This is a genomic window from Pseudomonas sp. CFII68, assembly GCF_000416195.1.
Taxonomy (GTDB): domain Bacteria; phylum Pseudomonadota; class Gammaproteobacteria; order Pseudomonadales; family Pseudomonadaceae; genus Aquipseudomonas; species Aquipseudomonas kilonensis.
The window spans coordinates 1-42839 of sequence record NZ_ATLN01000040.1 but is presented as its reverse complement, the minus strand read 5'-3'; the positions used below and the strand labels follow the sequence as shown (position 1 = coordinate 42839).

34 protein-coding genes and 1 pseudogene are annotated in these 42839 nt (G+C 60.7%); 27 read left to right on the top strand and 8 right to left on the bottom strand.

Features of this window, described 5'->3' with window-relative positions:
* Positions 1-140 precede the first annotated feature (140 nt).
* The gene (locus CFII68_RS26565; protein WP_077506097.1) at positions 141-644 is read right to left on the bottom strand and encodes a hypothetical protein; all 504 of its coding nucleotides are present in this window, start codon (positions 642-644) and stop codon (positions 141-143) included.
* 304 nt (positions 645-948) lie between these two features.
* Entirely contained in the window at positions 949-1905 is a 957-nt protein-coding gene (locus tag CFII68_RS19495) for a threonine dehydratase (protein ID WP_018603877.1), read from the bottom strand.
* A 92-nt stretch (positions 1906-1997) separates the two neighbouring features.
* Here CFII68_RS19495 and CFII68_RS19500 point away from each other — a divergent pair, with 92 nt between their 5' ends.
* The 13 genes from CFII68_RS19500 to CFII68_RS19560 all read left to right on the top strand — a co-directional run bounded on the left by CFII68_RS19500 (position 1998) and on the right by CFII68_RS19560 (position 18975).
* Positions 1998-2813: a helix-turn-helix transcriptional regulator gene (locus tag CFII68_RS19500; RefSeq protein WP_018603875.1), complete on the top strand. Its 816-nt coding sequence runs from the start codon at positions 1998-2000 to the stop codon at positions 2811-2813.
* Positions 2814-3057: 244 nt separating this feature from the next.
* Positions 3058-4932, top strand: a complete 1875-nt coding sequence (locus tag CFII68_RS19505; protein ID WP_018603872.1) for a 3-dehydroquinate synthase — start codon at positions 3058-3060, stop codon at positions 4930-4932.
* A complete protein-coding gene (locus CFII68_RS19510) occupies positions 4929-5819 on the top strand; it encodes a UbiA family prenyltransferase (RefSeq protein ID WP_018603870.1) in 891 nt (296 codons plus the stop codon). The genes CFII68_RS19505 and CFII68_RS19510 overlap by 4 nt, the downstream gene beginning before the upstream one ends.
* A complete protein-coding gene (locus CFII68_RS19515) occupies positions 5816-6589 on the top strand; it encodes an EboA domain-containing protein (RefSeq protein WP_018603868.1) in 774 nt (257 codons plus the stop codon). The genes CFII68_RS19510 and CFII68_RS19515 overlap by 4 nt, the downstream gene beginning before the upstream one ends.
* 39 nt (positions 6590-6628) lie before the next feature.
* Positions 6629-7513, top strand: coding sequence for a TatD family hydrolase (locus CFII68_RS19520; RefSeq protein ID WP_018603866.1), 885 nt, complete (start codon positions 6629-6631; stop codon positions 7511-7513).
* Entirely contained in the window at positions 7510-8739 is a 1230-nt protein-coding gene (eboE, locus tag CFII68_RS19525) for a metabolite traffic protein EboE (protein ID WP_018603864.1), read from the top strand. Before CFII68_RS19520 ends, eboE begins: the two co-directional genes overlap by 4 nt.
* Entirely contained in the window at positions 8729-10174 is a 1446-nt protein-coding gene (locus CFII68_RS19530; RefSeq protein ID WP_018603863.1) for an alkaline phosphatase family protein, read from the top strand. Before eboE ends, CFII68_RS19530 begins: the two co-directional genes overlap by 11 nt.
* Positions 10153-11295 (top strand): hypothetical protein, encoded by a 1143-nt coding sequence (locus tag CFII68_RS19535; protein WP_018603861.1) that lies wholly within the window; start codon positions 10153-10155, stop codon positions 11293-11295. The genes CFII68_RS19530 and CFII68_RS19535 overlap by 22 nt, the downstream gene beginning before the upstream one ends.
* Before the next feature lie 10 nt (positions 11296-11305).
* Positions 11306-13693, top strand: a complete 2388-nt coding sequence (locus tag CFII68_RS19540) for a hypothetical protein (RefSeq protein WP_018603858.1) — start codon at positions 11306-11308, stop codon at positions 13691-13693.
* Positions 13694-13831: 138 nt separating this feature from the next.
* A complete protein-coding gene (locus CFII68_RS19545) occupies positions 13832-14752 on the top strand; it encodes a hypothetical protein (protein ID WP_018603856.1) in 921 nt (306 codons plus the stop codon).
* 18 nt (positions 14753-14770) lie between these two features.
* Positions 14771-16075 carry a hypothetical protein gene (locus CFII68_RS19550; RefSeq protein ID WP_018603854.1) on the top strand — a complete coding sequence of 435 codons (1305 nt, stop codon included), beginning with the start codon at positions 14771-14773 and terminating at the stop codon, positions 16073-16075.
* Positions 16076-16078: 3 nt separating this feature from the next.
* The gene (locus tag CFII68_RS19555; RefSeq protein ID WP_018603853.1) at positions 16079-17887 is read left to right on the top strand and encodes a hypothetical protein; all 1809 of its coding nucleotides are present in this window, start codon (positions 16079-16081) and stop codon (positions 17885-17887) included.
* A gap of 32 nt (positions 17888-17919) precedes the next feature.
* Positions 17920-18975, top strand: a complete 1056-nt coding sequence (locus CFII68_RS19560) for a hypothetical protein (protein ID WP_018603851.1) — start codon at positions 17920-17922, stop codon at positions 18973-18975.
* A 72-nt stretch (positions 18976-19047) separates the two neighbouring features.
* On the opposite strand, the pseudogene CFII68_RS27400 reads toward CFII68_RS19560, so the two are convergent.
* Positions 19048-19143: pseudogene (locus CFII68_RS27400) on the bottom strand (SDR family oxidoreductase); the annotation flags it as partial.
* Between the two features lie 454 nt (positions 19144-19597).
* On the opposite strand from CFII68_RS27400, the gene CFII68_RS19570 reads away from it, so the two are divergent.
* Positions 19598-19957, top strand: a complete 360-nt coding sequence (locus CFII68_RS19570) for a DUF6124 family protein (protein ID WP_018603848.1) — start codon at positions 19598-19600, stop codon at positions 19955-19957.
* A gap of 294 nt (positions 19958-20251) precedes the next feature.
* Here CFII68_RS19570 and CFII68_RS19575 read toward each other — a convergent pair whose 3' ends face one another.
* Complete coding sequence (locus CFII68_RS19575; protein ID WP_024619328.1) at positions 20252-20848, bottom strand: TetR/AcrR family transcriptional regulator; 597 nt, start codon at positions 20846-20848, stop codon at positions 20252-20254.
* A 511-nt stretch (positions 20849-21359) separates the two neighbouring features.
* Here CFII68_RS19575 and CFII68_RS19580 point away from each other — a divergent pair.
* The 8 genes from CFII68_RS19580 to CFII68_RS19615 all read left to right on the top strand — a co-directional run bounded on the left by CFII68_RS19580 (position 21360) and on the right by CFII68_RS19615 (position 32372).
* Complete coding sequence (locus CFII68_RS19580) at positions 21360-22373, top strand: SDR family oxidoreductase (RefSeq protein WP_014338495.1); 1014 nt, start codon at positions 21360-21362, stop codon at positions 22371-22373.
* An 81-nt stretch (positions 22374-22454) separates the two neighbouring features.
* Positions 22455-23975, top strand: a complete 1521-nt coding sequence (locus CFII68_RS19585) for a class I adenylate-forming enzyme family protein (RefSeq protein ID WP_018603842.1) — start codon at positions 22455-22457, stop codon at positions 23973-23975.
* Positions 23965-24576, top strand: coding sequence for an HAD-IB family hydrolase (locus CFII68_RS19590; RefSeq protein ID WP_018603840.1), 612 nt, complete (start codon positions 23965-23967; stop codon positions 24574-24576). Before CFII68_RS19585 ends, CFII68_RS19590 begins: the two co-directional genes overlap by 11 nt.
* A gap of 3 nt (positions 24577-24579) precedes the next feature.
* The gene (locus CFII68_RS19595; RefSeq protein WP_018603838.1) at positions 24580-26343 is read left to right on the top strand and encodes an FAD-dependent monooxygenase; all 1764 of its coding nucleotides are present in this window, start codon (positions 24580-24582) and stop codon (positions 26341-26343) included.
* Between the two features lie 118 nt (positions 26344-26461).
* On the top strand, positions 26462-27562 hold the full coding sequence (locus CFII68_RS19600; protein WP_018603836.1) for a phosphopantetheine-binding protein: 1101 nt from the start codon (positions 26462-26464) through the stop codon (positions 27560-27562).
* 78 nt (positions 27563-27640) lie between these two features.
* Entirely contained in the window at positions 27641-31060 is a 3420-nt protein-coding gene (locus tag CFII68_RS19605; RefSeq protein ID WP_018603835.1) for a beta-ketoacyl synthase N-terminal-like domain-containing protein, read from the top strand.
* A gap of 57 nt (positions 31061-31117) precedes the next feature.
* Complete coding sequence (locus CFII68_RS19610) at positions 31118-31588, top strand: SRPBCC family protein (RefSeq protein WP_018603832.1); 471 nt, start codon at positions 31118-31120, stop codon at positions 31586-31588.
* Positions 31589-31673: 85 nt separating this feature from the next.
* On the top strand, positions 31674-32372 hold the full coding sequence (locus CFII68_RS19615) for an outer membrane protein (protein WP_018603830.1): 699 nt from the start codon (positions 31674-31676) through the stop codon (positions 32370-32372).
* 85 nt (positions 32373-32457) lie between these two features.
* On the opposite strand, the gene CFII68_RS27845 is transcribed toward CFII68_RS19615, so the two are convergent.
* The 4 genes from CFII68_RS27845 to CFII68_RS19630 form a co-directional block, all read right to left on the bottom strand.
* Positions 32458-32943, bottom strand: a complete 486-nt coding sequence (locus tag CFII68_RS27845; protein WP_018603829.1) for a GNAT family N-acetyltransferase — start codon at positions 32941-32943, stop codon at positions 32458-32460.
* 249 nt (positions 32944-33192) lie between these two features.
* Positions 33193-34437: a saccharopine dehydrogenase family protein gene (locus CFII68_RS19620; protein ID WP_018603827.1), complete on the bottom strand. Its 1245-nt coding sequence runs from the start codon at positions 34435-34437 to the stop codon at positions 33193-33195.
* A gap of 25 nt (positions 34438-34462) precedes the next feature.
* Positions 34463-35560, bottom strand: a complete 1098-nt coding sequence (locus tag CFII68_RS19625) for a carboxynorspermidine decarboxylase (RefSeq protein ID WP_018603824.1) — start codon at positions 35558-35560, stop codon at positions 34463-34465.
* Between the two features lie 254 nt (positions 35561-35814).
* Complete coding sequence (locus tag CFII68_RS19630) at positions 35815-36750, bottom strand: Ppx/GppA phosphatase (protein WP_018603822.1); 936 nt, start codon at positions 36748-36750, stop codon at positions 35815-35817.
* Between the two features lie 360 nt (positions 36751-37110).
* Between CFII68_RS19630 and CFII68_RS19635 the strand changes: the two genes are divergently transcribed.
* The 5 genes from CFII68_RS19635 (at position 37111) to phnE (CFII68_RS19655) (ending at position 42307) form a co-directional block, all read left to right on the top strand.
* The gene (locus CFII68_RS19635) at positions 37111-38730 is read left to right on the top strand and encodes an inorganic phosphate transporter (RefSeq protein WP_018603821.1); all 1620 of its coding nucleotides are present in this window, start codon (positions 37111-37113) and stop codon (positions 38728-38730) included.
* Between the two features lie 346 nt (positions 38731-39076).
* The gene (locus CFII68_RS19640) at positions 39077-39928 is read left to right on the top strand and encodes a putative selenate ABC transporter substrate-binding protein (protein ID WP_014339226.1); all 852 of its coding nucleotides are present in this window, start codon (positions 39077-39079) and stop codon (positions 39926-39928) included.
* The gene (locus CFII68_RS19645) at positions 39925-40722 is read left to right on the top strand and encodes a phosphonate ABC transporter ATP-binding protein (protein WP_018603818.1); all 798 of its coding nucleotides are present in this window, start codon (positions 39925-39927) and stop codon (positions 40720-40722) included. The genes CFII68_RS19640 and CFII68_RS19645 overlap by 4 nt, the downstream gene beginning before the upstream one ends.
* Complete coding sequence (gene phnE / locus CFII68_RS19650) at positions 40716-41543, top strand: phosphonate ABC transporter, permease protein PhnE (protein ID WP_018603816.1); 828 nt, start codon at positions 40716-40718, stop codon at positions 41541-41543. The genes CFII68_RS19645 and phnE (CFII68_RS19650) overlap by 7 nt, the downstream gene beginning before the upstream one ends.
* Entirely contained in the window at positions 41540-42307 is a 768-nt protein-coding gene (phnE, locus tag CFII68_RS19655; protein ID WP_018603814.1) for a phosphonate ABC transporter, permease protein PhnE, read from the top strand. Before phnE (CFII68_RS19650) ends, phnE (CFII68_RS19655) begins: the two co-directional genes overlap by 4 nt.
* The last annotated feature ends 532 nt before the right edge of the window (positions 42308-42839 follow it).

The window sequence follows — 42839 nt, the reverse complement described above, 5'->3', positions numbered from 1 at the left end:
CGTCAGTGGCCGTTACCGAAGAAACGGATATACACACCGCCTGAAACAAACCTCAGAACGGAATACCAACCCCCCCGCTAACGGCATAAGTAAACAACATCACCGCACTGCCAGGCCTCCCCACTGACCGTAGCAACGAATCAGCAGGTGCAGCACATCATCGGCATACCGTTGCAGCTCATCATCATCGGCATGCTGCAGTCGTTCATCATCTTCATCATCAAGGCGCAGCAGCTTTTCATCATGTCCATGTTCATGCCAGCCATCGGCATGACTTTGCACATCATGCAGTCAGCCATCACCGTGCATTCCATCACACACTTCATCGACGGCATCGGCATGCCCATCATCGGCATTGGCATCATCATGCTCGCCATCGGCATGGCCATGCTCGCCGGGGACATGCACATCATGCTCATGTTGCCGCAGTGCATCATCATTGGCATGCCGCAGTTCATCATCATCTGCATCATGTCGGCGCTGTTCTTGAACATGGCCATGTCCATGCCGGCAGCGGGCATCATTTTGCACAGCATGCCGTCATCCATCATTTCGCAGGTCATGGTCGCCATCATCATCGGCATGCCCATCATTGGCATCATCGGCATGTTGGCGTTCATCGGCATCTGCATGGCATTCATCATGGTGGTGTTCCCTGTAAGGTTCGAGAGTCGGATGAGGCTGATGGGGCGGATTCTAAGGATTGGCCCGGGCCCGACAAGATGACGGTCGAACAGCAGGAATGAACGTTCAAGCAGGCTTACCGGAGTGACGCGCGCAGAGTCGTCTGCTGCTGCATGCCCTGCGCTTTCACTGCAGACATTTACCCTACGACCGCTTCGATTATCCGGTCATGGATATGCCATCCAAACCTATATAAATAACTGTAAGAAATAATCGATCTAAACTTGTCACGTGGAAACGCCTGCCACAACGGCAAGCCTGGGTTCAGCCAATCAGATTCGCATACACCGGCCGGTCGATATTCCCACCGGACAAAATCACCGCCACCCTTTTCCCCCGCATCGTTTCACGCTCCTGCATCAGCGCTGCCAAGGCGGCAGCGCCGGCACCTTCGGCGAGGTTGTGGGTGTCGGTGTAATACGCCCGCATGGCCCCGGCAATTTCAGCGTCGCTGACCGCTACGATTCGCGCCGCCCCGGCCCCGTAGATGGCAAAGGCCTCAGGAACGGGTTTGCGCACGGCCAGGCCGTCGGCAAAGGTATTCGCCGAAGCAGTCTCGCATAGCCTGCCCGCTTCAAACGACAACTTCGCCGCAACAGCCTCGGTGGACACCACGCCCACCACGTGGGTCTTCAGGCCCAAGGCATCGCGGGCGGCGATGACCGCGCAGATCCCCGAGCCACAGCCTATCGGCACATAGACGGTGTCCAGGTCCGGCACCGCGTTGAACAGCTCAAGGCCATAGGTCGCCACGCCCTTGACCAACTCGGGATGGAACGGCGGCACCAAATAGAGGCCATGCGCTTGGGCCAGGCGCGCGGCCTCTTCACGGGCCTCATCGAAATCGCGGCCATACTCGACCACCTCACCGCCAAAACCGCGCATGGCGTTGTTCTTCTCCACCGAGTTACCTTGCGGCACGACAATCAATGCTTTCAAACCCAATGCGCTGGCCGCCAGCGCCAGGCTCTGGCCGTGGTTGCCGCGAGTCGCCGTGACGATGCCTTTTGCCTCTGGGTGCTCGCGCTTGAGCCAGCGCACGAAGGTCAGGCCGCCGCGTACCTTGAAGGCCCCCGTCGGGGTGTGATTCTCGTGCTTGACCCACACCGTGCAACCCAGCCGTTCAGCCAACAAGGGCCAGGCGTACTGGGCGGTGGCGGGCATGACTTCGTATAAGTGGCGGGCAGCTTGTTCAATATCGTCGCGTGTCAGTGTGTGCATGATGGGCCTCCGGGTTTTGCCCAGTCTAATCAGGGCTCCACCGGCGGGCTTTCAGAAAACTGACCTGACTTTCTGGTCCTCTCTTCACTACTATGCTGGTCATGAACCCTCGAAACCGCCAACAGCCGCCTCAGCCCGAACCGGTCCGTCGCATCGAGGCAGGGCCGTGGGCGATCGAATTGCTGCCCGGCTGCGCTTACGCCACCCGCTATGTCGCGACCCAGTCGGCGATCGGCTTCGCCTTCGACAGCCAGCGCGGCCTGCACGCCATCGGCAGCGACCGCGTGCAACCCTTCGAAGCGATACCCAACGGCCTGGCTTTCGTCCCCGCCGAATGCGACGTGTTCTCCGAATCCCCCAGGGGCGGTGAATACCTGCGGGTCGTGCGCACCGACGGTATGGCGTTGCCGGGGGAACAGGCGTTCAACAACCGGATGGATCCGCAGGCCACCACCCTCGCCCTGAGAATGCGCAGCGCATTGCTGCGTGCCACCGCAGACGATGACTGGGAAGCCTGGACGCTCGGATTGGCTGAACGGGTGAAGGCGCACAAGACGTTTTCGCCCCCCGTACAAGGGTCCATCACCGGCGGACGAATGCGCCTGCTCGACGAGTTCATCGACGCCGGTCTCGACGGTCCGCTGGGGGTCAAGGAAATGGCCGGCCTGCTTGGCTTGTCCGAAGGGTATTTCATGCGGGCATTCAAGAATGCCACCGGCAAAAGCCCACACAGCTACCTGATCGATCGGCGCCTGGTCAAGGCACGGGCGCTGATGTGTGATTCAACCGCCCGCCTGACCGACATCGCGCACACCTGCGGCTTCAACTCCCAGGCGCACATGACCACGCTGTTCAAGCAACGCCTTGGCGTCAGCCCGGCGCAGTTGCGTGGGTATTCGAGGCCCTGAACGAACGGGACAAGCGGCAGATGCGAGTCATCTGAGGTCCGAAGTGGCGCCCCAAAATCAAATTGCCATCAGATCGCCTTGCAAAAACACACTGGCCGTCTAGATTCAAACCTGTCTCCGACCACATCACACACCACCCATAACAGCCCCTCGGGCGAGAGCGTCTATTGGCCTAAAACACACACTTGGCGTTGCTTTCAATTACTGACACGGAATCAGTCAATAACCACAAGAGGGATGCTTGATGAAGCATGGCCGTGGGTATCGTTTGCTCTCGCAAAAAGGAGCAGCCGGACATTTCTGGCTGTCATTGGTTTGCTTTTCAGCCCTGGTGATCGCCAGCTTCCTGTTGTTCGAACAACAGATCCAGGACTTCCTGACCCATCTCAACCTGTACCAGCCCTCGACGCCCGCGCAGAAACTCTACCTGGCGTTGTTGCTGATCGCCCTGCTGGCGCTGGACGTGGCGCTGCCAGTGCCGTCGAGCATGGTCGCGCTGCTGGCCGTGGCCATGCTCGGCAGCGTGGGGGGTTACCTGGCGATTTTCGTGGGCCTGTGCCTGGGCGCCGGGCTGGGCTATGCCCTGGGAGCCGGCTATTTGCGCTTATTGTCCGGCCGCCTCGGCCTGCATCAGCGCCAGCCGGGGCAACTGGCGTACCGGTTGGGCACACTGTCGTTGATCTGCCTGCGCGGGGTCCCGGTATTGGCGGAAACCTCGGTCGTCGCCGCCGGGATGCAACGCTACCCACTGCGCGCCTTCATCCTGGTCACCACCCTGGCCAATGCTGGCCTGGCATTGGCCTACAGCGCCATTGGCACCTTTCTCGTCGAGCAGAACGCGCTGTTGGTGACCCTGCTCGCCAGCATGGTATTGCCCGGGCTGTTCATCGCCGGGTACAGCCTGTTCAAGAGCCTTCGCCGCAGCGACGCGGAGCAACCGTTGCACGGGCGCTTCAAGGTCAGCTACGACTACCCGGTGGTGTTCACCGATCATGTATTCGATCCGCTCAATCCCTGCCTGCACCGCCAGCTCATGGCCGGCCACAGGGGCCCGGTCACGGTGTTGATATTTGCCGATGAACAACTGCTGCACAGCGCCCCGCACCTGCTGGAACAGATCAACGCCTACTTCGCCAGCCATTTTCCAGACCTGCACCTGCAGGCGCCGCCGATCGCGGTCCCGGCCGGCGAGTCGAGCAAGGATTCGCAGGTGTTGCAGCGGCTGTACACCGACATGCTGAAACATGGCCTGGACCGGCATTGCCATGTGCTGGCCCTCGGTGGCGGCGCGGTGCTGGATGCGGTGGGCTACGCCTGCGCCACCTTCCACCGCGGCATTCGCCTGATTCGCATCCCCAGCACCGTGCTCGCCCAGAACGACGCCGGCATCGGTGTGAAAAACGGCATCAACGCCTTCGGCCAGAAGAACCTGCTCGGCGCCTTCTATCCCGCCACCGCAGTCATCAATGACTTTCAATTGCTGACCAGCCTGACCCGGCGCGACCAGATCGCCGGGCTGGCCGAGGCGGTCAAGGTCGCGCTGATCAAGGACCAGGCGTTCTTCCAGTGGATGGAGCAACAGGCCGACGCCCTCGCCCATTTCGAACATGGGGCCAGCCGCTATGCGATCCGCCGCTGCGCCGAATTGCACCTGGCGCACATCACCGGTGCCGGCGACCCGTTCGAACGCGGTAACGGGCGGCCCTTGGACTACGGCCACTGGGCCGCTCACAAACTGGAAAATCTCAGTCAGCACCGACTGCGCCATGGTGAAGCCGTCGCAGTGGGCATGGCCCTGGATGGGCTTTATGCCAATGCCCTGGGGTTGTTGAGCGACAGTGACACCGAACGGGTGCTGAACCTGCTACTCAAGCTCGGCTTCTGCCTGAACCCGCCAGAACTGACCTTGAAAGATCCATTGGGGCGCTCGCAGGTTTTGCTGGGGCTGGAGGAGTTCCGCCAGCATCTGGGTGGGCAACTCTCCATCCCCATGCTCAGCCGGATCGGCGAGTCGGTGGACTTGCATGAAATCGATACCGCGCGAATGGAGCAGGCGTTGCAGCGGCTGTCCACCCAGGTCGAGCTTGCGCTGACCCTGAACGAGCGCTGTGCGCAATGAACCAGACGGCGCCGAACCTCAAGACCTGGCTGACCCTCGGCCGTGTGTCCAACCTGCCCACGGTGTGGACCAACACCTTGGCCGCCGCCCTGCTCGCCAGCAGCGCCGGGGCCCTGGCGCCGCCGTCTTCCCTGGTGTGGCTCCTGCTGCTGGCGGCACTGTCGCTGCTGTACCTGGCCGGCATGTTGTTGAACGACCTGTTGGACGCCGACTGGGACCAACAACACCACAACCCCCGCCCCATCACCCTGGGCCTGGTCAGCCGCCAGCACGTGCGGCTGGCCACTGCGTTGTTGCTGGTGCTGGCCGCGGCCTCGCTGCTGGGCCTGAGCCAGTTGATCGAGCAGCCGCACTGGCTGCTGGGCAGCGCCACCCTGTTGGTGGGCTGCATTCTCGGTTACAACCTGCTGCACAAGAAATACGCCCACAGCGTCTGGCTGATGGGGGCCTGCCGCTCGGCGCTCTACCTCACCGCAGCGGCCAGTCTGGCGCTGCCACCGGGACCGATCTGGCTCTGCGCCATTTTGCTCGGTGTCTACATCAGCGGCCTGACCTACCTGGCCCGCCAGGAACACCGCAACCAACTGATCAGCCGCCTCCCCCTGCTCCTGATGCTGAGCCCACTGGCCTTGGCGATCTATGCAGGCAGCGCCTGGTTTTGGCCGGTGCTGCTGTTATGGCTTGGCTGGCTGGGCTGGCATTACTGGCACAACCTGGCCAACCCTCGGCAACGGCAGGTCCGCGCCTTTATCGGCGCTGGCCTGGCAGCCCTGCCGCTGTTCGATGCCCTGGTGCTGGCCGTGGCTAACCAGCCCTTGGGCAGCCTGTTATGTGTCCTGGTGTTTTTCCTGCTTCCTCATTTCCAGCGCTGGATCAAACCAACATGAACACGGACGTTACTGCAGCGGCATCGGCGGCCCTCGACCTGCGCCACGACTGCCTGAACGAACAACGGCAAAATTTCATTCGTCAGCTCGAAGAAACCGAGCGGCAATGGTGGCGTCAGGCACAGGAGCAACTTGCCCAGCGCCCGGACGCCAACACCGCGGCGCTCTTGAGCAGCCAGTGCAAGAGCAACCTCAAGGAGCGAGCACTGCCCGATATCGCCGGCTGGAGTAACGTCCAAATGGCGCGAGCGTTGCTGCTGGCCCAGGTGCTGGAACAACAGCCCGCCGTCGAGCAAGTCCCGCTGCTGCACCAGTTGTTCCTGTGGGGCGACGACCAGGAAAAGGTCGCCACCTTGAAGGCCCTTGATTGGCTCGATAGCCGCGGGGCCTGCGTGGAGCTTGCACGCCAGGCCGGGCGCACCAGCAACAGCCAGGTGTTCGCCGCCCTCGCCCTGGACACTGCCTACCCGTCGCATCACTACAACGAACAGGCCTTCAACCAACTGGTGTTGAAAGCGCTGGGCATGGGCCTCGATGTACGACGCCTGATCGGCCTGACGCAACGACACAGCGTCACCCTCAACCAGTTGGCCCTCGACCTGCTGGACGAACAACTCGCCGCCGAACGAACGGTGTCCGCCGGACTGCCCCACGTCATTGCCTTCGACCTGCTGAGCCCGGCGCAACGTCAGCGCCTGGCCGGCCTGGGCCAGCAACGACGCTTGCCGGCGCAATGGCACGAGCACCTGGGCGGCGTTTCGCCGAACTGATGCGCCACCGTCCCCCGCTTTTTTTGACGAGGATTCACCATGCTCAAGTACTTTGACCCGCATATCCACATGGTCAGCCGCACCACCGACGATTACCAGAACATGGCGGCCGCCGGCATCACCGGGGTGATCGAGCCGGCCTTCTGGCAGGGCCAGGCCAGGACCAGCGTTGGCAGCTTCATCGACTACTTCGACACGTTGTTGGGCTGGGAGCGTTTTCGCGCCAGCATGTTTGGCATCCATCACTTCTGCACCATTGGCCTGAACCCCAAGGAGGCCAATGACCTGTCGGTGGCCAACGAGGTGCTGGAGATTCTGCCGCGCTACCTGGTGAAAGACGGCGTGGTGGCGGTGGGTGAAATCGGCTACGACGACATCACCCCGGAAGAGGATCGCTTTCTCGCCGCGCAATTGGAGCTGGCCAAGCAATTCAATCTGCCGGTGCTGGTGCACACCCCGCACCGCGACAAGATTGGTGGCACCAAACGCACGCTCGCCGTCATCCGCGAGGTCGGCATCGCCGAACACCTGGTGATCATTGACCACCTCAACGAACTGACCCTGCCCCTGGTGCTGGACAGCGACTGCTGGCGCGGCCACTCCATCTACCCCAACACCAAGATGTCGGAACAGCGCATGGTCGCGCTACTCCAGCAGTACGGCACGGAAAAAATGGTGGTCAACAGCGCCGCCGACTGGGGCATCAGCGACCCGCTCAAGGTGCCCAAGACCGGCCAGGCAATGTTGGCCGCAGGCTTCAGTGAAGCCCAGGTCGAACAAGTGCTGTTCCACAATCCGGTGGACTTTTTTGCCCAGAGCGGCCAGTTGGACAAAGCCCTGGTCAGCACGCCCCTGCCCATCGATCAGCGACGGCAGTGGCAGGACAACTCCGCCCTGCGCGGCCAGGAACCGGTGATCAAATGAGTGCCCGCACGGGTTGGACGGCCACGCAGATCGGCTATTGCAGCAACGTGCACCCGACCCATGACCTGGGCGGGCTGCGCGCGTCCATCGAACGGCATTTCCAGACCGTACGCACACTGCGCGGGCTCGACACGCAGGACAGTGGATTGTGGATCAGCGCCCTCGCCGCCGCCGAACTCCAACAAGCGCCGACCCGTGCGGATTTCCTCGACCTGCTGCAACGCAGCGGGCTACGCCTGACCTCACTCAATGGGTTTCCCTACGGCCAATTTCACCAAGGCGCGGTGAAAGCCGACGTCTACCTGCCCAGCTGGGCCGACCCACAGCGGCTGGCGTACAGCCTAGACCTGGCGCGATTTCTCGCCCAGGCCCTGCCAGCGGACTGTGCCCAGGGGGTGATCTCCAGCCTGCCGCTGGGCTATGCCGCCCACTGGAGCCCGACGCTACAGCAACGTGCCGAGCAGCAACTGCGCGAGCTCACCGCCGGGCTGGCCCGGCTGCAACGTGAGACGGGCAAGAAGATCGTGGTCTGCCTGGAGATGGAGCCCGATTGCGTGCTGGAAAACACCGACCAGGCCATCGCCTTCTTCTGCCACTGGCAAGCCACGGACCCGCACCATGAACACCTGGCGCTGTGCTTTGACGTTTGCCACCAGGCCGTGATGTTCGAAGACTGCTATCAATCACTGGACCGATTGCGTCAGGCCCAGGTCCCCATCGGCAAGATCCAGTTATCCAATGCGCTGATTTGTCGCCTGCCTGAGGACGAGCATCGGCGCGAACAGGTGCTCAAGACATTGAGCGGTTTTGCCGAGCCCACCTACCTGCATCAAGTGAAGGCCCGCGCTGGGCACGATCAGCTATCGGCCTGGGCCGACCTCCCCGCGGCCCTGGATGATTGTGAGCAGAACCGCGCCTCTCATCCCGAACTGAGGATTCACTTCCACATTCCGCTGTTCAGCGAGCACCTGCTGCTGCCCGAACTCAGCGGCAGCCAGCTTGCCCTGTCGCAGACGTTCGATTTTTTGGCCGACCATGGGGATTTCCGCCCCGTGCTGGAAGTGGAAACCTACAGCTGGGGCGTCCTGCCCAGCCAGTTGCGGCCCACGACCGAGCACGCCCAGCTCCAGGGCATCGCGGCGGAGTTGCATTGGGTCGAGGATCAGTTGCAGCAGCGCCGCTTGCTGCAACCTCAAGCGCTGGAGGCCCATGCCCATGCGCTCTGATCCTGCGCGCCAGCCGCTGCTGCTGATCAACGTGGTCGGCCTGACGCCCGCACTGTTGGGTGCCGCGACGCCCTGCATCAATGCCCTGTTGAAAACGGCCAAGATGGCCACGCTGCAACCGGTGTTCCCGGCGGTCACCTCGACCGTGCAGGCTTCGATCCTTACCGGACAGCCACCGTCGGAACACGGCATCGTCGGCAACGGCTGGTATTTTCGCGATCAGGCCGAAGTGCGTTTCTGGCTGCAACCCAACGCACTGATCCAGGGGGAAAAGGTCTGGCAGACCCTCAAGCGTCAGTACCCCGGGTTTCGCTGCAGCCAGTTGTTCTGGTGGTACAACATGTATGCCGACGTGGACGCCGCCATTACCCCACGGCCGCATTATCCGGCCGACGGCCGTAAAATGTTCGGCCTGTATTCGACGCCGGCCTCGTTGCATGAGCGTATCGAGCAACAGATCGGCGAATTTCCCTTTCCAGGTTTCTGGGGGCCGGCGGCCGGCATCGCCTCGAGCCGCTGGATCGTCGATTGTGCCATCGCCGAATTCCAGCTCAACCGCCCCGACCTACAATTGATCTACCTGCCCCACCTCGACTACAGCCTGCAACGCCTGGGGCCCGATCACCCGGCGATTGCCGACGAGGTACGGGCCATCGACAGTGAAGTCGGGCGTCTGCTGGACTTTGCCCAAGCGCAAGGCGCGGCGGTGATGCTGCTGTCCGAATACGGGATAGAAGCCGTCACCCAATCCGTTTCCATCAATCGGTTGTTACGTGCCGAGGGCTTGTTGCAGGTACGCCAATCGCTGACCTGGGAATTGCTTGATCCCGGTGCCAGTGCAGCGTTTGCCGTGGCCGATCATCAGGTCGCGCACATCTACGTGAAGCACGCGCGCGACATCCCCCGCGTCAAGGCGCTGTTGCAACGCCAGGCCGGCATCGAGCAGGTACTGGATAAAACCGAACAACAGGCCTGGCAACTGGATCATCCGCGCAGCGGCGAGCTGGTGGCCGTGGCCGCCGCCGGTTACTGGTTCGATTACTACTACTGGTTCGACGAGCGCAAGGCTCCCGACTTTGCCCGCACCGTGGACATCCATCGCAAGCCAGGCTACGACCCGCTCGAGCTGTTCATCGACCCGGCCATTCGCTTCCCGAAATTGAAAGTGGCGCGCCGCCTGCTCCAGAAAAAGCTCGGCTTTCGCTACTACATGGACCTGATTCCGCTGGACACCCGCCTGGTCCGCGGCAGCCACGGACGGCTGCCCACGAGCGAGAAGACCGGCCCGCTGCTCATCACCAATTGTGATCTGTCGTTGCCACAGCACCTTGCGGCCACGGCGGTGAAGCAACTGCTCCTGGAACACTTCCAGGGGCGCCCTCATGCCGATACGGCGAATGCCAAGGAGCTTCCATGCGGCGAGCCATTTCCATAACCGTTCTCAGTGCCCTGGCCGGTTTGGCCCAGGCACAGAACACCAACAACTTCGATTGCAGCAACTTCCTGCAGTTTGGAGCAGACATCAACCAGACTCGGACCGCGTTTGCCCAGAGTCCCGAGACCATGGCCTGGAACTGGTTCGTCTGTTTGAACCAACCCAGCACCGCGCAAAGCAGCAATCTGGTGTGGGAGATGATGAAGCCCTCGGACCAGGTCTACCTGCCCAACGGTGCTCCGCCGGGCACCTATGACAGCTCCGTGCCGCTCCCGGCCGCGGTGGTGACGCAAGCCAAGGCACAAGGCATGGACCTGTCCCGATCCTTCCATAACATCAATGCCACCCAACAGGTCGATGGCCTGATCCTGCAAATGGGCGGTGCCGTGCCCGACACCCAACAGGGTAACCCCGTACGCTTTCAGCTACTGATGGGCAAGGACACGTTCGATTACGTCGTGAAGAAGCAGGTCTACAACATGAATGGCCAGGCCGCCCTGGCCAACGACCTGGACTTCCCCCCCACCGCCTGGGAGTTGAAAGCCGCGTGGCTGTGGATCGGCACAGACACGACCTACCGACAAACCCTGGTGAACGACGGCTACTACATTGCCCAGGCCTACTACCAGCAGGACGACGGTACTTACCAGGTCGGCTATGTGGCATTGAGCGGTCTGCATGTGGTCAACAAACTGAACAGCGATTGGGTCTGGACCACCTTCGAAAACATCAACAACAGTAAATACACCGTCACCAATGCCGCCCCGCCTGCGCCGATGACCAACACCACGGGGCCGACTCCGGCCGCCAAGCCGGTCAATGCCAGCTTCCAGGCCAATAACCGGAACCTGTCGAAGTACGAGTTGATCGGGGTCGAGTTCCAACCCATCACCCAGGTACTGGCCAACTCGCAACTGGAGTCGGCGTTCCAGAACACCTCGTCCTGCCTGGCCTGTCACAGCACTGCCGCTTACTCGAACGACGACGGCTACTTCAATTTCGCCCTGAACCAAGGGGGCGGCATTGTTTACCCGACAGCCCCGCTGCCAGCCTCAGACTTCGATGGCTACAAAAAACTGGACTTTGTCTGGTCGCTGAAACGCGCCCAGTGGCAACGCTAAGGAGCATGACATGAGCGTATTGAATTTCCCCCGTATCTACCTCAACGGCCATATGTTCTGGAACCCACCCACGGCCAACAACAATGACGTGTATCCGCTGTATGACGCAGTCAACGCGGACATCAACTGGCCGTTCATGAACTACTTCGACATCAACGCCACGAACGCCCCCACCCAGCTGATGCCCTGGGCCATCAAGCCGCTGAAAATGGACGAGCTGCCGGCCTATATGCTGCAGGTACCGACCAACGCCAACCCGAAAACCTACCCGTACATGCCTGCCGAATGGGATCTGTTTGGCGACAATGCCTGCGGCACGGTGAGCTACAAAGGTACTCGCTCGACGATCATTGGCGGCGAGCTGCAGGCCAACACCTACATCACCGAGGATGCGCTGGTTGGCAGGGACTACCAGCTGCTCGGCAATCCCTTTGGCAGCAACGCCCCGACTGCCGCGCGCTTCGTGGACGTCAGCCCCTGGCAGAACACCTTCACCGCGTTGTACTTCGACAAGCTGATGCTGGGGGATACCACCTGTGGCCTGACTCTCAATCGCCAGTATCGGATGATGGACCGGTTCCTGAATTTCAATTGGGGCGCCTTCGGTGGCCTGGTGTATGTCACCACCACCTGGCAGTCCTGCTTTCCCCAGGAGAACCTGGAATGGGTCATCGGCGATTCGGCACTGCTGAGTAACCTCCAGCAGCAGATGAAGCTGCAAGGGGCAAAGGGCCTGATGTTCAGGTTCTCCACCTACCTGACCTGCTACGACAGGAACGGTGTTTTCAACGACTTCCCGTACGTCAACACCCGTTCCAACGCCCCCTCGGATACAGCTCGTCTGCAAGCGATGTATCAGAAGGGCCTGGACAACGTTTCCGGTATTTTCTTCAACCCCGCCTACAGCCGCACCGCCGCGACCCTGGGCCTCTGGTTCGCCGACGAATACCCGACCGCCCCCGCCGGCCTGCGCCTGGTGCCCGTCGCCCCCGTGCCGCTCATTCAAACGAATCCACCTCGTGATGTCGCACCGGCCAAACTGGGTGTAGTGTCGGCCCAAGTCACCGGGAACACCCTGTCGCTGGATCTGACCAATACCTTCCCGTTCTATCCGGTGGACCCCACCGCGCCTATCCTGACCGCAGAAAAATTCCAGGCTGGCGACTACCAATTGGGTGTACGCGAGGGTGATCAATTCACTCCGGTGGCCGACTTCGGTTACGAGCAGTACCGCCAGTCCGCCTTTGATGAACGCTCGGGCCTGCTGGACTTCGCACTCAACGACGACAAAGTGAAGGCCTTGCAGTCGGGTACATTGGAACTGCAACGCAAGAGCCCGGCTCCGGCCACACCGCTGACCGCCGCCGCCCAACAGACCTGGACCGCCGAGGTCATAGAAAGCGGCAGTTTCATCGACGTGGGCGACCACAAGACACTGACCATCATGGTGCAGAAAAATGGTCAGCCGGCGGCCAATACCACGCTGTGGGTGGCGGAATATGGCAACCCCTACATGGTGACCACCAGCGACTACTACCTGGCCTCCAGCAATGGGGCCAATTTCACGCTGTTCTTCAACCACCCAAGCGACCCGAACCTGAACAAGGCCAATCTGCCGCACTTCAATGACACGCCGCCCGTGCAAAACTATCTGGCCGAAGGCAGCGGCCGCCGACTGACCGCGCTGCGGAAGATGGATCAACCCAGCGGAGACCCGATCGGTTATCAGCAATTCCTGCAGGGCGAGGGCAAACCGGTCACGATCGACTTGCACCCTTGCCTGGCATTCGACGCCGGCGTCTACGCCACCGGAACCCTGTTCAACGATGTCCACGCCACGCCGGTGGATTACTCTTATGTAGCGACTACCACCGACGCCAATGGCATCGCCCAAGTGAGCTTCAGGGCCGTGGCCCCGGGCTTCCCGACCTTGCGCTTTTTCATCAAGGACGGCACCAGCGATCCGGTCATCCCCTTCAGCTTCCCCCTGCCCCACGCCTACATCGACTTCCTCGCCCCGCTCCGCGTCCTGCCCTTGGACGTGCAGCTGCAACAGGACTTCATCAACTACTGGAACACCGTCTACAAGGATCAGAACGCCGCCACGCAGCTGTGGGAGGGTTTCCTCTACCCACGCATCCTGCAGACCTTCTATTACCTGTACCCGATCATGAACAAGTACATGCCGCTCAACTCCCAGGCGCGAGTGGAAGGCGCCATCGACCAGTTGATTGTGCTGATCAGCAAGCCCTACCAGGAGGAAAGCACGCTCTCGATGCCCATCACCCGTGACATGTCCCAGAGCCGCCGTGCGGTATTGGAGCTGTGGGCCAAGAAACTGGTGAAACGCAACTATCCGCCACAACAACTCAAGATGAGCGATTACGACAACCTCTGAGCTTGTGTGGGAGCTGAGCTTGCGCGCGATGAAGGCACCTCGGTCTTTCGAATGACCGCGTTATCGTTCATCGCGAGCAAGCTTTGCTCCCACAGGCTCGCACCCAGTGTCACTCGGTACTTTTCAAAGGAATGACCTATGAAAACCAGTCTCTTGAACCGGTTGCTGCTGTTGATCCTGCTGTTCAGCCCGCCTCTGTTCGCCCAGGACAGCGGTGCCGTGTACTTCACCATGGGCGTGCACAACACCGAGGGCTGCAACGAACAGAACGGCAACTGCATCGCCAAACGCCTCCCAGGCGAGCCTTCCGATCCGTTTTTCCCGGCGTTCTGGATCAGCGACTGGACCATGTACCGGGTGATGCACAACTACGAAAAAAACCCGCCGCCCTACAGCAATCCACCCTCTACCCTGACCCCGGCGGACTACACCGTCTCCCGAGGAACCAGCTACTACGACACGGCCTATATCCCGGCCGATGGCGACGGTTTCGGTGCGATGATGGAGCACTATGAGAAGTACTGCCTGCCGATCTTCCCGATCAAGAACAACAACTACACTTGCTCCTTCGTGTCCCTGGGCAACAAGGCCTACTTCCTGACCTACCCGCAGGATCGCCCCAAGGACATGCCGGCCTGCTGCATGTTTTCGCCGATGAATCATCCGCCGCGGCAAGACTTCATCCAGCACCTGCCCTACAGCGCCGAGCGCAGCCAAAACCTCGACGGTAGCGTGCAGGCCTACGCGCTGGACCTTCAATCGCCGCAGGGGCCGATCCTGTTCGGCTATGCCTTCTACAAAAAGATGTCGGGACAACCGCCCTACCGGCAGCCCCAGTCGTTCTTTTTCTCCGGTGACACCAGCGTCGCCAATGCCCCCATCGTCAGCCAGAACTACACCAACTTCCGCATCGCCAAACCGGACCCTGCCCAGACCTGGGCGCAAGTGGCCGCGATGTGCCCGGCGAATCCACCGCCGTGCCAACTGTTCGAGCCACCGGCTTCACAGAGCAACGGGCAAAAGGCGCAGTGGAACAAGCTCATGCAGCGCAAACCCTGACAATGACGAAGGATCGCCATGAACATTTCAATCCGCCTCACCGTGGTACTACTGGGCTTGGCGAACCTTCCAGCCCAGGCCTTGGAGCAATCCCAGGAGCAAGCCTTGCGACAGGCGCAGGCCACCAGCCTGAATTGCCAGCCCCCCAGCACCGCGCCGGCGACCAACGCCAGCCAGGATCTGTTCGATCAATACAGCTGGCAGTTGTTCATCGCCATGAACTGGCCCGCCCAGGCGGGGCAACGCGGTGATCCCGACTGCAGTAAACAGCCGGGGGACCCCGGCTACACCGTCTGGCAGACCTACAAGACCGTGGAAGAAACCTTCCTGCCACTGGGGGCCGATCCAGGCCCCTGGAACACCCCACAGCTTGCCAAGAGCCTGGGCATCATCAACATCGCCGCGCTGAAGAACAGCTCCCAGGTGAATGCCGTCGACCAGGCCGTCGGCGGCTGGCTGATCGACCAGGCCGGCAACCCGACCTACTACGACATCTCGGCCAACGAGACCTCCTACAACTACATCGTCGCCAACCAGTTCTATAACGCCGATGTGGTTTCCAGAGCCAACAACATCAACTTTCCCTATGGGGTCATCGAGGTCAAATCGAGCTGGCGCATCCTCACCACGAATGACAACGCCAGCCGCTACCTGACCATGCTCGCGCGCGTGGCCACGTTCGACGACCAAGGCCAGCGCACCGGCGTCACCGAGGCCTACCTGGGGCTGGTGGGCCTGCACGTCATCACTAAGGTGAACGGCTATCCGCAGTGGATCTGGTCGACCTTCGAGCAGATCGACAACGTTGCGCCCAAAACAATGGTGAACGGTGTATGGGTCGACCAGCCGGCAGCCGGCACGGCCTATTCCTACTTCAACCCCAGCGCCCCGGCAGCCACCCTCAACCAGTCGCCCTGCGACTGGCAGACCCAGGGCGCACACCTGGTCTGCGTGCCCAAACCCGGCACCACCTTCCAGACCCCGAACCCGTTGAACCGCTTCACGCCGATCGCCGAGATCACCAACGAGGTCAACGCCCGTTACCGCAGCGACCCGGACCTGCAACGCAGCGTATTGAAGTACTACCAACTCATCACCACCCAACGCCCGCTGATGCCGGACAACCCCAGCAACCCGCTGGGCCAGCCGACCCCCGCCCTTTCGGCCAACGTGACCATGGAAAGCTACATCCAGCCCAACAGCAGTTGCATGAACTGCCACTCCATGGCGACACCGGTCAAGAGTCCCTACAAATCCGATTACTCCTACCTGTTCAAATTCGCCAATGCGCCTGTCGGCAACACCATCAAGGACGAGGAATAACTCATGAGCATCCTGAACGGACCACGGCTGAACTTCTGGGGCGGCATCCGCACCGACGTCAGCCTGCCGAACAACTCCCCGACCATTCCTTACGATGGCAACGATGACTGGCCGCTCTTCGACCTGACCACCTCGACCCTGGCACCGGGCGCCGAGTCCTACTCCGATGACCAGTTGAACAACATGATCAATGCTCCCACCGGCGACTACTACACCGCCGGTGGCTGGAATCACTACGGGCAACATGTCGTCGACATGCAGAACGCCCTGATCAGCTCCCAGGGCATCCCCGGCAGCATCAACACCACCGGCGACCTGGTGGGCCAGGCCGTCTATTTGCTCGGTTCGGTGGACCCGGTGACCGGCCAGGGGCCCGTTTCCGGCCCGATGATGGTGGACCTGGACCCCACCGCCTCGACGACCACCCAAATCTTCGTCGGTGGCCTGCAGATCGGTGGCAACGACAACATCCAACTGCTGATCCGCAGCAACACCGTGTGCAGCAGTTTCGACGTGGCGGGACGTGTGCTGCTGCCGAAAAAAATGGACGCGCCGGGCTCTTTCCACGCCAGCGGCACCTTTCAACTGACCTTTCCCTTGAGCAGCATTGTCAGTTGGAACCAGAACAGCAGCGGCCTGCGCTCGATCATCCAGGCACCGGGGGCGACGGGCATCGTCCTGCGTTTCGTCATGTTCGAAATGTGCCCGACGATGACCACCGAACAACTGGACGCCGACTACGCCGCCGGCAAGTACACGCCCAACCCGAGCATCGGCCGGGTCATCGGCACACTGGCCCCGGCCTTCGCCGACGAGCCGCTGAACTGCCAGCCGGGCCGGCAGCTGGTCAACCAGAGTACCGGCAATGCCGGCTATGCCGACCTGGACAACACCGGTTACCTGAGCATCGACATGGTGAACGTCATTCCGAAGGAAACCTTCCGGGCCGTCAGGGACGACATCACCAGCCCGATCGGCCCCAACGCCGATTACGGGACCGTGACCATCAGCGCCGGCGCCACCACCCTGACGACCCTGGAGCCGACCAGCCGCTTTTTATTCGACTACTACGTGTATGGCGGCATCGTCGACCTGCCCCTGACCGCCGACCAGCTACAGGCAGTACGCACCTCTGCCTTGGCGATCAACGCACCGGGCAAGGTCGCCGGGACCACGTTGCAGGCCACCGAGTCGACCTATCGGATCTATGCCGACCAGCGCAACGTCTATCTGGAGGACTACCCCAACGGCCTGTCGATCACCTTGCAGGTCAGGTACCTGGGCGGAGCGGTCCCCAGTACGACCGAAATCGGCCTGCAAGCGGCGGCTCCCGCTGTCTACGATCAACCACAATACTGGGACTTCCTCGACTTCCCGGATTCGTTGACCGTCGGCAGTGGCGAGCTGTCTGTCAGCTTTCCCGTCACCGTCAAGCCGGGCAGCGCCGCCCAGGCCGGTTTCGTCGCCCTGACCTGCACGGCCAACGGCCTCGACAGCAGCGCCTACTTCACCAACTTTCGCAAGTACGCCCAGACCGACTTCGGCATTCCCCAGGGCACCACCATCACCTGGCCGCTGATGTACCCCAACGTGCTGCGCTTTCACTACCTGGCGTTCCCCGCCATGTCGCGCTATATCCCGCTGAATCAGCCCGATGCAATCAAGGGTGCCAAGAACCCCATCCTCGCCCGCACCTCGGATGCCTACAAAGGCACCACGCTGTTCATGCCGGTGGTGCGCTCGATGTCGCCCTGCCAACGGGCGTTGCTGCGGGCCTATCTCACCGGTGAACCGTGGCAACCGCCGCGATGACCGTATCCCCTGCTCATTCACGGAGAGAGCCTATGCCCGTTCCCCTTCAGATCCCCGCACACCCCGGGGAAAGCCTGCGCCCCAGCACCTTTGTCGCCGAGGACCTGCTGAACCCTCGCGGCCTCTGCCTGCAAGCCGACGGCAGCCTGCTGCTCACCGAAGCAGGCTCGGGGTTGCCCGACCAACCCTTCAGCGGCCGTATCAGTCGACTGCGACCGGATCCGCAGCGGCCCGGCGCCTACCTGCCCCGCGAAACCCTGGCGCAAGGGTTTCGCGCCATGAACATGCAGGCGCGCATGCTGCGTGATGAAATCATGGGGGTGTCGGACATCGCCTGCGGTGACGGACGCTGCCTGGTCAGCCAGACCGATTATGTCGCCGGTTCCAAACTGCTGGACCTGCAATTCACACCGCCCGAACCGGTCTTTCATAGCCGTGGCAACCTGAATGCGCTGTGCTACCACCCGACCCGCGGCAGTTGGCTGGCCGTCAAGCCCGATACTAATCAGTTGGTGGAGTTCGTCACAGGCCAGGAAGAGCGCGTGCTGGCCCAACTGCCCGAACTGGATCAAGGCCAGGAAGCCGTTCCCGTGACCCTGGTGTACGAACCGGCGACAGACGCCGTGCTGATCAGCCTGTTCTCGGGCGAGCTGCACGGCGACCCGAACCGCAAGGGCATCGACTTTGCCGAGAAGGCCGGCCAGGTGATCCGGGTCTGGCCCGCCAGTGCCAGGATCGACATCCTGATTTGCGGCCTGCAACTGCCCACCGGGCTGGCGCTGCGCCCCAACGGCCAACTGCTGGTGCTGGAACTCTGCGAGCGCCTGCAACAACCGCTACTCCCCGACTGGAACGGCGAACCCCTGCATGGCGGCTTTACCCGGTTCAGTGGACGACTGCTGAGCTGCGACTTGCAAACCGCCCAGGTCACGGTGCTCGCCCGCGACCTGGATACCCCTTCCAACCTGTGCCTGTTACCCGACGCGGTACTGGTCAGCGAAGGCATGGGGCTGGTCGGGCGGCCACTGCCTACGCCAGATGAAGGCGTGGTGCCGTTAAGTGGCAGACTTCGTCGGGTGCAACTCTGAACAAACGCTCAAGGCCACAGGCAAAAAAAACGGCGCTTACCCTTCATGGGGTAGGTGCCGTTTTTCCTTGACTCAGCCAGCGGTGACCGTCATGCCACCGTCCGCCATGACCACCGAACCGACGATAAAGCTGGCACGGTCCGACGCCAGGAACGCAACCACCTTGGAGAAGGGACCGCAACGGAAGCAGCCTTGAGCGGCTATACCGGCGCCGTGGGCGACACTGGCAGCGATGCGTTCAGGGTTCCCCCTTTTAACGGCAGGCATCGAGCCTTACAGACAAATGCCCCGTAACAAGAAGCGCTAGTCCTGAGGCTACGTCGCCTTGCGCCTTTGCCTACAACTAAGCCAGAATCCGCCCGCTTGTGCGCTTTGGCGCGGGACTCTATGGTTATCTGGTCGCTGAAAATCAGCGGTCGGGTTTAGCAGCCTGAATCCCTAGACGCACAGTGCTCCACATTGTTGAGCAGGTCTTAATGCCTGCCATGTAATGGCGGTTGTGCGTGGGAGACCTTCGGGTCTGCCGGCTTCTAGGGGTCCGGTCTGCTAACCCGCGTACAGTCGCCACCCTCTTCGTTTAGCAGCGATGTCTGGCGGCTCCATTACCCCTAGGAGCGTCATCATGTTCAAAGCCACACCCAATCCACCGGAATCAGACCCCACCTCTTCCTACTCAAGCCTCGATCCGGAAAAATTCCACGAAGCCACCGAGCGGGCGCTCGATTATTACTTGAAGCCGGAACAGGCCAAACCCAAGAAAGAGTCGCGAGCAGCTCAGCTCTTGACCGTCGTGGAGGGGATTGATAGCGAAAGCCTGCTCGCCAACCTCAGCGAAAACCTGGCCTCCGCCAACGCCATGATCAGCGACTTGGCATTCGATCTTGAGGGTTCTCGCCGGCATGTTGCGATGGGTATCCTGCAAGTGATTGAGGTGAGTGAGCTGCTGGCGAATCGGGCGTTGGATATCGCAGATCCACGTTAACAACTCCCCCCAAACCGAAAGGGCTGGCTGGCACTTGTAAACGCCTCAACTACAAGGCCGTCCGCTCGCCCCATGCAAACTGACCCACCGCTTTCGCGAGCAAGCTCGCTCCCACAGGGGATCTGGGGTGTTTATGAACGTTGCATTCAGCGCTGGACCATGTGGGAGCGAGCTTGCTCGCGATGACGGTTGTACGGTCAATATCGATTCATCGGACCGTCGATCCAGGCAGCGGTATTAGCGAACCAGATGCTGGAGGTCCGTCGCCGGCTTGTCAGCAAGGATGGCGGAGGACTACAGAGGCTCTGCGGTCTGGATGAGCGAGTTCAACACCAGCTTGATTTCAACAGCCGGGTCTTTATGCCCTTGCAATATCAGGCCTTCCGCCAGGGCGGTGAAGGTCTTGGCAAGCGCGGCGTAGGCCAGGGGCGGCTTCTTGCCAGCATGATTGAATATGATGGTAATCAACTTGCCCAAGGCCTCGCTGTTTTCCTCATGCAAGTCGTAGTAATGCGGCGAGAACTCTTCATCGCGCAGGGCGATCAATTGCAACTCGGCATCGAGGATCGCACAGCGGGTATTGTTCTTCAGCGTATCGATATAGGTATTCAAGCCGTGGCTCAACTGCTCCGCCGAGTATCCCGATGCCAGGGTCGTACTCAATCGGTCGATCTCAACTCGCTTGAAGCGTTGAGTCAATTGCAGCAGCAAGTCCGATTTACTTGAAAAATTTGAAAAAAAGGCGCCTTTGGAAAAGCCGGCCTCCTCGGCAATAACGTTGACGCTGGCGGCATGAAAGCCTCTTCGGATCATCAGCTCAGTGGCTGTGTCGAACAATCTGTCTCTTGTTACTTGCTGGCTCTCTTCTCGACCTAGTCTCTTTTTAATCACGCCCTCGGCTCCTTTGGCCAAACAAAATATCTACGTGTAACTGGATGCAACGAATCGACGCCTCACTGTACGGAACCCGTTCTCGCCATCATATCTTATACGCGCCTTGTTCAATCATTTACATTTTAACTTTCAAAAACCGCCATGTATGTGCCATGTAGTTGGAGCAACCGGCAGGGCACGCTAGATGAGCCGGTGGCCACAGTTTTTGCCGGTGTACAGGCGAATTGAAATTTTCGTTTGCCCCCACTCGATAAGTCCCTGACGTGGTGTCGGGCGACTCAAACCGGATATTTTTCTGTCCGACACCCCACGCTGAAACGTGAAAAAACAGGCATGAAGCCCGGTTCAGAGCGTTCAGTTCGTCAGTCCGACGAAATACCACTTGATTTTCAGATACCGGATGGTTTTTACTTGCGCCGTTGGTGGAGCCCAACGCCTGATCAGGGCATCGAGTCAGTGATACGGGTCTCGATGCGATGGCAGGTCACCTCACAGGAGCGGGATTTTAATGGAATATGCCTTCGTTACAGGCGCTACTGGCCTGCTCGGGAATAATGTCGTTCGTGCGCTACTAAAACGAAACATCAAAGTAAAAGCGCTGGTTCGTTCTGTAGAGAAAGCCCGAAAACAGTTCGGCAACCTGCCCGTGGAGTTGGTCGAAGGCGACATGCTCAATGTCGATGCTTTCGCCCATGCCCTGCAAGGGTGTGACGCCCTGTTTCATACGGCCGCCTATTTCCGCGACAGTTACAAAGGCGGGAAACATTGGCAAAAACTGTATGACACCAATGTGACCGGCACCGAGCGTTTGTTGCAAGCCGCTTATGACGCCGGCATCCGTCGTGCAGTCCATACCTCTTCCATTGCCGTGTTGAAGGGCAATCGGGATCAAGTGATCGATGAAACCATGTCTCGCAGTGAGTTGGAGGCTGACGATTACTACTTGAGCAAAATATTGTCCGAACAGAAGGTCCAGCAATTCCTGGCGCAGCACCCGGACATGTTTATCGCCATGGTCCTGCCAGGGTGGATGTTCGGCCCCGGCGATATCGGCCCTACTTCGTCAGGACAGTTCCTGCTCGACTTTGTCGGACAAAAATTGCCCGGCGTACTCCCCGGAAGCTTTTCCGTTGTCGATGCCCGGGACGTCGCCGAGCATCAAATCGCGGCCATCAGTCGCGGCAGGTCCGGAGAACGTTACCTGGCCGCCGGCAATCACATGGACATGAAGAGCATTTTCCAGGCGCTGTCCAGCGTCAGTGGCATAAAAGCCCCAGAGCGAAAAGTGCCTCTGTTCATGCTGCGAATCATCGCGCTTATCTATGAAGGTTACTACCGGATCACCAAAAAACCGGTGCTCATCAGTACCTCCACGGTCAAGCTCATGGAGCAAGAACAAGGCCGTACTCATTTCAGCCATAACAAAAGCTCACGGGAGTTGGAGTGCAAGTTCCGCCCTGTTGCTGAAACCCTGACCGATACCCTGGATTGGTATCGGAATAACAACTACACAGATGCTTAATTGAAACAATTCATATATAGCCTACCTCTGTAGTACTTTTTTTGACTAGCCATACACCCAAGGATTGAGAGAGGTTGGTAAATGAAAAGCCTTTCATATAAAGAAGGTTTTCTGCATCGCTTTGTCGGTTTTTCGGAATCGTTCCCCGAGCAAGTTGCTATTCGGCATCTGGACACGGAAGAAGATACCGTTACTTACCGAGAGTTGCACATCAAGGCTGAACAATGCAATGGCGCTCTTACAGCGCTTGGTGTATTGCCTGGCGACAAAGTAGCGCTGGTGCTGCCCAATGGGGTGGCATTTATCGCTTACTACTTGGCGATCATCGGGCGAGGCGCCATTCCGGTCATCCTCAACTACAAGTTGACCCCCTTCGAAATGGCCAATGTCGTCAGCCTCGCCAGGCCGACGCTCGTGGTCACGACCGAAGCGCTATGGGTGCAACACAGTGAGGTATTCCAGGCTGACAACGGTGTCAGGCACTCCCTGGTGCTGGACGGTGGGAGCGAGCCGTCATCGCCCCTGCCCGCCAACGCAACGGCCCTCTCTCAACTGCCTTGCCAGATCGAACCCTTGTTGTTGCCCGAGGGCAATCCGATCGTCTCGGTACAATTCACCTATCGTGGCATCGGTAGACCCCTGGCGGTTTCTCACCGTTATCTGGACCTGACGCAATCGAGCGACGGGCTGCATGAGCACTTTCATCTGCAAGGCGTCGGATCCGTTCATCTGGTGACGCTGCCGTTGTATGCCATCTTCGGCCTCTCCGTGATGATGGTGTTTCCTTTGAGCATTGGCGCCACCCTGCTGATGACCAACACCCTGCTCAATCGAGACCTCGCCGAAGTGCTGTCCGAGCATCAGGTCACCTTCGCCTGCCTGGTGCCCGACGTCATTCGCTACTTCAATACACGCCTGGCCAAGCGCAAAGGCGCGCTGTTGCCGCTGCACCCGCAGCTGATGATTTACTCGGGCGGCAGCCACCTGCCGGCCGATGAAGCCGAGAAGCTGGGGAAACTGCTGGGGTGCAATCCGGTGCTGCAAGGCTATGGGTTGACCGAAAGCATGCCGGTGATCGTCCAGAGCTCGATTGGCACGGTCCACCGTGGCGCCATGGGCCAGCCGATCAGCGGTGTGGAGCTGCGAGTCGTCGATGCCCAGGGCCAGGACGTGGCGCCTGGGCGCATCGGCGAATTGCTGATACGCGGCTCGATGGTGATCGACGGCTACAACGATGCCGAGGACACCAATGCGCGGTTCTTCCGCGATGGCTGGTTCCACAGCGGTGACCTGGTCTGGCGGGACGACGACGGGCATGTGTTTTTCTATTGCCAACGCCTGCGAATCTCGAAGATCAAGGCGCAGATGGTCGACCTGGTGGAAATCGAATCCGTCGCCCTCAAGCACCCTGACGTGCTGCGTGCCAAGGCCTATATCGTCCCGGACCACAAGGAAGTCAACGTGCTGCACCTGTGCGTCGAAGGGACCGGCGAGCTGACCCAGAACGCGCTGTCCACCCTGCTTTCGCGCGACCTATCGGGCTTCAAGCTGCCCAAGACCATCGAGATTATTTCTCTCAAGGAAGAGGCACATGCACGCTAACAGCACACAACCGGTCCTGGCCGTTTTCGACTTCGACGGCACATTGACCGACCGACACACGTTCTGGCGCTACATGCGCTATATCGTGGGCACCCGCTCGTTCTGGCTGCGGATCATTCCCCTGCTGCCCAAGATGCTCAGCGTGATCGTCGGCATCACCCCGCTGATGCAAGCACGGCTGGCCTTCATTGCCTGTTACCTGGGCGGCCTGTCGGTGGAGCAAGAGCGCGAGCATGCCAAGTATTTCATCAGCGAGCTGCTGCCGCTCTGGCTCAGGCCCGAGGCGATGCGGCGGCTGCAATGGCATCAGTCCATGGGGCACGTCACCGCGCTGGTGAGCAATTCGCCGGAAAACTACCTGATCCCCTGGGGCCAGGCCGCGGGTTTTGACTATGTGTGCGGCACCCGCCTGGCCACGGCAAAGAACAAGCTGACCGGCGGAATATCCGGTACCAACTGTGTAGAGCGAGAGAAAGTCACGCGGCTCAAGGGCTGCTTGAGCAACCTTGATGATTTTTACATTTATGCCTACGGCGATTCATCAGGCGACGATGCCCTGCTCAGCATTGCCAACTCTCCCTTCTACAGAAACTGGTACTGATCGATGAACACTCTGAGCACGTTGGCCCCCAAGCATTTCAAGCGACCTGGCAGCGCCCCGACCGTGATGATCGTCGGTGCCGGTCCTGTTGGCCTGTCCCTGGCAATCCTGTTGAAGAAATGGGGCGTGTCGTTCCGCATCATTGAAAGGAACGCCGGCCCCTCGACGGCGACCAAGGCGATGGCCATCCATTCCCGGACCCTGGAAATCTTTCGGGACCTGGGCGTTGCCGAGCAAGCCATCAGCGACGGCTTCACGATCAACCAGTTTTCGGTGCAGTCCAATGCCAAGCGGGTACTGAACTACAACTTCTCCTACCTGGATGCGCCCTATCCCCTGCTCCTGAGCCTGCCACAGCCGCAAACGGAGAAAATTCTCCTGGAGCGGCTCAAGGCGCTGGGTGCCGAGGTGGAGTGGAACACCGAACTGGTGGACATCGAAAACCTGCCGGGTTCGGTGAGCATGAAGCTCAAGCATGCCGACGGCACCGACGAACACTTCACCAGTCGTTGGGTGGCCGCGTGCGACGGTGCTCGCAGCAACATCAGAAAACGCCTGGACATGACCTTCGAAGGCTCGTCCTACGACCGCTTCTTCATGCTCGCCGATGCCGATATCGAGTGGTCCGGAAGCAAGGATGAGGGCGCATTCTTCCTGGGTGCGCAGGACGGTTATGTGGCCGTTGCACCGATCAGTGCTCAATCGCGTTATCGGCTGTTCATCGAAATGCCCTACAACCTGCCGCCAGAAGGCGAGCGCCCATCCTTGAGCCTGGAGAACTTCCAGCGCTTGTGCGAAGGGCGTGGGCAAAAGATGACGCTGTCCAACATTTCATCGACCACCATCGCCTCTTTCCAGCATCGCCGCGTGCAATCGATGCAGCAAGGCTCCGTGTTTCTGCTGGGGGACTCGGCGCATATCGGCAGCCCCATCGGTGGGCAATGGATGAACCTAGGGGTTTCCGAGGCCTACAACCTGGCCTGGAAAATGGCCTATGTCGATCAGGGCCTGGCGAACCCGTCCTTGCTCGACAGCTACAACGAAGAGCGCTACCCGGTTGCCCTGGAAGTCGAGAACACCGCCCACCGGCTGACGGGGCTGATTACAGTCCAACGTCGCGCCCTGGTGTGGCTGCGCGACAACGTCCTGCCGCTGTTGAGCAACCGTAAAAAGGCCCAGCGCAAACTGCCGTCGATGATTTCCGGTCATCAATATCACTATGAGAAAAGTGACTACATTCAAGAATCGCTGACGAAGAAGCAGCGCAAGAACTGGAGCAAGAAAGGGAAAAAACCCGAGTTCCAGACCGCACCGCCTCGCGCCGGGCAACTGGCGCCCGATGTCGAACTGTGGCAACTGCAAGGGATGCCAACAAAACGCTTGATCGACTTGTTCCACGGGACATTCACGCTGTTGATTTTCAGCGCGGCCGATCAGTTTTCGCCGTTGTTGCCAGGCTACTACACGCTGGCCAAGTCGGTGGAAAAGGACTACCCAGGCATCAAGGCCTACTGCGTGATCGACGCCCTGAGCGGCGCCGGCCTGCCGGCTTGGCACTCGACGTTGCTGGACCCCGATTGGCGGCTGCATAAGCGCTACCACGCCAAGGAAGGCACGATGATGCTGATTCGTCCTGACGGCTATATCGCTTTCCTCGGAGCCGATGCAATAACGCTGATGACATACCTGAACGTAAGGTCCGGGTTGCTCAAAGGCGCCAGAACAACAATATCTTGCGAGACCGAAGCAGTGGAACTCCAACTTTAAGTCGCTCCATGGCTACTGCCAGTTTGATTAATTGATATAAACAAGGCCCCGCCCTGGGCCATGATTTTTGATCTTTCTTACTTAAAGAAATATCGACCGACTTGGTTAGGAGAATCTTATGCGCTTGCAACTTAACGATGTTGTGCAGGAATTCATCGTGTCCAATGGGAAAATAGCCCATAGCTATTTCTCTCTTTCCGAAAAGATCATTGATTCACTGTGCGAATCCAATATCGCCAAAGAATCGATATTACTGCGACTCTTGGAACAGGCTGAAACGGTCACTGCGCATTATTTCAATGCTCATCAACAAGTCCTTGAAGGCGTTTATGCCAATGGGACCGAAGCTGCCGTCAACAAGAGTGTTCCCGTGCTGGAACCGGCTTATTCGAACCCGACCATACCGGCGCCGACGCCTGTCGTCGAAGCCGCCGCAGCCGTCGAAGAGACAAATGCACTCAGCTACGGGCAATGGTTGCGTGCGGAAATCAGCACGGTCACCGGCTTCCAGGCGCAACAGATCGACTTCGACCAGAGCTTCGAGAGCCTGGGGATCGATTCGCTGGGGCTGGTGGATATTTTCGAATCCCTGGCCCAGCACTTCCCGGAAAAGAAAGACCTGACCTCGCAGCTCTTCGACGCCCCTACCCCAACCGCTTTGCTGGCGCGGCTTGAAGCCGATCCGCAGGCGCCAGCGGTGGACGTCCAAGCGTGGGTATTCGAGCAATTGGCGACCATCACCGGCTTTACGGTCGAGCAGATCGACCCGACACAAAGCTATGAAAGCCTGGGCCTGGATTCGCTGGTGCAACTGGACTTCCTGGAGTCGGTAGTCGCCATGTGGCCTCAGCTCAAGGCCCACAGTTCCGAACTGGCCAACGCCAAGTTCCCGCAGGCAACCATCGCCCTGATTCAAGCCGCCCTGGCCGATCCCCAGCCGCAGGCGGTGCCTGGCGACGAGCCTTCACCGGCCACAACGAACACTCAAGGGCAGGAAGAAAACCTGCTGCTCAACGCCCTGTCTCCGTTGATCCCGGACGCCGCGCAGTCGATCGACATCCAGACGCCGTTCGCCCAACTGGGTCTCAACGGCTTTGCCCGAGAAGCGCTCTGCCAATCCATGGCGCAACAGTGCTCTGCCAGCGAGTTTGCCGGTGAAGCGCTGATGTCCCGTCGCACGCCGCAAGATGCCCTGTCGTTGCTCGCCAGGCTGAGCTGACCGGTAACGAGCGACAGGAATGGAATCCGGGTGATCGAACAGGTCACCCAGCTTTTTTGGCGATCAGGGAGACAGGGTATGAGTGGCGCAGTCACAACAACGGGCGATTTTTGCTTCAGCGCGATGGCGGGCGAGTTTCCGGGAGCGTCGTCCACGGATGCGCTTTGGCAGTTGCTCTCGCAAGGGCAGATCGCACCGATCGAATCCATGCCGGCACGCTGGGAACTGGACAAGGCGTCGATCTATTCAAGCACGACCGGGGAAAAGGATCGCATCTACCTGGACAGCGCTTTTTGCCTGACCGACGACGCCTCGACCCCATCACGGCACGAAGGGCGACAGGTCGCCATCGGCAAGAAAGTGCTCCAGGCGCTGCTCACCCAACTCGCTGGACAAGGCTCGGCGCTGAACAGGGAGCGCACCGCGCTGGTGGTCGCGACCTCCTGGAGTGACGAGAGCTATTTCGTCACCGGCATGTCCGGAAAAACCGACGCACCGGCGGGCTTTACACCGGGCGAACAAGTCGCGGAACTGGCGGCGGCCTTTGCCTTGGGCGGGCCGGCGTTATCGGTAGACACCGCGTGCAGCTCGTTCCCCTATGCCCTGGATATGGCCCAGGCGCTGGTCAACAGTGGCCAGGCGGACAACGCGATTGTCATGGCCCTCAACACCGTGCTGCCACCGGCGCTGTTCCTGGGTTTCTCGCAATTGACGGCCTTTTCCGCCCGCGCGCGGATGGAAGCGTTCGGCCAGGACGCCGACGGCATTGTGCCAGGCGAATGTGCGGTGGCCTTTCTGGTCGAACCGGTGGCCCAGGCCCTGACGGCGCAGCGCCGTCCCCTGGGCGTGCTGCGCGCCTTGGGCATGTCCGCCGACGGCGCCGAAGGCTCGGTGTTTGCGCCGGGCAAACAGGCCCAGTACTCAGCCTACCAACGTGCCTATCGCGGCCTTGATCCACGGGACGTGGACTACATCGAGACCCACGGCACCGGTACACCGCTGGGGGACGCAACGGAGCTGGCCTCGCTGAACAGCTTCTTTGCCCCCCATCGTCCGGACGGCAAGAAAATCACCATCGGTTCGATCAAGTCGGTCATCGGTCATCCCCTGGCCGCTGCCGGCGGTGCTTCGCTCGCCAAGGCGTTGATGATACTGCGCCATAAAGGCATTCCACCGCAGCCCGGTTACCGCCCCAGCACGAAGGTCGACGAGACCTGCCTGCGACTCGCCACCCAACAGTTACACCCGCTGGAGGAGCGTCAGTCTGCAATCCGCATTGGCATCTCCAGCTTTGGTTTCGGCGGCGCCAACGCGCACCTGGTGGTGGACGAATACATTCCCGCCGACCGCCCTGCCACGCCCCCGGCGAGCGCCAGTGGCGTGGTAATGCTCGACCTTGCCATTGTCGAGGCCGAAGCAGCGCTGGGCAGCCACCGTTCCTTGCAGTCATTCCAGCAGCAACTCGATCAACCCGCCGCGCCCTCGGTCATGTTCCCCTATGGGCGCTTCGTTGATTACACCCCGGCGCCCGGTCAACCGTTGCTGGGCAAATTCCTCGCGCAAGACCACGTCATCGATATCGATGGCTTTGGCATGGGTCCCAAGCCATTGGCTCATGTCGACCCGTTCAAGCTGTTGATCACCGATCGCGTCAATCATTTGCTGCGACGTTTGCCAGGCGTGGCCGGTTCGCCCGGCACAGCGATGGTCATGTGCTGCAACATGGGCGGCGAGCGCTTCAGCAATGCCTACAGCAGCGCCCACACCTTCTACTCCCGGGCGCAAGGTACGGCACCGGGCGTCGAGGTGACGGACGTGGCAACCATGCTGCCGAACATGTTGTCCGGCTACCCGGCGCAGATTTTTGACTTCAAGGGTTTCCATCAGACCCTGGTCGGCACGGCGGGACTGTTCTGGCAAACCTTGCTGGCCTCGCCGCAATGGTTCAACGACGGCATCACCACGCTGCTGCTCGGCGCAGGGCGTTTTGTCAGCGGTGAAATCGAGGTCGAGCGCGCCCGGAGCAGCACGATCACGCAAGGTGAAGGACTGGGGCTGATCGCGCTGCGTCGCTATCAACCGGATGCCGCAGACAAACCCTTGCTGGTGATCCGCGCGGCGGTCCTCGCCCACGCTGCCGACTCGTTGGAAGAGGCCTGCCAACGGCTGGGCAAAGCGTCGAGCGACTATCCGAACGTTGACGTCTGTGAGTTGCAGCCTGCTGCGACACCTGCCAGTGGATCACTGCCGGAGATGACCGGTTTCCTGGCTGAAGCCAGTGGCATCGAGACCCTGTTGGCGGTGATGTTGAAGGGCGCGACCCATTCCGTGATCGAGGTACGCGACGCCGGCAAGACGGTGATGTGGCTGTTTACCGAAAAGCTTCGCCAATGGAGCCCGACGGCGGCCGAGGCCAGCTCGCCCATCAAGCATCCCTTCATGTTGCGCTTTGCCCATTCGTCATCCCACGAACTGCAGCAGGTCATCACGCCTGCCCGACCTGTCAGCCTGGTCCGCGAACCGCAGAACGATGGCGTCGACGTGCAGCAACTCAGCGACTTGCTCACCAGTACCCTGCTCTCCGGGCTGCGGGTGCGGGTTCGCGCCATGGAAGGCCTGTTCGCCCTGCACCGTGGCGATACAACCCAGCGTCCGACGCACTGGCAGCGCAGCGCGAAACATATCGTGATCGCCAACGCCCAGCGCAGCCCACAGTCACTGCACGCCCAGCTCGTGGTGGATGAGGCGCACCCGTACTTCTTCGATCATCCCCTGGATCACGTCCCGGGCATTTTGCTGCTTGAGGGTGTGCTGCAACTGATCGAACTGGCCATGCCGCCTCTGAGCGGACGGGTCGCCTACATCAAGAGCCTGACGATCAAGTTCCAGCAATACGTGCAGAAGCAGGGCGTGATCGATCTGCATGTCGAGCAAGGCCAGGATCCCCAGGTGTTCAATGCCAAGGTCATGCAAGATGGAAAAGTGATGTGCACCTGCGTCTTGGGGATGGGCTACAGCTCGGCGTTCGAGACATTGCCAGCCAGCGAATTCACCGCCACGCCCTGCCGTAACAAGGCCCTGTTGCACAAGGCCAGGGAGGAGAACGTCATCGTCAGTGAGATGAGCAGCGTCGCCCAGGGCCTGAGCGTGGACACGTTGAAACTGCCGCCGGAACACTTCTTCCACGCCGGTGATCCCGAGCACTATTCGATGGTGTATTTCCTCGAAGTCGCTCGCCAGTGCTACATGCAGATCGCCCACAGCCATCTGCGGATTCCACTCAATACCCCGATGAATCTGCTGGCCTTGAGCTTCACCCTGGATCGCCCCATCCCCAGGAACAGCCCGCTGTCATTGGCGCCGCAAGCCGGCTTTGATGCGGCGCTCCAGGCATTCAAGACCAACCGCATCTATATCGACCTGTTCAACCGGGGCGAAAAAATCGGTCAAGCGAGCATTACCGCTCAGGTGCTGAGTCAATCCGCACCGGCGGCCTGAGCATTGAATGGATCTGCCCTCCAGCATGACCGTGTCCCCCACAACCAAGGTGTCGCCGTGAACGATGTCAAAGTGCAAGTCATAGTCAAATCGCCTCCTTCTGAAATCTGGAAGATCTGGAGCAATTTTGCAGAAGCGCCGTTATGGGATACCGACGTTCGCCAGTGTCAACTCGACGGCCCGTTCCAGGTGGGGACGCGCGGCAAATGTGTGCTCAAGAATGGCTTGAACATGCCACTGAAACTGGAAGCCGTGAGCCTGCACGAAAGCTATCGCAACAGCGCACGGCTGCTGTGGATCGACCTCGAATTCGATCACCAGATGCGCAGGATTTCTCCCGATGAAACCCATGTCATCCATAGCGCGAAGATTTCCGGGCCGTTGAGTTTTCTGTATCGCGGACTGCTGCGCAAAGCGTTGACCGCAGCGATGACCACGGCACTGGACAACCTGTGCACGCTGGCTGAACAACGGGCCATCGGCGCCCCAGGACACGAGAAAACCGCGACGCCTTTGCACCTCGTGTGAATGCCTCCCGGAAGCACGCGTGCAGAACGCGCGTTCCCGGACTCGCTTTGCTTACTTATCGATAACAGCACATTTCGGATCTAGCATGAACGTACAGAAAAACACCCAGTATCTGCTCATGGCAATCGTTGGCCTGGGGGCTATTGCCCCAGCATCGAGCTTCGCCGACAACCTCGGCCCCTATGTCAGTGCCATGGGTGGCGTGAACTGGGTCTCTAATCAGGACCTGACCCAGAACAACAACGAATTCGTCGAGATGGAATACAATCAACCGCTGCACTCGGGCTACGCCACCGGGCTGGCACTGGGCTGGCGGTTCCCGGTCGGGCTGCGGCCCGAGGTCGAGCTGAGCTACCGCCGCAACACCATGGACCAGTTCAATAACCGGATCTACGAGGGCGGCACCAGCATTGAGGGCAAAGGCGAACAGGAAGCCACCAGCCTCATGGCCAACCTCTGGTATGACATCTCGAACCTGCCGGCCCCCTTGAGCCGCTTCACACCTTATGTCGGCGGTGGCCTGGGCTACGCCGTGATGACCATCACAGGCCTGGAAGCGGGCGGCGTCGAGTTCGGCGGCACCCATCGCGACACCGTCACGGCCTGGCAACTCGGCGCCGGCGTCGCTTACGAGCTGAACGAGCATTGGTCCATGTCCCTGGATTATCGCTACTTCAAGACCGGCGAAGCGAACTTCGGCAAGATCCAGGGCCTGCCCCCGGCCGATGTGGAAACCGAATACAATGCCCAGTCCTTGATGGTCGGTTTGCGGTACTGGATGTAAGCGCTGGATGGATCGGCGCCTGGCCTTTGACAGGCGCCGATTTATCATCATGCTGACCTAACACTGTCCTGCGTGAATCAAATTTCTAGATCGAAAGCGCAAAGCGGCCTCCACCCTCGATTTCCTCGCTACCCAACAGCGCTTCAGGCACAAACCCGCACCGTTCAAGGACCTTCCTTGAGCCGACGTTGCTCTCATAAACATAAGCCACCAGTTGCGTAAGCTCCCAACGTATCCGTGCCGCCTCGATCAGGTGTTTCAGGGCCTGCGTTGCCAGCCCTTGCCCGCAAACGCGTTGATCAATGCGATAGCCCACTTCGGCGCAACCGTGTGGTGAGTGGATGCTTTTCAGGTTCGCTCGCCCGACGATTCTCCCGCTGGAATCTTCGATCACAAAGGGGGGGCTGCTGCGCAGCCCAGCGGGAGCAAGCTCCCTCGCCACAGAAGCGGCGCCGGTGCTTCCGTTGGGATAGATCGACGGAACAGCCGAGGGGCTTTTGTGGCGAGGGGATTTATCCCCGCTGGGCTGCGCAGCAGCCCCAAAAGGCTGAATGCGGTCTGCCTGAAACATCACAGTGTCAGGGTTCAGGGCTGCTGCGCAGCCCAGCGGGGATAAATCCCCTCGCCACAAGGTTATTCATTTGAAGATGTCATAAACGAAAAATGCTCCGTACCTTTCGATACGGAGCATTTCTTCAAGACTTCCACGGATTGCCAGGTATTCACGCGACGGTGAGTCTTCTGGTTCAATCGCCTGCAGAATTCAGAGGGATTCTGCAGTTCCTATCGGGGAGTCGGAACGGAACCTGCCTGGCGTCCTTCAGGCGTTCTGGTTCCAGGGACGGTCTCCATGCTCGTCCTTGATGCGCGTCGGCAAGCCCATCACATCCAATGCCTCGAGGAACGCCTCGGCGGGCAGCTCCTCGACGTTGACCATGCGCTGCACGTCCCACTCGCCACGGGCTACCAGCAAGGCTGCGGCCACGGGTGGCACGCCTGCGGTATAGGAAATACCCTGGCTGTCGGTTTCGGCGTAGGCGTCCTCGTGGTCGGCCACGTTGTAGATGAACATCTCGCGCGGCTGGCCATCCTTGACGCCCTTGACCAGGTCACCGATGCAGGTCTTGCCGGTGTAGCCCGGCGCCAGCGAACTCGGATCAGGCAGCACGGCCTTGACCACTTTCAGCGGCACGACTTCCAGGCCTTCGGCGGTCTTGACCGGTTGCTCGGAGAGCAGGCCGAGGTTCTTCAGTACGGTGAACACGTTGATGTAGTGCTCGCCGAAGCTCATCCAGAAACGCACGTTGGGCACGTCGAGGTTCTTCGACAGCGAGTGCACTTCGTCGTGGCCGGTCAGGTACAGGTTCTGCGAGCCTACGACCGGCAAGTCGTCGGTGCGCTTGACCTCGAACATGGTGTTGCTGGTCCACTGGCTGTCCTGCCAGCTCCACACCTGTCCGGTGAACTCACGGAAATTGATTTCCGGGTCGAAATTGGTGGCGAAATATTTGCCATGGGAGCCGGCATTGACGTCGAGAATATCGATCGAATCAATGCGGTCGAAATGCTGTTGCTGCGCCAGTGCCGCATAGGCATTGACCACACCCGGGTCGAAGCCCACGCCGAGAATGGCGGTGATGTTCTTTTCCTGGCACTCCTGGAGGTGGTTCCACTCGTAGTTGCCGTACCAGGGCGGCGTCTCGCAGACCTTGCCCGGTTCTTCGTGGATGGCGGTGTCCAGGTAGGCCACGCCGGTATCGATGCAGGCACGCAGCACCGACATGTTGAGAAAGGCAGAGCCGACGTTGATGACGATCTGCGACTCGGTTTCGCGAATCAGCGACTTGGTCGCTTCGACATCCAGAGCGTTCAGTGCAAAGGCCTTGATGTCGGCGGGTTGCTTGAGGCTACCCTTGGCCTTGACGCTGTCGATGATGGCCTGGCATTTGGAGATGTTGCGCGACGCGATAGCAATACGACCGAGTTCGTCGTTGTGCTGCGCGCACTTGTGGGCCACCACCTTGGCGACACCTCCTGCACCAATGATAAGTACGTTCTTCTTCAATTTCTTCATTTCTCCTTCCGCCAGCTCAAGACAGGCTGGACAGATAGTCGTCGTAAACAAACTCGCGAACCACCTCGACGCTGCCGTCGAGTTGCTTCACTACGATGGACGGCATTTTCAGGCCGTTGAACCAGTTTTTCTTGACCATGGTGTAGCCCGCTGCGTCGATGAACGACAGCCGATCGCCGATGGACAGCGGACGATCGAATTGGTACTCGCCGAAAATGTCTCCGGCCAGGCAGGATTTGCCGCACACCATGTAGGTGTGTTCGCCCTCGCTCGGTGCCAGCTTGGCGTCCAGGCGATAGATCAGCAGATCGAGCATGTGTGCCTCGATGGAACTGTCCACCACGGCCAAGTGCTTGCCGTTGTAGAGCGTGTCGAGCACGGTGACTTCCAGCGATGCACTCTGGGTGATCGCGGCCTCGCCCGGCTCCAGGTAGACCTGCACGCCATATTTTTGCGAGAAGGCCTTGAGCCGTGCGCAGAAGGCGTCCAGGGCGTAGCCCTCGCCGGTGAAGTGAATGCCGCCACCGAGGCTGACCCACTCGACCTTATGCAGCAAGTGACCAAAGCGCTCTTCGATAGTGCCCAGCATCTGGTCGAACAAACCGAAATCGCCGTTCTCGCAGTTGTTGTGGAACATGAAACCGGAGATATGCTCGATGACTTGCTCGATTTTCACCGGATCCCATTCGCCCAGGCGGCTGAAGGGGCGCGCCGGGTCGGCCAGCAGGTAATCGGAGCTGCTCACTTGCGGATTGACCCGCAGGCCACGGACCTTGCCGGCCGCCGCCTCGGTGTAGCGCTGCAACTGGCCAATGGAGTTGAAGATGATCTTGTCGCAGTTGGCGAGCATCTCTTCGATTTCATCGTCAGCCCAGGCCACGCTGTAGGCGTGGGTCTCGCCAGCGAACTTCTGCCGGCCGAGCTTGAGCTCATAGAGCGACGACGACGTGGTGCCGTCCATGTACTGCTGCATCAGGTCGAACACCGACCAGGTGGCGAAGCACTTGAGCGCCAACAAGGCCTTGGCCCCGGACTGCTCACGCACGTAGGCGATCTTCTGCATGTTCGCCAGCAGCTTTTGTTTGTCGATAAGGTAGTACGGGGTTTTGATCATTTTCGAGGCCTCCGGGCAAGGCGAGCCAAAAAAGGATGCGCATTGTGCCTTCACTGACTGCAGATCGAAAGAGCGAAAAGCCCCGTTCACGCAATCACCCTGATCCAGGCCCACGCTTTGCGATAACCGGACATACCGACTGCCCAGGCGATGAAATGCTGGATGATCGGGTAAAGAAGGGGTCACCGAAGAGGCGTCGATGCTCGAAATCGAGCCATCGCTGATAGACGGCAATGGGCAACAACCGTCCGTGATCAGTGCTGATGCATCAGGCCATGCAGAACGCCGAACCTCAGGCCCGGCTCGGAAGCAATCATCTGCGAGATACCGAAGACCTTGAATGCCGCCAGCATGATCGCCAGACCACCGGGCAGGATGCCCAGGCGATGGCTTTGCAAGCCGGCCAACCTGAGCTGCTCGACATGGCCGACTTCCAGCAACCGCAGCGACAGACGCAACAATCCACCGTAGGTAATGCCGCCTTGCCCAACATCGTTGAAACCATTGGCCTTGAGCACTTTGGCCAACATCCGCGCCGTACCGGAAGAACCGATTGCCTGCTGCCAGCCCTGGGCGCGATAACCCGCTGCGACTCTTTCAAACTGCAGGACAGCCACTCGCTCCGCCTCCAACAGCGCCTGGGCGGTGATGCATCCGCCCCGAAAGTAACGCGCACCAAAGGTGCCACTGCCGATGGCGATGCTTTCCGTCAGCAACGGTTGAGCGCCCTGCCCCAGAATCAATTCGGTCGAGCCACCGCCGATGTCCACCACCAGCCGCGTGTGCTCGACACCGGGCACCGTATGGGCAACACCGGCGTACACCAGCCGGGCTTCTTCATGCCCGGACAGCACGTCGATCCGAAACCCCAGGTGCCGCTCGGCACTGGCCAGGAACAGCTGGGCATTCGCCGCTTCGCGCACGGCACTGGTCGCCACCGCCCGCACCCGTCCGGCTTCAAAGCCACGCAGTTTCTTGCCGAATCGAGCGAGAGCCTGCCAACCCCGATCCAGCGCCAGCTCGTCCAAAGCCCCGGCCTGCAGGCCCTCGGCCAATCGGACCGGCTCACGCAGGGTCTTCACTTCCTGGATCACCAACTGTCGATTGCGCTTGACCGACTGGCCAATCATCAGGCGGAAGGCGTTAGAGCCCAGGTCAATGGCCGCAAACAGGGGGGCGTCGCCTTTCATAGCGGTGTTCCTTGATTCATCAGCCAGCAGGCACAAGCGCTGCCGGACTTCCCACGATGGTTTGCGAGGATCCTGCCACGGCTTCGATGACACCTGGATGACACCCCTGGCGCTCGGCCATGAAAAACAGACGCGTGCCAGCGAAATTTCGGGCGAGTCCCGCGCCTTCGAGCGTAATCGATAAAACCTGATCGTGCGGGCATCCTCCACAGATAAACGGTTTAGCCAGGGGAAAGCGCGTGAAGCACAGATGACGTTCACGGCCATGTAACAAAATGCAACTAGCGTGGCATCCATGACCTGCTCAAGCAATGGAAGCTCAGCCGCTCACTTCCACCGCTCACCGAATCGGATTTCATCATGACAAACCAGACCCTGGTCATGGACTCATCGAGTGCCATCGCCCCCAGTTCAAGACCGCAGCTCAACCGCAAACCGAGCGTGATCACCCTGGTGGTGTTTTTCGCCGTACTGGGCAGCGGCCTGCTGTTTACCGCCTACAGCCTGATGCACGACATGAGCGAACTCGGCACCGTGGTGACCACCTGGACGCCGTTCCTGCTGTTGGGCGTGGCGCTGCTGATTGCCCTTGGCTTCGAATTCGTCAACGGTTTCCACGACACCGCCAACGCCGTCGCCACGGTCATTTATACCAACTCCATGGCGCCGAACTTCGCCGTGGCCTGGTCGGGCTTCTTCAACTTCCTCGGGGTGCTGCTCTCCAGCGGCGCCGTGGCCTTCGGCATCATCGCCCTGCTGCCGGTGGAACTGATCCTGCAAGTCGGCTCCTCCGCCGGCTTCGCCATGATCTTCGCCCTGCTGATCGCCGCGATCCTGTGGAACCTGGGCACCTGGTGGCTGGGCTTGCCGGCGTCGTCGTCCCACACGCTGATCGGCTCGATCATCGGCGTGGGCGTCGCCAATGCCCTGATGCACGGGCGTGACGGCACCAGCGGTGTGGACTGGGCCCAGGCGACCAAGATCGGCTATGCGTTACTGTTGTCGCCGCTGGTGGGCTTCGGTTGCGCTGCGTTGCTGCTGCTGGCGCTGCGGGCCTTCGTCAAGAACCGCTCGCTGTACAAGGCCCCCGAAGGCAATACGCCGCCGCCCTGGTGGATTCGCGGCATGCTGATCCTGACCTGCACCGGCGTGTCATTCGCCCACGGCTCCAACGACGGCCAGAAAGGCATGGGCCTGATCATGCTGATTCTGGTCGGCACCCTGCCGATGGCGTATGCGCTGAACCGCACCATGCCGGCCGACCAGGCGCTGCAATTCGCCGCCGTGGCGCAAGTCACCCAGCAAGCCCTGGTCAAGCACTCGCCGGCGCCGGCCCCGGCAAATCCGCGAGCGATCCTTTCCGCCTACGTGGGCAGCAAGGAAACGACGCCGCAGTTGGTTCCGGCCCTGGCCGCCATGACCGGCAGCATCGGCGCCGAGGTCAAGGGCTACGGCTCGCTGGCCAAGGTACCCGCCGAAGCCGTGGGCAACGTGCGCAACGACATGTACCTGACCAGCGAAACCATTCGCCTGATGGACAAGAACAAGGTCGGCAACTTCGACGCCGACACCAGCGCCCAGCTGCAATTGTTCAAGCAGCAGATCGACAATTCCACGCGGTTCATTCCGCTGTGGGTGAAAATCGCCGTGGCCATCGCCCTCGGCCTGGGCACCATGGTCGGCTGGAAGCGCATCGTGGTGACGGTGGGTGAGAAAATCGGCAAGTCCCACCTGACCTACGCCCAAGGTGCCTCGGCCGAAACCGTCGCCATGCTGACCATCGGCGCCGCCGATCTGTTCGGTTTGCCGGTGTCCACGACCCATGTGTTGTCCTCCGGTGTGGCCGGCACCATGGTCGCCAACGGCTCTGGCTTGCAGATGCGCACCATCCGCAACCTGGTGATGGCCTGGGTACTGACGCTGCCTGCTGCCATCCTCCTTTCCGGCAGCCTCTACTGGTTGTTCACCAAGCTGTTCTGACCAATGTGGGAGCGAGCTTGCTCGCGATGGCGTCAACCCAGACAACCCAGAACCTGTGGCGAGGGAGCTTGCTCCCGCTCGGCTGCGCTGTAGGAGCTGCCGAGCGAAGCGAGGCTGCGATCTTTCCAGAGCCGGTTGAGTATCAAGCGAAAGATCAAAGATCGCAGCCTTCGGCAGCTCCTACAGAGGCCAGCGGGAGCAAGCTCCCTCGCCACGGGGGAATGAGTGAGTTCAAGGCCAGAAACGGTTAATATCGCGCTCCTTCGTCTACCCTCACAGAGCGGCGTACCGCCCTCGTGGGCGTGATGCTTCACCATTCCTTGCCTTCATGTACCGGAGATCCTCCATGCTCAAGCGTTCCCTGGCATTGGCCGTCGGCGTTGCCCTGTCTTTTAGCAGCCTGCTGACCCAGGCCGCCGACACCTTGAAAGTCAGTGCGATTCCCGATGAGGCCCCGACCGAGCTGCTGCGCAAGTTCAAGCCGCTGGGTGCCTACCTGGAACAGCAAACCGGCATGAAAGTCGAGTTCGTCCCCGTCAGCGACTACCCCGCCGTGGTCGAAGCGCTGGCCACCGACCGGATCGACATGGCCTGGCTGGGCGGCTTCACCTTCGTGCAGGCACGCCTGAAAACCGGCAACGCCATCCCCCTTGTCCAGCGCGAACAGGACGCCCAGTTCACCAGTAAATTCATCACCGCCGACCCGGCCGTCAAATCCCTCGCCGACCTCAAGGGCAAGACCTTTGCCTTCGGTTCGGTGTCGTCGACGTCCGGTAGCCTCATGCCGCGCTATTTCATGCTCAAGGACGGCATCAAGCCGGAAAGCTACTTCAGTCGCGTGGGCTACTCGGGCGCCCATGACGCCACCGTCGCCTGGGTCCAGGCCGGCAAGGTCGACGCCGGGGTGCTGAACGCCAGCGTCTGGGAAAAACTGGTTGCTGCCGGCAAGGTCGACACGACCAAGGTCAAGGTCTTCGCCACCACCCCAGCCTACTTCGACTACAACTGGACGGTGCGCGGAACCCTCGACCCAGCATTGGCGGCGAAGATAAAGGCAGCCTTCCTGGCACTCGATCCGGCCAACCCGAAGGACAAGGAAATCCTCGATCTGCAGGCCGCCAGTCGCTTCATCGAAACCAAGCCTGAGAACTACAAGGGCATCGAGGAAGCCGCACGCGCCGCCGAACTGCTCAAATGACCCTGCAACTGACCCAGGTCAGTGTTACCCATGCCAACGGCGTCCAGGCGCTGCGGGGCATCGACCTGCACATCGGCGTCGGCGAACAGGTCGCCATCATCGGCCCGTCTGGCGCGGGCAAGTCGAGCCTGCTCAACCTGCTGGCCACCGCCCTGCGCCCGGGTAGCGGCGAGCTGCAGTTGCTCGGTGAACGCGCCTGGCAGCTGTCTGCCCGCCAGCGTCAGCGCCTGCGCGCGCGCATCGGCCTGATCCACCAATCGCCGCCGCTGCCGCCACGCCAACGCGTGGTCACGGCGGTCCTGGCCGGAAAGCTCGGTCAGTGGGGCATCGGCAAAAGCCTGTTGAACCTGCTGCATCCGCTGGATATTCCAGGCGCCAGGGCGGCGTTGGCCCGGCTGGACCTGGGCGACAAACTGTTCGCGCAATGCCAGCAGCTGTCGGGCGGACAGCTGCAACGCGTAGGCATTGCCCGGGTGTTGTACCAGGCGCCAGAGGTGCTGCTGGCCGACGAGCCGGTTTCGGCCATGGACCCGGTATTGGCCCAGCACACGCTTTCGGTGCTGTGCCGCCATGCCCGGGAGCACGACGTGACCCTGGTCGCCAGCCTGCACGCGGTGGAACTGGCCTTGGCACACTTTTCCCGGGTCATTGGCCTGCGTGATGGGCAGATCCTGTTCGACCTGCCAACCGAAGCCGTGGACCGTCAGTTGCTCGACACGCTCTACGCCAACGAACAGCTACAGTCTGCGCCAACACCCCCCTCTTCCTTGAGCGTGCAGATCCCCCGATGCTGACACGCGATACCCGAGACCCCGCTACCCGCCCGCGCCTGCTGCTCACTCTGCTGGCCCTCGTCCTGCTGTGGCCAGGCATCCAGTTCAGCGAACTGGACCTCAGCGTGCTGGTGGCGAGCGACAGCCAGAGCGAAATGGGCCGGTTTGTAGCGGCCTTCTGGCCTCCAGCCCATGGCGACGAATTTGTCGAGCTGCTGTGGCAAGCCACCTTGCAGACGCTGGCGATCGCCACGGCCGGCATGGCCCTGGCGTTGCTGTTGGCGGTGCCCGCGAGCCTGCTGGCCAGTCGCGCCCTGTCGCTGTCGGCGGCCTCCCGTGCCGGGCACCCGGGTTATTGGGGCCAACTGCTGCGCTGGCCGGTGCGCGGTCTGCTGATCTTCCTGCGCAGCGTCCCGGAAATCGTCTGGGCGTTGCTCTTCGTCCGTGCCGTCGGCCTCGGCCCCACGGCCGGCGTACTGGCGATCGCCATTACCTACAGCGGCATGTTGGGCAAGGTCTACGCGGAAATCTACGAGTCGGTCGACCAGCGTCCGGCCCATGCGCTCTTGCAATCGGGCAGCAGCCGACTCGCGGCCTTCTGCTACGGGATCCTGCCCAATGTCGCGGCGGAACTGTTGTCGTACACGGTGTATCGCTGGGAATGCGCCATTCGCGCCTCGGTGGTGATGGGTTTCGTCGGTGCCGGGGGCCTGGGCCAGCAGATGGACCTGTCGCTGCGCATGTTCGCCGGCGGTGAAGTGGCCAGCCTGCTGCTGACGTTCCTGGTGCTGGTGCTGCTCGCCGATCAACTCAGCCGCCTGCTGCGCTGGAGGCTGGTATGAACCGCCTGTTCAACGTGGTCATGGTCCTGTGCATCGGCGCGGCGGTCGTCGCCTCGTTCGTCTACCTGGGCATCGACCTGGGCGAGCTCGGCGACAGCGGCAATCTGCACCAGATGGGCGCTTATGCGCAGCGTTTTCTCAGCCCGGACCTAAGCCTGGGCCACCTGAAGGCGATCGGCCACGGCGCCCTGGAAACCCTGGCCATGTCGGCCCTTGGCACCCTGCTCGCGGCGGTCTTCGGCCTGCTATTGGCCTTGCCTGCGGCCGGGCGCTTCGGCTGGCCCCTGCAGAGCGCTTCGCGGCTGGCGCTCAACGCCTTGCGCGCGGTTCCAGAACTGGTGTGGGCGGCGCTGATGGTCCTCGCCGCCGGGCTCGGCCCCAATGCCGGCACCCTGGCCTTGGCCCTGCACACCACCGGCGTGCTCGGCCGGCTGTTCGCCGAAGCGCTGGAAAATACCCCCTCCGAACCGGCCGACGCCATTCGCCTGCAAGGTGGCAATGCGGTATTGGCGTTCTGTTACGGCACGCTGCCCAACCTCCTGCCGCAGCTACTGGCGTACGTCCTGTACCGCTGGGAAAACAATATCCGCATGGCCAGCGTGCTCGGCTTCGTCGGCGCCGGGGGCTTGGGGCAAATGCTCTACGTCAGCCTCAGCCTATTCCAGGAAGCCCAAGGCAGCACGGTGATCCTGGCGATGTTGCTACTGGTTTTCGCGGTCGATACGTTGAGCAGCTGGAGTCGTCAACGCTGGGTCAAGGCTTGAGGTCTTTGGCAAAACCAACACGTTCGATGAAACCACGCAACCTGTGGGAGCGTAATGCTGTTCACTTAAGCCTTCCCGAGATTCTGGTCTTCCGTTCCGAGAGGCATAGTTTTTTTGGTGTGGATATCCGTTTTCTTTGTAACGGCTACTTATGGTTCCGCTCTTACAGCGGCTCACTTTTGAGAAGCCCGGAAGCCGGCCCAGTCAAAAGTAAGCAAAACGCTCCTGCCCCACCACTCGGTGCCTCGCCTAGGCTCGGCATGCCCGAACGAAGGCATTGCTCCGTGGGCCCACTGCGCAATACCTGCGTTCGGCCAGCGTGGTTAACGGGGCGCCCGAGATCAACGTCCGCCACGAGGCGGCCTGATAGCCGACCTGGTTCTTGATGGGGACCGCGTTTTTCCTGTGGGAGCGAGCCTGCTCGCGATTGGGCCAGTAAACCCAACATCCATGTGACTGAACCACCGCCATCGCGAGCAAGCTCGGCTCCCACACAGGTTCTTGGTCGTTTATAAGATCAGTGTCCACCGCC

Coding starts and splice junctions, on each gene's coding strand:
- phnE (WP_018603816.1), top strand. CDS start 40,716: ATGCTGACACGCGATACCCGAGACCCCGCTACCCGCCCGCGCCTGCTG.
- CFII68_RS19495 (WP_018603877.1), bottom strand. CDS start 1,905: ATGCACACACTGACACGCGACGATATTGAACAAGCTGCCCGCCACTTA.
- phnE (WP_018603814.1), top strand. CDS start 41,540: ATGAACCGCCTGTTCAACGTGGTCATGGTCCTGTGCATCGGCGCGGCG.
- CFII68_RS26565 (WP_077506097.1), bottom strand. CDS start 644: ATGATGAATGCCATGCAGATGCCGATGAACGCCAACATGCCGATGATG.
- CFII68_RS19625 (WP_018603824.1), bottom strand. CDS start 35,560: ATGATCAAAACCCCGTACTACCTTATCGACAAACAAAAGCTGCTGGCG.
- CFII68_RS19570 (WP_018603848.1), top strand. CDS start 19,598: ATGTTCAAAGCCACACCCAATCCACCGGAATCAGACCCCACCTCTTCC.
- CFII68_RS19515 (WP_018603868.1), top strand. CDS start 5,816: ATGAACACGGACGTTACTGCAGCGGCATCGGCGGCCCTCGACCTGCGC.
- CFII68_RS19600 (WP_018603836.1), top strand. CDS start 26,462: ATGCGCTTGCAACTTAACGATGTTGTGCAGGAATTCATCGTGTCCAAT.
- CFII68_RS19630 (WP_018603822.1), bottom strand. CDS start 36,750: ATGAAAGGCGACGCCCCCCTGTTTGCGGCCATTGACCTGGGCTCTAAC.
- CFII68_RS19590 (WP_018603840.1), top strand. CDS start 23,965: ATGCACGCTAACAGCACACAACCGGTCCTGGCCGTTTTCGACTTCGAC.
- CFII68_RS19550 (WP_018603854.1), top strand. CDS start 14,771: ATGAACATTTCAATCCGCCTCACCGTGGTACTACTGGGCTTGGCGAAC.
- CFII68_RS19535 (WP_018603861.1), top strand. CDS start 10,153: ATGCGGCGAGCCATTTCCATAACCGTTCTCAGTGCCCTGGCCGGTTTG.
- CFII68_RS19615 (WP_018603830.1), top strand. CDS start 31,674: ATGAACGTACAGAAAAACACCCAGTATCTGCTCATGGCAATCGTTGGC.
- CFII68_RS19595 (WP_018603838.1), top strand. CDS start 24,580: ATGAACACTCTGAGCACGTTGGCCCCCAAGCATTTCAAGCGACCTGGC.
- CFII68_RS19605 (WP_018603835.1), top strand. CDS start 27,641: ATGAGTGGCGCAGTCACAACAACGGGCGATTTTTGCTTCAGCGCGATG.
- CFII68_RS27845 (WP_018603829.1), bottom strand. CDS start 32,943: ATGTTTCAGGCAGACCGCATTCAGCCTTTTGGGGCTGCTGCGCAGCCC.
- eboE (WP_018603864.1), top strand. CDS start 7,510: ATGAGTGCCCGCACGGGTTGGACGGCCACGCAGATCGGCTATTGCAGC.
- CFII68_RS19635 (WP_018603821.1), top strand. CDS start 37,111: ATGACAAACCAGACCCTGGTCATGGACTCATCGAGTGCCATCGCCCCC.
- CFII68_RS19555 (WP_018603853.1), top strand. CDS start 16,079: ATGAGCATCCTGAACGGACCACGGCTGAACTTCTGGGGCGGCATCCGC.
- CFII68_RS19530 (WP_018603863.1), top strand. CDS start 8,729: ATGCGCTCTGATCCTGCGCGCCAGCCGCTGCTGCTGATCAACGTGGTC.
- CFII68_RS19645 (WP_018603818.1), top strand. CDS start 39,925: ATGACCCTGCAACTGACCCAGGTCAGTGTTACCCATGCCAACGGCGTC.
- CFII68_RS19520 (WP_018603866.1), top strand. CDS start 6,629: ATGCTCAAGTACTTTGACCCGCATATCCACATGGTCAGCCGCACCACC.
- CFII68_RS19585 (WP_018603842.1), top strand. CDS start 22,455: ATGAAAAGCCTTTCATATAAAGAAGGTTTTCTGCATCGCTTTGTCGGT.
- CFII68_RS19640 (WP_014339226.1), top strand. CDS start 39,077: ATGCTCAAGCGTTCCCTGGCATTGGCCGTCGGCGTTGCCCTGTCTTTT.
- CFII68_RS19505 (WP_018603872.1), top strand. CDS start 3,058: ATGAAGCATGGCCGTGGGTATCGTTTGCTCTCGCAAAAAGGAGCAGCC.
- CFII68_RS19545 (WP_018603856.1), top strand. CDS start 13,832: ATGAAAACCAGTCTCTTGAACCGGTTGCTGCTGTTGATCCTGCTGTTC.
- CFII68_RS19500 (WP_018603875.1), top strand. CDS start 1,998: ATGCTGGTCATGAACCCTCGAAACCGCCAACAGCCGCCTCAGCCCGAA.
- CFII68_RS19580 (WP_014338495.1), top strand. CDS start 21,360: ATGGAATATGCCTTCGTTACAGGCGCTACTGGCCTGCTCGGGAATAAT.
- CFII68_RS19510 (WP_018603870.1), top strand. CDS start 4,929: ATGAACCAGACGGCGCCGAACCTCAAGACCTGGCTGACCCTCGGCCGT.
- CFII68_RS19560 (WP_018603851.1), top strand. CDS start 17,920: ATGCCCGTTCCCCTTCAGATCCCCGCACACCCCGGGGAAAGCCTGCGC.
- CFII68_RS19540 (WP_018603858.1), top strand. CDS start 11,306: ATGAGCGTATTGAATTTCCCCCGTATCTACCTCAACGGCCATATGTTC.